The 57671-nt window shown below is 75.4% G+C and carries 46 protein-coding genes (2 of these 46 only partly in view); 25 read left to right on the top strand and 21 right to left on the bottom strand.

The features are described 5' to 3' along the window. Window positions 1-1201: the start of a LuxR family transcriptional regulator gene (locus NPS70_RS21790; protein ID WP_256526055.1), read on the bottom strand. It extends 1610 nt beyond the left edge of the window; the window shows 1201 of its 2811 coding nt (coding positions 1-1201); its start codon is at window positions 1199-1201; the stop codon falls past the left edge of the window. 191 nt (window positions 1202-1392) lie between these two features. Next, complete coding sequence (locus tag NPS70_RS21785; protein WP_256526132.1) at window positions 1393-3090, bottom strand: S8 family serine peptidase; 1698 nt, start codon at window positions 3088-3090, stop codon at window positions 1393-1395. Between the two features lie 726 nt (window positions 3091-3816). Between NPS70_RS21785 and NPS70_RS21780 the strand changes: the two genes are divergently transcribed. Next, on the top strand, window positions 3817-4524 hold the full coding sequence (locus NPS70_RS21780; RefSeq protein ID WP_256526054.1) for an alpha/beta fold hydrolase: 708 nt from the start codon (window positions 3817-3819) through the stop codon (window positions 4522-4524). A gap of 78 nt (window positions 4525-4602) precedes the next feature. On the opposite strand, the gene NPS70_RS21775 is transcribed toward NPS70_RS21780, so the two are convergent. The 4 genes from NPS70_RS21775 to NPS70_RS21760 form a co-directional block, all read right to left on the bottom strand. Then, window positions 4603-5034 (bottom strand): pyridoxamine 5'-phosphate oxidase family protein, encoded by a 432-nt coding sequence (locus NPS70_RS21775; protein WP_256526053.1) that lies wholly within the window; start codon window positions 5032-5034, stop codon window positions 4603-4605. Between the two features lie 213 nt (window positions 5035-5247). Beyond that, window positions 5248-5457 carry a hypothetical protein gene (locus NPS70_RS21770; protein ID WP_256526052.1) on the bottom strand — a complete coding sequence of 70 codons (210 nt, stop codon included), beginning with the start codon at window positions 5455-5457 and terminating at the stop codon, window positions 5248-5250. Window positions 5458-6495: 1038 nt separating this feature from the next. Then, entirely contained in the window at window positions 6496-8025 is a 1530-nt protein-coding gene (locus tag NPS70_RS21765; protein ID WP_256526051.1) for an amino acid permease, read from the bottom strand. Between the two features lie 189 nt (window positions 8026-8214). Next, entirely contained in the window at window positions 8215-9204 is a 990-nt protein-coding gene (locus NPS70_RS21760; RefSeq protein ID WP_256526050.1) for a hypothetical protein, read from the bottom strand. Between the two features lie 548 nt (window positions 9205-9752). Between NPS70_RS21760 and NPS70_RS21755 the strand changes: the two genes are divergently transcribed. The 4 genes from NPS70_RS21755 to NPS70_RS21740 all read left to right on the top strand — a co-directional run bounded on the left by NPS70_RS21755 (window position 9753) and on the right by NPS70_RS21740 (window position 14606). Further along, on the top strand, window positions 9753-11222 hold the full coding sequence (locus NPS70_RS21755; RefSeq protein WP_256526049.1) for an FGGY family carbohydrate kinase: 1470 nt from the start codon (window positions 9753-9755) through the stop codon (window positions 11220-11222). Next, complete coding sequence (locus tag NPS70_RS21750; protein ID WP_256526048.1) at window positions 11219-12658, top strand: FAD-dependent oxidoreductase; 1440 nt, start codon at window positions 11219-11221, stop codon at window positions 12656-12658. The genes NPS70_RS21755 and NPS70_RS21750 overlap by 4 nt, the downstream gene beginning before the upstream one ends. Next, window positions 12655-13905 (top strand): FAD-dependent oxidoreductase, encoded by a 1251-nt coding sequence (locus NPS70_RS21745; protein ID WP_256526047.1) that lies wholly within the window; start codon window positions 12655-12657, stop codon window positions 13903-13905. Before NPS70_RS21750 ends, NPS70_RS21745 begins: the two co-directional genes overlap by 4 nt. A 149-nt stretch (window positions 13906-14054) precedes the next feature. Next, on the top strand, window positions 14055-14606 hold the full coding sequence (locus NPS70_RS21740) for a DoxX family protein (protein WP_256526046.1): 552 nt from the start codon (window positions 14055-14057) through the stop codon (window positions 14604-14606). A 34-nt stretch (window positions 14607-14640) separates the two neighbouring features. Here the strand turns inward: NPS70_RS21740 and NPS70_RS21735 are convergent, their stop codons facing one another. The 4 genes from NPS70_RS21735 to NPS70_RS21720 form a co-directional block, all read right to left on the bottom strand. After that, on the bottom strand, window positions 14641-16428 hold the full coding sequence (locus NPS70_RS21735; protein ID WP_256526045.1) for an FAD-dependent oxidoreductase: 1788 nt from the start codon (window positions 16426-16428) through the stop codon (window positions 14641-14643). A 15-nt stretch (window positions 16429-16443) separates the two neighbouring features. Further along, complete coding sequence (locus tag NPS70_RS21730) at window positions 16444-17361, bottom strand: diiron oxygenase (protein WP_256526044.1); 918 nt, start codon at window positions 17359-17361, stop codon at window positions 16444-16446. A gap of 156 nt (window positions 17362-17517) precedes the next feature. Then, entirely contained in the window at window positions 17518-18795 is a 1278-nt protein-coding gene (locus NPS70_RS21725) for a DUF418 domain-containing protein (RefSeq protein ID WP_256526043.1), read from the bottom strand. Then, window positions 18792-19859, bottom strand: a complete 1068-nt coding sequence (locus NPS70_RS21720; protein WP_256526042.1) for a S9 family peptidase — start codon at window positions 19857-19859, stop codon at window positions 18792-18794. The genes NPS70_RS21725 and NPS70_RS21720 overlap by 4 nt, the downstream gene beginning before the upstream one ends. A gap of 127 nt (window positions 19860-19986) precedes the next feature. Between NPS70_RS21720 and NPS70_RS21715 the strand changes: the two genes are divergently transcribed. Together NPS70_RS21715 and NPS70_RS21710 are read left to right on the top strand one after the other, a co-directional pair. Beyond that, on the top strand, window positions 19987-20619 hold the full coding sequence (locus NPS70_RS21715; RefSeq protein ID WP_256526041.1) for an N-acetyltransferase: 633 nt from the start codon (window positions 19987-19989) through the stop codon (window positions 20617-20619). After that, window positions 20616-21533, top strand: coding sequence for a PaaX family transcriptional regulator C-terminal domain-containing protein (locus NPS70_RS21710; RefSeq protein WP_256526040.1), 918 nt, complete (start codon window positions 20616-20618; stop codon window positions 21531-21533). Before NPS70_RS21715 ends, NPS70_RS21710 begins: the two co-directional genes overlap by 4 nt. Before the next feature lie 135 nt (window positions 21534-21668). On the opposite strand, the gene NPS70_RS21705 is transcribed toward NPS70_RS21710, so the two are convergent. The 4 genes from NPS70_RS21705 to NPS70_RS21690 form a co-directional block, all read right to left on the bottom strand. Continuing rightward, entirely contained in the window at window positions 21669-22598 is a 930-nt protein-coding gene (locus NPS70_RS21705) for a cytochrome c biogenesis protein CcdA (RefSeq protein ID WP_256526039.1), read from the bottom strand. A 6-nt stretch (window positions 22599-22604) separates the two neighbouring features. Then, window positions 22605-23210 (bottom strand): redoxin domain-containing protein, encoded by a 606-nt coding sequence (locus NPS70_RS21700; protein WP_256526038.1) that lies wholly within the window; start codon window positions 23208-23210, stop codon window positions 22605-22607. Between the two features lie 165 nt (window positions 23211-23375). After that, window positions 23376-24638, bottom strand: a complete 1263-nt coding sequence (locus NPS70_RS21695) for a YhgE/Pip domain-containing protein (RefSeq protein WP_256526037.1) — start codon at window positions 24636-24638, stop codon at window positions 23376-23378. A 191-nt stretch (window positions 24639-24829) separates the two neighbouring features. Next, on the bottom strand, window positions 24830-25537 hold the full coding sequence (locus NPS70_RS21690; RefSeq protein WP_256526036.1) for a class I SAM-dependent methyltransferase: 708 nt from the start codon (window positions 25535-25537) through the stop codon (window positions 24830-24832). Between the two features lie 248 nt (window positions 25538-25785). On the opposite strand from NPS70_RS21690, the gene NPS70_RS21685 reads away from it, so the two are divergent. The 4 genes from NPS70_RS21685 to NPS70_RS21670 are packed head-to-tail and all read left to right on the top strand — an operon-like array spanning window position 25786 to window position 30597. Beyond that, on the top strand, window positions 25786-26946 hold the full coding sequence (locus tag NPS70_RS21685; RefSeq protein WP_256526035.1) for a polyprenyl synthetase family protein: 1161 nt from the start codon (window positions 25786-25788) through the stop codon (window positions 26944-26946). After that, complete coding sequence (gene crtI / locus NPS70_RS21680) at window positions 26943-28532, top strand: phytoene desaturase family protein (protein WP_256526034.1); 1590 nt, start codon at window positions 26943-26945, stop codon at window positions 28530-28532. The genes NPS70_RS21685 and crtI overlap by 4 nt, the downstream gene beginning before the upstream one ends. Beyond that, window positions 28529-29581 (top strand): phytoene/squalene synthase family protein, encoded by a 1053-nt coding sequence (locus NPS70_RS21675; RefSeq protein ID WP_256526033.1) that lies wholly within the window; start codon window positions 28529-28531, stop codon window positions 29579-29581. Before crtI ends, NPS70_RS21675 begins: the two co-directional genes overlap by 4 nt. Continuing rightward, window positions 29578-30597 carry a DUF5914 domain-containing protein gene (locus tag NPS70_RS21670; protein WP_256526032.1) on the top strand — a complete coding sequence of 340 codons (1020 nt, stop codon included), beginning with the start codon at window positions 29578-29580 and terminating at the stop codon, window positions 30595-30597. Before NPS70_RS21675 ends, NPS70_RS21670 begins: the two co-directional genes overlap by 4 nt. 46 nt (window positions 30598-30643) lie before the next feature. On the opposite strand, the gene NPS70_RS21665 is transcribed toward NPS70_RS21670, so the two are convergent. From NPS70_RS21665 to NPS70_RS21655, 3 genes are all read right to left on the bottom strand, one after another. After that, window positions 30644-32215 (bottom strand): FAD-dependent oxidoreductase, encoded by a 1572-nt coding sequence (locus NPS70_RS21665; RefSeq protein ID WP_256526031.1) that lies wholly within the window; start codon window positions 32213-32215, stop codon window positions 30644-30646. After that, window positions 32212-33411 carry a lycopene cyclase family protein gene (locus tag NPS70_RS21660; RefSeq protein ID WP_256526030.1) on the bottom strand — a complete coding sequence of 400 codons (1200 nt, stop codon included), beginning with the start codon at window positions 33409-33411 and terminating at the stop codon, window positions 32212-32214. The genes NPS70_RS21665 and NPS70_RS21660 overlap by 4 nt, the downstream gene beginning before the upstream one ends. Before the next feature lie 322 nt (window positions 33412-33733). Beyond that, window positions 33734-34771, bottom strand: a complete 1038-nt coding sequence (locus NPS70_RS21655) for a cation transporter (protein WP_256526029.1) — start codon at window positions 34769-34771, stop codon at window positions 33734-33736. A 345-nt stretch (window positions 34772-35116) separates the two neighbouring features. Between NPS70_RS21655 and NPS70_RS21650 the strand changes: the two genes are divergently transcribed. After that, window positions 35117-35728, top strand: coding sequence for a bifunctional 2-polyprenyl-6-hydroxyphenol methylase/3-demethylubiquinol 3-O-methyltransferase UbiG (locus NPS70_RS21650; RefSeq protein WP_256526028.1), 612 nt, complete (start codon window positions 35117-35119; stop codon window positions 35726-35728). Window positions 35729-36122: 394 nt separating this feature from the next. Here NPS70_RS21650 and rpsN read toward each other — a convergent pair whose 3' ends face one another. Next, window positions 36123-36428 carry a 30S ribosomal protein S14 gene (gene rpsN / locus NPS70_RS21645; RefSeq protein WP_256526027.1) on the bottom strand — a complete coding sequence of 102 codons (306 nt, stop codon included), beginning with the start codon at window positions 36426-36428 and terminating at the stop codon, window positions 36123-36125. Beyond that, the gene (gene rpmB / locus NPS70_RS21640; RefSeq protein ID WP_256526026.1) at window positions 36428-36664 is read right to left on the bottom strand and encodes a 50S ribosomal protein L28; all 237 of its coding nucleotides are present in this window, start codon (window positions 36662-36664) and stop codon (window positions 36428-36430) included. Before rpmB ends, rpsN begins: the two co-directional genes overlap by 1 nt. 51 nt (window positions 36665-36715) lie before the next feature. Between rpmB and rpmG the strand changes: the two genes are divergently transcribed. Genes rpmG through rpsR form a run of 4 tightly spaced genes read left to right on the top strand, consistent with a single transcriptional unit; the run spans window position 36716 to window position 38591 of the window. Continuing rightward, window positions 36716-36880: a 50S ribosomal protein L33 gene (gene rpmG / locus NPS70_RS21635; protein WP_256526025.1), complete on the top strand. Its 165-nt coding sequence runs from the start codon at window positions 36716-36718 to the stop codon at window positions 36878-36880. Window positions 36881-36927: 47 nt separating this feature from the next. Continuing rightward, entirely contained in the window at window positions 36928-37176 is a 249-nt protein-coding gene (locus tag NPS70_RS21630) for a type B 50S ribosomal protein L31 (RefSeq protein WP_256526024.1), read from the top strand. Then, window positions 37173-38324 carry a GTP-binding protein gene (locus NPS70_RS21625; RefSeq protein ID WP_256526023.1) on the top strand — a complete coding sequence of 384 codons (1152 nt, stop codon included), beginning with the start codon at window positions 37173-37175 and terminating at the stop codon, window positions 38322-38324. The genes NPS70_RS21630 and NPS70_RS21625 overlap by 4 nt, the downstream gene beginning before the upstream one ends. A gap of 30 nt (window positions 38325-38354) precedes the next feature. After that, window positions 38355-38591, top strand: a complete 237-nt coding sequence (rpsR, locus tag NPS70_RS21620) for a 30S ribosomal protein S18 (protein WP_256526022.1) — start codon at window positions 38355-38357, stop codon at window positions 38589-38591. A gap of 38 nt (window positions 38592-38629) precedes the next feature. On the opposite strand, the gene NPS70_RS21615 is transcribed toward rpsR, so the two are convergent. After that, window positions 38630-41296: an AMP-binding protein gene (locus NPS70_RS21615; protein WP_256526021.1), complete on the bottom strand. Its 2667-nt coding sequence runs from the start codon at window positions 41294-41296 to the stop codon at window positions 38630-38632. A 211-nt stretch (window positions 41297-41507) separates the two neighbouring features. Here NPS70_RS21615 and NPS70_RS21610 point away from each other — a divergent pair, with 211 nt between their 5' ends. The 3 genes from NPS70_RS21610 to NPS70_RS21600 are packed head-to-tail and all read left to right on the top strand — an operon-like array spanning window position 41508 to window position 45153. After that, the gene (locus NPS70_RS21610; RefSeq protein WP_256526020.1) at window positions 41508-42527 is read left to right on the top strand and encodes an iron ABC transporter substrate-binding protein; all 1020 of its coding nucleotides are present in this window, start codon (window positions 41508-41510) and stop codon (window positions 42525-42527) included. 5 nt (window positions 42528-42532) lie between these two features. Then, a complete protein-coding gene (locus NPS70_RS21605) occupies window positions 42533-44122 on the top strand; it encodes an iron ABC transporter permease (RefSeq protein ID WP_256526019.1) in 1590 nt (529 codons plus the stop codon). Beyond that, window positions 44119-45153 carry an ABC transporter ATP-binding protein gene (locus NPS70_RS21600; RefSeq protein ID WP_256526018.1) on the top strand — a complete coding sequence of 345 codons (1035 nt, stop codon included), beginning with the start codon at window positions 44119-44121 and terminating at the stop codon, window positions 45151-45153. Before NPS70_RS21605 ends, NPS70_RS21600 begins: the two co-directional genes overlap by 4 nt. A 39-nt stretch (window positions 45154-45192) precedes the next feature. On the opposite strand, the gene NPS70_RS21595 is transcribed toward NPS70_RS21600, so the two are convergent. Further along, window positions 45193-45510, bottom strand: a complete 318-nt coding sequence (locus tag NPS70_RS21595) for a hypothetical protein (RefSeq protein ID WP_256526017.1) — start codon at window positions 45508-45510, stop codon at window positions 45193-45195. Between the two features lie 379 nt (window positions 45511-45889). Here NPS70_RS21595 and NPS70_RS21590 point away from each other — a divergent pair, with 379 nt between their 5' ends. The 6 genes from NPS70_RS21590 to NPS70_RS21565 all read left to right on the top strand — a co-directional run. Then, window positions 45890-46261, top strand: coding sequence for a hypothetical protein (locus tag NPS70_RS21590; RefSeq protein WP_256526016.1), 372 nt, complete (start codon window positions 45890-45892; stop codon window positions 46259-46261). An 11-nt stretch (window positions 46262-46272) separates the two neighbouring features. Then, window positions 46273-47856, top strand: a complete 1584-nt coding sequence (locus tag NPS70_RS21585; RefSeq protein WP_256526015.1) for a peptidoglycan-binding protein — start codon at window positions 46273-46275, stop codon at window positions 47854-47856. Then, window positions 47828-48346: a protease inhibitor I42 family protein gene (locus NPS70_RS21580; RefSeq protein WP_256526014.1), complete on the top strand. Its 519-nt coding sequence runs from the start codon at window positions 47828-47830 to the stop codon at window positions 48344-48346. The genes NPS70_RS21585 and NPS70_RS21580 overlap by 29 nt, the downstream gene beginning before the upstream one ends. A 45-nt stretch (window positions 48347-48391) precedes the next feature. Next, window positions 48392-48802: a hypothetical protein gene (locus NPS70_RS21575; protein WP_256526013.1), complete on the top strand. Its 411-nt coding sequence runs from the start codon at window positions 48392-48394 to the stop codon at window positions 48800-48802. Window positions 48803-49227: 425 nt separating this feature from the next. After that, a complete protein-coding gene (locus NPS70_RS21570) occupies window positions 49228-53448 on the top strand; it encodes a LamG-like jellyroll fold domain-containing protein (RefSeq protein ID WP_256526131.1) in 4221 nt (1406 codons plus the stop codon). A gap of 242 nt (window positions 53449-53690) precedes the next feature. Next, window positions 53691-57671 carry the 5' portion of an RHS repeat-associated core domain-containing protein gene (locus tag NPS70_RS21565; RefSeq protein WP_374212037.1) on the top strand. It continues 2325 nt past the right edge of the window, so the window shows 3981 of its 6306 coding nt (coding positions 1-3981); the start codon lies at window positions 53691-53693; its stop codon lies beyond the right edge, outside the window.

The raw sequence follows: 57671 nt of genomic DNA, 5'->3' as shown, positions 1-57671 counted from the left end.
TGTTGCCGCGCCGCCGCGCGGTCTCCACCGCGGTCGACACCTCGGCCGCGAGCGAGGCGTCGGGGACGTCGGTGGCCAGTGCCCGGTGCCGGACGGCCTCCACGGGGTCGTCCACCACCAGGGCCAGCGCGGCGTGCCCGCTGCTGCGCTCGGTCCAGCAGGCGTCGTGGAGCAGGGTGGAGGGGATGATGCCCGCGCAGAAGGCCACCGTGCCGTCCTCGGTGAGGCGGATCAGCGAGGCGCGCTCCGCGGCGGCGAGTTCGGCCTCGGCCCGGGGCCGTCCGGCCCGCCGGATCAGCGCGGCCGACGGGCGGAGCGCGAGGGCGGCGATCAGCAGGGTGCCGCGCACCTCGGCCGGGACCGAGGCGATCAGGGACCGGGCGAGATCGCGTGCCCGGCCCGACAGGGACAGGGCCTCCGTGTGGTGGACGGGGGTGCGGGCGTCGGCCAGGGACCGGCCCACCGCGAGGGCGAGGCGCGGGTTGCCCCCGCTCGCCTTGTGGATCCGGCCCGCCATCCGGGAGGGCAGCCGGTGGTGGATCAGCAGTTCGGCGATCTCGTCGGCGTGCAGCGGTGGCACGTTGACGACCTCCGCCTCGGACGCCTCCCACAGGGACGCGGCCGTGTGGGGGGAGGGATCGCAGGGCCCGGCGGGCAGGCCGTCGTGGGCCGCGGGGGTGTGGACCGCGAGCGCCCGCAGCGCGGGCGGGGCCAGATGGAGGGCGAAGCGCAGCAGGTCCGCGCTGGTCGTGTCGATGTCCTGCGTGCCGTCGAGTACCAGCAGGGCCGGGCCCCGTGCGGTGAGGCGGCGCAGCACGTGGGCCAGGGCCAGGCGCAGCGCGACCGGGTCCCAGCCGCCCTCGGGCATGGGGGTCTCCCGGCAGAGCATGGCGACCGCCTCGCGCTGGGGCCCCGGGAGGCCGTCCAGCACGCCGTCGTCCTCGCCGGGCACGGTGGCGGAGGCGATCAGGGCCGCGGCGGCGGCACCGGGGATGTCCCGGTCGGCGGGGAGCGCGGTCAGGCACAGCACCGCCTCCCCGCGTGCTTCGGCACGCGCCGCGGCGGAGAGGGCCACGGCGGTCTTGCCGACCCCGGGCGGGCCGGTCAGCAGGGCCCGGCCCCCGCTGGCGAGTACGCGGTCAAGCCGGGCCAGCAGGTCCGTCCGCCCGACCGGCGCGGTGCGGCTCTCCGCCGGTTCCATCGGCCCACCACCACCCTCCGGCGTGCGCGGGCCCCCTGCCCGTACGGGCTGAGGATACGAACCCAGCCCCCGGCGTCCAGGGGCTTTGTCCGGCATACGGACAGGTACGGACCTGGAGACGTGCGGGCGCGCCCCCGGCCGAAGCCGTGGGGCGCGCCGCTGACCTGCGGTGTTGTCGGTCACCGGGTGGGTCAGAAGGTGAGGCTCCAGGAGTCGATGTAGCCGGTGTCACCCGATGCCACATCGCGGACCTGAAGCTTCCAGGTGCCGGCCGCGGTCTCGCCGGAGGCGTTGACCGTGTAGGTGCCGGTCACGTTGTCGGCGCTGTCCGAGCCGCTGCTGTTCTTCAGGCGGTACGTCGACCCGTCCGGCGCCACCAGGTCGATGACCAGGTCACCGCGCCAGGTGTGCTTGATGTCCACGCCGACCTTCAGGTCGGAGGGGGCGTTGCCGGAGACGCCGGTGACGGTGATCGAGGAGGCGACGGTGGTGTAGTCGTAGATCGGGACGTTCGCCGTGTTGCTGAAGACCGAGCCACCGGGGGTGGTGGTGCCGGTCACGGCCTCGACCGTCTTGGCGGCGTCGGCGATGCCGGCCCCGCAGCCGCCCGAGCAGGTGCCGGGCAGGGGGCGGGCGTTGGCCTTGATCGCGGCCTCGATCTGCGCCGGGGTGAGCGAGGACTTGGCCGACTTCAGCAGCGCGGCGAGCCCGGCGATGTGCGGGGCGGCCATCGAGGTGCCCTGGTAGGGCGCGTAGTTCTCGGAGCCCTGCACCGTGGCACCGGCGTTGAGGGTGGACCAGATGCCGTTCTGGGGCGTGGTCACCGTACCGGGCGTGTCGGTGCCGCGACGGGTCTCGCCGCCGGGCGCCGAGACGTCCACGATACTGCCGTAGTTGGAGTAGAAGGAACGATTACCCTCGCGGCTGGTGGACGCCACGTTGATGATGTTGGAGCAGTTGGCGGGCGTGAACGCGGAGGCGTTGGCGTTGCTGTTGCCGGCCGCCACCACCACCGTGCTGCCGCGCGAGACGGCGCCGTTGATGGCGTTCTGGTAGACGCTCGGGCAGCTGCTGCTGGGACCGCCCAGGCTCAGGTTGATGACCTTGGCCGGGGTCGGGTTGGACGGCACGCCCGGAACGGAGCCGCCCGAGGCCCAGGTGATGGCGTCGGCGATGTCCGACGAGGAACCGCCGCACTTGCCGAGCACGCGCACCGGCTGGATCTTCGCGCCGTGGGCGATGCCCGCGATGCCCTTGCCGTTGCCCGTGGCGGCGGCGATGGTCCCGGCCACGTGCGTGCCGTGCCAGGAGGAGTCGCCCGCCCTCGAGTTCGGGCCGCACTCGCCGTCGGTGAGGTTCCAGTCCCCCTCGTCCTTCGGGTCGCTGTCCCGGCCGCTGCCGTCGCGGGCCTCGGAGGAGCTGGAGATGAAGTCGTAGCCCGGCACCACGTTGGCGGCGAGGTCGCTGTGCGCGGCGTAGCCGGTGTCGATGACCGCGACGGTGACGCCGCTGCCGGTGGTGGTGTCCCAGGCGGCGGGCACGTTCATGCCCCCGGTGGCCTCGAACAGGTCCCACTGGCGCGGGTACTCGGTGTCGTTCGGGGTGGCGGCCATCGGGTAGGCCCGGATGTCGGGCTCCACCGAGGCGACGGACGGGTCGGCCCGGAAGGCCGCCATGACCTCGGCGACGTCCTTGGAGGACGCCTCACCGCCCAGGTCGACGAGGGCGGGGCCGCCGGCGAGCCGGCGCTCGAAGGACAGGTCCTCGCCCGTCCGTTCGGCCTTCTCCTTGGCGTCGGAGGTGGCGGCGCCGTTCGACGCGGCCTCCGCCGTACCGGACTTGTAGGTGACGATGACCTTCTCGACCGGCGCGGCCGGCGGGGCGGACATCGACTGCGAGGCCGGTGCGGGGTCGGATGCGGGAGCCATGGGCGCTGCGGCGAACGCCACGGGAGCCGTTGCGACGACGCCGGCGAGCGTTGCGCTCGCTGCCGCCACGGCTATGAGTCTCCGCCTGGAACCGTTCAAGGTGTTCCTCTCAATGACGGTTTGGTGGCGCGGGCGGGCGGCGCGGGAACCGTGGCGCAGTGTGGGGGTTGCGTATCCCACGGTTCCCCGGGCCGGGTGAGCCCTCGCGCCGCCGCTCGGCACGTCGGCCCTGGGTGGGACCGACACCCGCGAATCCCTTCATGCACCTGACAGGCCAGCCGGGTCGGGCTCGCGGGTCAGGGAGGTTCGGGATGCGCCGGTGCGCAGACATTAGGAAACGCCGAGGTGAACGCGATACGGGGAAAACCCTTGTCACCCTTTTCGGCCACGGAGGGTGGCGTGAGGGTCACGGCTCCCGGGCCGCCCGGACCGCCGCCCGCCAGCGGCGACGCGGCACGGGCACGGAGCGGTCCACCAGCGGCTTCCCGCCGTGCCGGACGCGGCGCGCCCGGCACCCCGCACCCCGCCCCGGTGTTCGCCCCCGGCACCCCGCCCGCGCTCCCGCAGCCCGCCCCGGTGTCCGGGCCCGTCGCCGCGGCCCTGTCTCCGTCGCTGCACGGCTGCCCGCACCGCGGGGCGCCTGCCGCGCCACCGGCCGCTGTCGTACCCCCCGGCTAGCGTCGGGACATGACGGAATTCGTGCTGGTACCAGGGGCATGGCTCGGCGCGTGGGCATGGGACGAGGTCGTACCCGCGCTGCGCGAGGCGGGCTGCGGGGCCCATCCGCTGACCCTCGCCGGCCTCGCGGAGCGGGCGGGGGAAGAGGTGGGGCCCGGGGCCCACGTCCAGGACGTCGTCGACGCGATCGAGCGCCGCGACCTGCGCGACGTCGTCCTCGTCGGCCACAGCTACGCGGGCATACCGGTGGGGCAGGCGGCCGGCCTGATCGGCGACCGCCTGGCCCATGTGGTCTACGTCGACGCCGTGGTGCCCGCCGAAGGCGCCTCGTTCGCCTCCGTCTGGTGGCAGGGGCGGCCCGCCTTCGAGCAGGCCCTCGCCGGAGCCGGAGGCAGGTGGATGCCCCAGGCGGCTCCCGACTACGCCGGGCAGGGTCTGACGGATGCCCAGGTCGAGCGCATCGTCGGCGGGTCGACACCCCACCCGGGGGCCTCGCTCACCGATCCCGCCGAGCTTGCGCGGCCCGTCGGGGAGCTCCCCTCCACCTACGTCGGCTGCCTCCTCGACGCCCCGGAGCCCGGCCCGGACGTCGCCGCGCTGCTGACCGGCGGCACCTGGCGCCACGTCACGATGGACACGGGCCACTGGCCGATGTTCTCGCGCCCGGCCGAGCTGGCGGCGGTGCTCCTCGACGCCGCGCACCGTCCGGGGCGCTGAGGGCACCGCACTCCCCGGCGCGCGGGGCCCGCCCCCGGGCTCCGGCGGCCCGTCCGGGGCCGGAGCCGGGGCCGCTCGTCAGAGCGTGCCGATGTCGGTGCCCAGCCACCGCTGGGGGCGCATCCGCACCACCACCTGCACGCCGTGGGTGCGCCAGGCGAAGTCCACATAGCCCGCGACCTTCTCCGCCGGGAGGTAGCGGCCGGCCAGTTCGGTCAGCTGCTCCCGGGTGGCCGGTTCGACGGCGGTCACGGGCCCTTCCACGGACACGTACCGGATGGACGGCGCCAGGCGGTCCACCATCAGCGTGAACCGCTGCGCCGCGGCGATGAGCTCCGCCTTGCGGGAGTCACGCCCCGTCAGGATCCACACCTCGCCGCCCGGTGTGTACTGGTACCAGATCGGCACGGTCAGCGGCGCGCGGTCGCCCTTGGCGCCGGCGTCGACCGACAGGGCCGCCACATGGGGCTCGGCGAGGAACTGCTCACGCTCTTCACGGCTCAGGGCCATCGGATGCTCCTTCGGGTCGAGAGGGAGTGCGGTCGAAAGGGAGTGCACACGCACAACGGACGGCGAGCGGGAACCCGTCCCCGGTCCGGAGCCGGTCCCGCTGTGCCAGCACGCAGTCTCCGCCGTGCACGGCCTCCGGGGCGGCGCCGTGCCGCGCGTGTCGCGCAACCGCCCGTAGGGGCAGTGCGGTGGCGGGCCACTCGCGCCGGGCCGTCACCGGCGGGGCGGCCGCCTTCCGGGGTCCTTGCCGAGGCCGTCGCCGATCCTGACGAGCCATACGGCGACGAGGGAACCGATGGCGGGGAGGGCCAGGTTCGCCGCGGCCCTGAGCCCGCCGTGGAGGTAGACGGCGATCCCGGCGAGGTGGATGAGGACGGCGATCGCCGAGGTGGCGATGCGGGGGAAGCGGTGCTGTCGCGGCATGGTGTGGGTGAGGGGGGCAGGAGACGGGGGAGGGGCCGGGGCCGCCGGTCGGCGGCCCCGGCGGGGCGCGGCGCGGGGGAGCGGCGCCCTGGGCCGGGCACCGGCCGCCGACGGGCTCCCGCGGGTGTGCAGGGCGCCTGACGGCGGCTCCGCGGCGCGCAGCGCGCGACGGCGGTCGCGGCGGGTGGACCGGGAGCCGCTGCGGTGCCGCGTGCGCCCGGCCGGGCGCCGGCCGGGCCGCGGAACGGGCGGGCGGCGGGCGGTCGCCGACGGCGCCGCCGGGCCCGTGCCGGGGACGCGGCGGGACGGGAGCGGGGCAGTAGCGGGAGGAGGACCCGCGTGGGCGTCAGGTCCTGCCCGGGAGGAGGACCCGCGGGGGCGTCAGGTCATGCCCGGGCGGGGCGACGAGGAGGCGCCGCCGCGCACGGTGCGGGTCGCGGCCTCCCCGCCCTGCGGGGGAAGGGGCTGCCGGGCGCAGCCGGGCCCGTGGCGTCCGCCGTGCGCGGCACGGCGGACGCCACGGCTGCACCACCCGCCGTGGCGACGGCTCGTCGGGCTCCGGCCGTGCGGAACCGGGTCCTCGGACTCATTCTTCCCCCTGGAATGCGGCGGGGCGCTGGTCGGGCGTCCCGCGTGGTGGCCCGGGGAACAGTAGTACTCACACGCGGTGTTGCGTACGCGCCCGTTCGGGATCTGAGCGAAACTTGAGCCTCGGCGCCTCGGGCCCCGTCGTCGCCCGGGTGCCCGTCCCGTGCGGCGCCCGCCGTGTCGGGCACCCGGGCGGTCTTCCGCCCCGGTGCCGCGGTCCGGGGCGGCCCGTGCACGTCCCGGCGCGGCCGGACGGCCGACCGGCGGGACCCGGGGACGGGTGCGAGGCGCGGAGCGGGTGCGTCCGGGGGAGGTGCCGCGGCCGGACGCCGGCCGGTCCGGGCCCCCGGCTCCCGGACGGCTCGGCGGACCGCCTCCTCGGGGAGCGGAGGCGGGGGCCGCCGCCCGGACACCCGGCGCGGGGGCCGGTGCGCTCGGGGCTGCGGCCCCTCAGACGATGTGCTCCTCGATCTCGGCTCCCTCCCGGGCGCTGCCGTAGGCGGACGGCGTGCTGTACGACCTGCGGGCCACGAACCACCACACGGTGGCCAGCGCCAGCACGGCCACCAGCGCGATCGAGGCGTAGTTCATCGAGTCCGCGGTCACCGGGTGCGACTGGGGCAGGCAGAACAGCACCGTCACACAGGCCACCCAGCCGACGGCGACCCAGCCCACCGGCTTGCTCCAGCGCCCCAGGTTCCACGGACCGGGCTGGAAGCGGTCGCCGGCGCGCAGGCGCAGCAGGACCGGGATCGCGTAGGCGGGGGTGATGCCGATGACGTTGATCGCGGTGACCGCCCCGTAGGCGGTGGGCGAGTACAGCGAGGGCAGGGCCAGCACGCACGCGAAGCCGACGGACAGCCACACCGCGGGCACCGGGGTCTGCGTCCGGCGGCTGACCCGCCGCCACAGGCCCGAACCGGGCAGGGCGTTGTCCCGGCTGAAGGCGAAGACCATCCGGCTCGCCGCCGCCACCTCCGCGTTGCCGCAGAACAGCTGGGCCGCGATGACGACCAGCAGCAGCGCGGAGGCCCCGTCGGTCCCGAGGGCGTCGATGAAGATCTGGGCGGGCGGCACGCCCGTCGCGCTGTTGAGGGTGGCGTCGTAGTCCTGGATCGCGAAGGTGAGCCCCGCGAGGAGCGCGAAGCCGGCGATCCAGGAGACCCAGATCGCCCGCACGATCCCCTTGGCCGCGGCCACCGAGGCGTTGGAGGTCTCCTCCGACAGATGGGCGGAGGCGTCGTACCCGGAGAAGGTGTACTGGGCGAGGAGCAGGCCGATGGCGGCCACGTACACCGGGTTGTCCCAGCCCGTGCCGTTGACGAACTCGCCGAAGACGAACTCGGGGGACTTGTGGTCGGACGGGACGACGGCCAGGATGCCGACGATCAGCGCCACACCCGCCAGGTGCCACCACACGCTGATCGAGTTGAGCACGCTCACCAGGCGCACCCCGAAGAGGTTCAGGGTGGCGTGCAGCAGCAGGATGCACACGAACACGATCATCGTGGACCCCGCGGTCGGCTCGATGCCGAACTGGAGGTTGAGGAAGGCGCCGGTGAACAGGGCGCACCCGTAGTCGATGCCCGCGATGGCGCCCAGCAGTCCCAGCAGGTTCAACCAGCCGGTGTACCAGCCCCACTTGCGCCCGCCGAGCCGGTCCGCCATGTAGTACAGCGCCCCGGACGTGGGGTAGGCGCTGGTGACCTCGGCCAGGGCCATGCCGACGAAGAGCACGAACAGCCCGACGCCGAGCCACCCCCAGAGCATCACCGAGGGGCCGCCGGCGCTCATCCCGAAGCCGTACAGGGTCATGCAGCCGGAGAGGATGGAGATCACCGAGAAGCTGATGGCGAAGTTGCCGAACCCGCCCATGCGGCGGGCCAGGACCGGCTGGTAGCCGAGTTCCCGCAGCCGCTCCTCCTCGTCCTTCGGCGGCACCGGGTCGGCGGACGACCACGTGGGCGGGGACAGGGACATCGGTCAACCTCCGGTGCGGGAAGCGGGGTGCGGGGTGCGGACGGGTGCGGGGTGCGGACGGGTGCGGGGTGCGGACGGGTACGGGGCGCCCGGGGCGCGGTGGCGGGCGTGCGCACGGCGCGGCCCGGCCTGCGGGCGCGTGGGGGCCGCGGCGGGGCGGGGGCCGGGCCGGGTTCCGGGGGGTGGCTGCTACTCCCTGCGCGCGGCCGCCAGGCAGCGGCTGCGCGCCCGCAGGAACACCTCCTCGGCCAGCTCGGTGTCCCCGGCGTCGCGGGTGCGGAAGCACCACGGCTGGGTGGTGTAGTACGGGCCCAGGGCCTCGAAGACCCGCGCAGCCTCGGTGAACAGCTGGGCCCCCCACAGCGCGTGGGCCAGGTGGCACAGGTCGGGGAGCGAGCGCGTCCGCGCCGGTGCCAGGTCGAACCAGTCGTGGAGCGCGCGCCGGGCGTCGCGTACCGCGTCCTCGGTGACCCAGTGCAGGTCCAGGGCCCGCTCCTGGCCGTTGACCCGGCGGTAGCGCTCCACCCGGACCTGCAGCGGCATGACCTTCAGCGGCGAACCCGCCGGGGCGGAGGTCGAGGCCCACTGGGAGAAGTCGACGGCCTCCGACAGCCGGGGGCTCGCCCGGCGCCCGTACGCGAACTGCAGCATCCGCTGGTACGCCTCGCGGTTGTGGGGATCGCGCCGGTCCGCCTGCGCCAGCAGCCCCCAGGGCCCGGGGAAGAGCATCGGGCCCGGCGGCGCGGCCCGGTGCTCGTCGAGCTGCTGCCGCTCGTCGAGGCGGGAGAGCGCCAGCAGGCACACCCACGGCACCGGATCGGCGGGCGCGGCCTGCGCGGCGGCCCGGCACGCCTCCCAGGCCCCGAACCACAGTTCCTGGGTGCGGTGGTGGTGTTCCCGGTGCGCCCGCAGCGCCCGCTCCACGGCCACCCGGCAGAGCATCACCGCCACCAGCGGACTTCCGGGCTCCTCCACCTGCCAGGCCCGCACGGTGTCGGAGCCCGCCGCGACGGCGGCCAGCACCTGGGTGCGCTGGGTCCACAGCGCCCAGTCGGGCGTCGCGTCCAGCAGGTCCCGCATGGCGACCCAGCGGCCCGTGCGCAGGTCCTGGAGGGCGGCGCGCAGCTCCTCGTCGTGCCCGGCGGGGTGGTACAGCGGGCGGAAGCCGTCCTGGGTCATCGGACGACCGCCCCGGGAGCCGGACGGGCGGGGGAGAAGGGGCCTAACACGTCGCCGGGGCCCCCGCTCCCGTCGGGCGGGTCCACGGGCCGGGCGGGGCGCCGGGCGGTGCGTTGCGCGTCATGGAGTCCTCGGAACGGTACGGGTCGGGCGCCCGGGACCGGCTCGGGCAGGCGGTATCGCCGCCGCTCGGGGACGTCGCGGCCGACGCCGTCCGAGGTCGGGTTCCGGGCGCTCCCGGTGGTCGGCCGGGGACCCGTCGGAGGGACATGGGATGCGGCACCGGCGGTCGGCCGCGCCGCGCCGATCCTACTCGACCGGGGCATGACGGCAAGGGCTTACCGATCACACATCCTTCACATGACGGATAATCAATTATTGTGGCCAGAAGCATTCTTGACGGTCCATCGGGGTTCGGTCAGGCTGATCCCGACGATCTTGGAGATCCGGTCCCCGCAGCGCCGTCCCGACGGCGGAACGGCCCGGCCCCGGCCCGCACGTGCCGGGGAGGCGCCGGGGGCCGCGAGGAGGACGGCGGGACGACGGCAGTGACGCAACCGGTTCTCGCCCTCGACCAGGGCACCTCGGCCACCAAGGCGCTCGTCGTCTGCCCCGAGCGTGGTGTCCTCGCCTCCGCCACCGTCCCCGTCACCCCGCGCCACGGTCCCGGAGGCCGGGTCGAGGCGGACCCGCGCGAACTCCTCGACTCGGTCGTGACGGCCGGGCGCCGGGCGCTGGCCGAGGCGGGCGAGCCCGTCGCCGCCGCCGGTCTCGCCAACCAGGGCGAGACCGTGCTGGCCTGGGACCCGGCCGGCGGCGAGCCGCTCACCGACGCCCTCGTCTGGCAGGACCGGCGTGCCGCGGGCCTGTGCGAGACGCTCGCCCCGCACGGCCCCGAGCTGCGGCAGCTCACCGGCCTGCCCCTCGACCCCTACTTCGCCGCTCCCAAGATGGCCTGGATCCGCCGCGAACTCACCCGCGACGGTGTCGTGACCACCAGCGACGCCTGGCTCGTCCACCGGCTCACCGGGGCGTTCGCCACCGACGCCGCCACCGCGGGCCGCACCCAGCTGCTCGACCTCGACCGGGTGCAGTGGTCCCCCCGTGCCCTGGAGCTGTACGGCCTGGCGGACGAACGCCTTCCCGAGGTCGTCGACTGCGCCCGCCCCGTCGGGGTCACCACGGCCTTCGGCCCCGCGATCGCGCTCACCGGCCTCGCGGTCGACCAGCAGGCCGCCCTGTTCGCCCACACCGCCGCCGGACCCGCCACCGCCAAGTGCACCTACGGCACCGGGGCGTTCCTCCTCGCCCGGACCGGCCCCCGCCCGCTGCGCACCGGCGGCGGCCTCGTCAGCTGCCCCGCCTGGCGCCTCGCCGGGGCCGCGGAGTACTGCCTCGACGGCCAGGTCTACGCCGCCGCCTCGGCCGTCCGCTGGCTCGTCGACCTCGGGGTGCTCTCCGCGCCCGCCGACCTCGACGCCGTGGGCTCGGCCGTCCCCGACTCCGCGGGGGTCCGCTTCGTCCCCGCGCTCGCGGGCCTCGCCGCCCCCTGGTGGCGGGGAGACGTGCGCGGCTCGCTCACCGGACTCGGGCTCGGCACCCGCCCCGGCCACCTGGTGCGTGCCCTGGTCGAGGGCATCGCGGCCCAGGTCGTGGAGCTCGCCGAGGCCGCCGGGCGCGACCTGGGCGCCCCCGCCGCCGCCCTGCGCGCCGACGGCGGACTGACCCGCTCCGCCCTGCTGATGCAGACCCAGGCCGACCTGCTCCAGCGGCCCGTGGAGGTCTCCGCCCTCCCCGACGCCACCGCCCTCGGCGTCGCGGCCCTCGCCCGCCTCGGCGCCGACGCCTCCCTGGACCCCGGGGAGGCCGCCCCGCCCTGGCGGCCGTCCGCCGTCTACGAGCCCCGGATCGGTCCCGACGAGGCCGCCGCCCGCCTCGGGGCCTTCCGGGAGGAGGTCGGCCTGCTGCTCGCCCGGGGGCCGGGCGCGGCGGGCCGGGCCGGGGCCGCCGGAGCATGAGCGTCACCCGCACCGGCGCCCTGCCCGGCACCCTCCACGACGTCGCCGTCGTCGGAGCCGGAGTCGTCGGCACCGCCATCGCCCGCGAACTCGCCCGGCACCGCCTGACCGTCGCGCTGCTCGACGCGGCCGACGACGTCGGCACCGGCACCTCCAAGGCCAACACGGCGATCCTGCACACCGGCTTCGACGCGACCCCGGGCACCCTGGAGGCCCGCCTGGTGCGCGAGGGGCACCGCAGGCTGTCCGCCTACGCCGCCGAGTGCGGCATCCCGCTCGAAGGCGTCGGGGCGCTGCTGGTGGCCTGGGACGAGGAGCAGCGCGCCGCCCTGCCCCGCCTCGCCGCCAAGGCCGCAGCGGGCGGCCACCGCGAACCCCGCCTGATCGGGCCGGAGGCCCTGCGCCGTGCCGAACCGCACCTCGCCCCCGGCGCGCTGGCCGCCCTGGAGGTCCCCGGCGAGTCCGTGATCTGCCCCTGGACGACCACGCTCGCCTACGCCACCCAGGCCGTGCGCGCCGGTACCGGGCTGCACCTGCGCTGCCTCGTCACCGGCGTCACCGACCGCGGTGACCACCATGAACTCGCCACCGGGAGGGGCCCCTTGCGGGCCCGGTACCTCGTCAACGCCGCCGGGCTGCACGCCGACACCCTCGACGCACTGCTCGGGCACCGCGACTTCACCGTCGCGCCCCGCCGCGGCCAGCTCCTCGTGCACGACGGGGCCGCCCGCCCGCTGGTGCGGCACATCCTGCTGCCGGTGCCCACCGCGCGCTCCAAGGGGGTGCTGATCGCCCCCACCGTCCACGGCAAGGTCCTGCTCGGGCCCACCGCCGAGGACGTGGACGACCGCAGGGCGACCGGGTCGACGGCCGAGGGGATCGAGGCGCTCCGGGCCGCCGGCCGACGCATCCTGCCCGCGCTCGGGGAGGAGGAGGTGACGGCCGTCTACGCCGGACTGCGCGCCGCCACCGAGCACCCGGACTACCGGATCCGCTGCCACCGCGACCAGCGCTACGCGGCCGTCGGCTCGATCCGCTCCACCGGCCTGAGCGCCTCCCTGGCCATCGCCGCGTACGTCGCCGAGGCCCTCGGCGACGCCGGTCTCGACCTCGGGCCCGCCCGGGACCTTCCTCCCGTGGTGATGCCCAACATCGGGGAGGCCGCCCCCCGCCCCTACCAGCGGGGCGACCTGATCGCCGCCGACCCCGCCTACGGCACCGTGCTCTGCGCCTGCGAGCGGGTCACCGAGGGCGAGATCCGCGACGCCCTGCACTCCACGGTGCCGCCCGCCACCCTTGCCGGGCTCCGCCGCCGCACCCGGGCCCGTGCCGGGCGCTGCCAGGGCTTCTCCTGCGGCCCGGCGGTCCGCGCGGCCTTCGACGCGTACCGCGGCACCCGGCCGGGACCCGGGGCCGCAGAGGCGGGGGAGCGGTGAGCCGCCGCGAGCGCGCCGTGGACGCCCTCGTCGTGGGTGCCGGGCCGGCCGGGCTCGCCGCGGCGGCCGAACTCGCCGCGGGCGGCGCCGGAGAGGTGGAGGTCCTGGACCACGCGCCCGGTCCCGGCGGGCTGCCCCTGCATCTGACCCATCGCGGGTTCGGTCCGCGCCGCAGCCCCCTCGGCGGCCCCGCGTACGTCCGCCCCCTCGTGCGCGCCGCGCTGGAGGCGGGAGCGGCCCTGCGCCCGCGGGTCCTCGCCACCGGAAGCCCCGCCCCCGGAACCGTGGACGTCACCCACCCCGGCGGCCTGGAGCGGATCACCGCGCGCGCGGTCGTCCTCGCCACGGGGGCCCGCGAACGGCCCCGCGGCGCGCGCCTGATCCCCGGAACCCGCCCCGAAGGCGTGCTGACCGCCGGCGAACTGCTCCGGAGCGTCCGCCTCCACCACCGCCCCGCGGGCCGCAGGGCGGTGGTGGCCGGCACCGGACCCGGGGCGCTCGCGGCGGTGCGGGCGCTGCGCGAGGCCGGGGCGGATGTCGTCGCGCTGGTCACCGGGCACCCCGAGGCGCCCCTCCTCCCGCCGCGGCTGCGCGTCCCCGTGCTCACCTCGGCGGCCGTGGCCGAGGTGACGGGCGCGGACGGCCTCTCCGGCGTGCTCGTCACCGGGCCCGGTGCCGCCGTGCGCCGTCTGGACTGCGACACCCTGGTCCTCACCGGCGAGGGCGTACCCGAGTGCGAGCTGGCCCGTCTCGCCGGGGCCGCGCTGGACCCGGCGACCCGCGGCCCGGCGGTGGACACCGCGCTGCGCACCTCCCTCGCGGGGGTGTTCGCGGCGGGCGACGTGCTGCGGGGCGGGGGAGACGCCCCCGGCGCGGCCGCGGAGGGGCGGCACGCAGCACGGTCCGCGCTGCGCCACCTGGCGGGCGGGGGCCGCCCCGCGGGTCTGCTGCGGCTCGACGCCGTGGCACCGCTGGAGTGGATCACCCCCGGTCTGCTGCCCGTCCCCGGTGAGCCGCCGCCCCGGGGCCGGTTCACGCTGTCGGTCTCGCGGCGCGTCGACGGGCCCGTCCTGCTGGCCGAGCAGGACGGCCGACCACTGGGGCGGTGGCCGCTGCCGCACACGGCCCTCCCCGGCCGGCCGCTGCACCTGTACGGGATGCCCTTCGCGGCTGCCGACCCCCTCGGCGGCCCGGTCCGGGTCCGGATCGGGCGGACGTCCTTCCCGGCGGGCCCGTCCCGCGGCTGACGCGCCCCGCCCCGGGAGGCCCGGCCCCGTGCGGCGCCGCCCGGCCGCGTGTCGGCTCACCCGTTCGGAGCAGCAGAGAGTCGGGCGGGCGGGCCGCACGGCCGACAGTGGTACCCATCGCCCCTCGCCACCACCGACCGGGAGCCGCCATGACCACCCTTCTGCGACGCGACGCCGGGCTGCTGGCCCTGCGGGTGGGGACGGGCGCCGTGCTCGCCGCCCACGGGACCCAGAAGCTGTTCGGCTGGTTCGGCGGCGGCGGGCTCGAAGGCACGGCGCGGGGCATGGAGGCGATGGGCTTCCACCCGCCGAAGCAGAGCGCCCTGGCCGCCGGGCTCACCGAGACCGGGTCGGGTGCCCTGCTGGCCCTCGGGCTGGCCACCCCGGCCGCGGGGGCCGCGGCGGCGGGCAGCATGGCCGGGGCCGTCTCCGTCCACGCCCCCGCGGGGTTCTTCGCACAGTCCGGAGGCTACGAGTACCCCCTCTTCCTGGGGTTCGCCGCGGGCGCGATCGGCGTCCTCGGCCCGGGCCGCTGGTCGCTGGACCACGTCACGGGTCACCGCTTCGACCGGCCCTGGACCGTCGCCGCCGCGTTCCTGGCCAGTGCGGCGGCCGCCGCGGCCGTCGTCGGCAGGCGTGCGGGGGGCCGGGCGGAGGCGGAGGTGGACGACGCGGAGGCCGGCGCCGGGGAGGGCGGGTAGCGGCCCCCGCGGCCCGGCTCCGCTCAGCCGCGGCTCACAGGCCGGGGCGCCAGGGCCCCCGCGCCGCGGCCACCAGCTCCTCCACGGTCGCCAGTCGCGACCGGGGCCGTCCGGCAGCCCGGCCCCGTGCGAGTTCGGCCCGGTCGATGAGCGTCAGGCCGCGGGCGTCCACCACGCGCCCCACGCGGCGGCGGACCAGGCGGTGGAAGGCCCTGACCGTGCCGCGGGGCGACGGCAGCATCCCGCCGACCGCGTCCGTCAGCAGCGTCCCCACCGTCTCCGCCGCACAGGTGCGGTTCGCACCGATGCCGCCGGACGGGCCGCGCTTGATCCAGCCGACCACGTAGGTACCGGGCATCCCGGCCACCCGGCCGCCCTCGTGCGGCACCGTGCCGCGCTCCGTGTCGAACGGCAGCCCCTCCACCGGCTCGCCGCGGTAGCCGGCGGCGCGCACCACCAGATCGGCCGGGAGGGCGTACGGGCCCCGGTCGCCCGCGCCCCCGGGCCCGCCGGTGACGAGGATGCCGCCCCGCGCTCCCGCCGGGCTCAGGTCGGTGGGGGCACAGTGGAAGCGCAGCACGATCCGGCGCCGGCCGGACGGCGGCGCGCCCGGGCCGACGGTCCCCCGGGGCAGTCCCCGGAGCACCGCGGCCTTGCCGCCGGGGCGCGCTGCGGCGATCGCCGCGCCGATCCGGGGGTCGTGGTCGTCCACGACGAGGTCCACGCCGGGCAGGTGGGCGAGCGCCAGCAGCTCGCCGCGGGTGCAGGCGGCGTCTTCCGGGCCGCGGCGCCCGAGCACCACCACCTCCCGCACGTCCGCGTCCCGCAGGGCCGCGAGCGCGTGGTCCGCGATGTCGGTGGCGGCCAGCGACGCGGGGTCGGAGACCAGGATGCGGGCGGCGTCCAGGGCGACGTTGCCGCTGCCGACCACCGCCACCCGCCGCACCCCGGACAGGTCGACGGCGTCCGCCGCCACGTCGGGGTGGGCGTTGTACCAGGCAACGAGCCGTGCTGCGGGGAGCACTCGCGGCGACTCCTCGCCGGGCAGTCCGAGCGGCCGGTCGGAGGAGGCACCGACCGCGTACACCACGGCGTCGTGGTGGGCCGCGAGTTCCTGTGCCGAGAGGTCGCGCCCGACCCGGACGCCGAGGTACATCCGCACCCGCGGATGGGAGTGGAAGCGGGCGAGGGCCTCGCCCGCGCGCCGGGTCGCGGGATGGTCCGGTGCGACCCCGTGCCTGAGCAGGCCGCCGGCCACCGGCAGCCGGTCGATCAGGGTGATCTCGGCGTTGGTGTGCAGCAGCAGGTCCTGTGCGGCGTACATGCCCGCGGGCCCGGTGCCCACCACGGCGATGCGCAGCGGTGCGAAGTCCGCGGGCAGGACCCGGGTGAACTCCGGCCGCCCCCAGACGTGGAAGTTCGGCCCGGGGTCCGCCGCCGGTGCGGCGGGCGGAGCGCCGCCCTCCTCGCGCGGCGCGGCACCGGGGCCCCGGCCGCCGCCGTCCCGCGTCCCGGGTTCCGGCGCCTCCCGCTCCGGCGTCCTCGGTTCCGGTGCCCCCTGCTCCGGAGTCCCCTCGAACCAGGCCGCGTTCGCCTCCGCGTACGGCCGCAGCCCGGGCCGCAGCGAGTCCACGGGGAAGATCGCGTCGACCGGGCAGGCGTCCGCGCAGGCACCGCAGTCGATGCACGCCCGGGGGTCGATGTGCAGCATCTCCGTGCTGCCGAAGGCCCGCTCCTGCGGTGTGGGGTGGATGCAGTTGACCGGGCACACGGCCACGCAGGCGGCGTCGGTGCAGCAGGTCTGGGTGATGGCGTACGTCATGGTGGGCGGCCCGGTTCAGATCAGGTGGGCGCGCTGGTAGAACGCCAGCGCGGGGCGGGTGAGCAGACCGGCGGAGGCGAGGAAGTCCATCAGTCCGGAGCAGCTGGAGCGCAGCATGGCCTTGTGGTGCTCGTTGGCCCGCGCCTCGGCCAGCGCCCGCCCGCCGTCGAGCCCCGCCTGGGCGTAGACGGCCCTGTTCACCATGCTGGTGACGATGAAGTAGGAGGCGGCCGCGACCACCAGGGCGTTGACCTGCCGCCGCACCCGGCCCGCGCCGCGCAGCCGCTTGCGCGTCTCGTCGCGGGCGAACTTCATGTGCCGGGACTCCTCGACGACATGGATGTTGTTGATGGTGCGCACGAAGGGCACCACGCGCTCGTCGCGCATCCAGTCGCGCTGCATCACGTCGAGGACCTCCTCGGCGACGAGGATGGCCGCGTAGGCCGCCTCGCCGAACGCCAGGGTCTTGAAGACGCGCCCGAGTTCCAGGACCGCACGGCGCGGCCGGTACGCCGGGGCGCCCAGCTTCTGCGCCCCGCGGGCGAACATGATGGAGTGCCTGCACTCCTCGGCGATCTCGGTGAGGGCCCACTGGAACTCGGCCCCCGTGGGGTCCTTCGCGTAGATGTCGCGCAGCACCATCTGCTGGAGGATCATCTCGAACCAGATGCCCGTGCTCGCCACGGAGGCCGCCTCCTGGCGGGTCAGCTCCTTGCGCTGCCCCTCCGTCAGCTCCTCCCAGTAGGCGGTGCCGTACAGGGTGCTCCACTCGGGGCTGGCCCCGTGGAAGTCCTTGTCGAGGGGGGTGTCCCAGTCGACCTCGACCGCGGGGTCGTAGGACAGCACCGCGGCGGAGTGGAGGAGTCGGCGGGCGACGGGCTCGTCCTCGGGTCCGTCGCCGTGGATCGTCGGCCGGGCCGTGCTGCTGGCCATGGGGAGCTCCTTCCGTGGCGGGTGGGTGCTCGTGCGGGCCGGGCCGGTCCGGTGTGCGCCTCCGCCCGCGCCCCCGGCCGGGGGCGCGGGCGGGCGACCGCCGGGAGCGGACGGCCCCTTGTTAGACGGACCGTATAGTAAGAGCCCCGCCGGGGCCTACCCCGCGGTAGAAATTTTGTCAGCAGCGCTCCGCGGTGCCCCCTTCCCGCCGCTCTCGGGGGGTACCCGCCACGGCGGGCGGCCGAGGACGGTCCACGCGCGCAGGGCCCATTCCACGGGGCCGTAGCGGTGGTGCCGCAGCCACCAGCGGCAGGCGAGGGCCTGCGCGGCGAACAGCGCCACGGCGAGGGCGGCCAGCCCCGCCGGGGAGACCCGGTTGACCAGGCCGGCCCCGTAGCCCGTGAAGAGCAGTGCCCCGACGAGCGACTGGGCGAGGTAGTTGGTCAGGGCCGTGCGCCCCGGCGGTGCGAGGGCGCCGGTCAGGCGCCCCAGTCGCCGGCTGCGCAGGGCGAGCAGCACGGCCGCCCCCCAGGCGCCGGCCAGCAGAGGCGCCGTCAGCACGTCGACGCCCAGGGCCAGCACGTGGTACGCCGAGCCGGGCCGCGTCGCGCCGGCGTGCGCGTACACGAGGCCGCCGGCCACCCCGAGGGCGCCGCCGGCCAGCAGGAGCCGGCGCAGGGCCCGCTCGTGGCGCCCGGGATCGTCCAGTAGCCGCAGCCGCCCCGCGGCCAGCCCCAGCAGGAACATCGCCAGGGCCGCCGGGGCCTGGAAGAAGACCAGCAGGAAGGCCACGTCGGGCAGCTGCTCCAGATGGGCCCCGACCACGGACGCCGCATCCCCCCGCAGGGCCTCGGCCGCCCGTGCCGCCCCGGCCTCGGCCGCCGCCGTGTCCGCACCGCCGCCCCCCGCCCGCCACAGTGCGGCCGCGAGCAGCGCGTAGGCGGCGGCGGTGGCGGCGAGCAGGGCCGCGGCGACCCGGAGCGCGGTGCGCAGCCGCATGCGGTGGACGGCCAGCAGCACCAGCCCGAGCACCGCGTAGGTGGTGAGGATGTCGCCCGGGAACAGCAGTACCGCGTGCAGCGCCCCCAGGGCGAACAGCCCCGCCAGCCGACGCAGGAACCGCGGCCGGAACCGGGTCCCGGCGCGGCGTGCCGAGCCGAGCTGCAGGGTGAAGCTGTAGCCGAACAGGAAGCTGAACAGCAGGAAGAACTTGGCCTCGAAGAGCGCCGCCACCACCGCCCGCACGGCGTGGTCGACCGGCCGGCCGAAGCCCGGGTCCGCCGCCCCGGCCCCCTGGTGGGTGGAGGCCATGTAGGTGATGTTGACGACCAGGATGCCCAGGAGCGCGAACCCGCGCAGGGCGTCGACGGCGGCCACGCGCCCGGCCGCCTCGGGGTGCGCCGGTTCGGCCGCCCGGGACGCCGTGTGCCTCACGCCGCACGCTCCCCGGGGAGCTGTTCCACGAAGCGGGCCTGGTCGGCGAGGAAGCCCGGGGCGAAGATGCGGCGCGGCGCGAGGAGCGCCGTCGCCGTCAGCCGCGGCTCCCAGGAGGCGACGGCCTCGTCCAGCAGGGCGTGCGTGGCCCCCGGGTAGTGCACCACCCGCAGCAGGGACGGATCGAGCAGCGAGCGGTAGGCCTCCTCCGTCTCGGCCACGTCCACGTGGACGTCGTGTCCGGCGAGCACCAGCAGGACGGGCACCCCGTGCACGGCCCGCAGGTCGTCCGTGGCGTCGGCCGTGAGGTTGCGGGCGGCGAACCCCCAGCGCGCGGGCGTCATGTCCGCGGCGTCACCCAGCTCGGCCCGGTACTCCTCGTAAGACGCCCCGCGCCGCAGCAGCTCCAGCGTGGTCTCGCGGCGGAGCAGCGCGGCCGAGACCTCCTTCCCGGGCGCCTGCCGCTCCCGGAGCTCGGCCAGCAGGTTGTAGCGGCCCTGGCGCTGCCAGTTGACGGCCGGGGAGACCGCGATGGCGAACCGCAGCGAGGGGTCCTCCGCGGCGACCTTCGGCAGTACCCAGCCCGCCTGGCTGGCCCCCCACAGGCCGATGCGCTTGCGGTCGATCTCCGGTCGCCTGCGCGCCCAGGCCACGGCGGCCAGGGTCTCCTCCGCCCGGTCCGCCATGCTCTGCTTCAGCCAGTCGCCCCCCGAGCCGCCGACGCCCGGCTTGCTGAACGAGAGCGAGGCGTAGCCGGCCCGCGCGAAGGACTCCCATATCGGCCGGTAGAAGGTCTCGTGCGTCGCGTCGACGGGGCCGTCCCCGTGCACGAACACCACCAGCCCGAAGGGGCCGTCGCCCTCCTCGGGCAGGGCGAGCACCCCGTCGAGCGTGTGGCCCGCGTGCTGCAGGGAGACCTTCTCCTCGCGCAGCGCGTAGCTGTTCTGCCACACCGCCACCCCGCCCAGTACGGCCGCTGCCGCCAGCAGTCCGGCCAGCGCGCGCAGCAGCACGCGGCCCCGCCGTCGGCGCACCCGGGGTCCGACGCCGTGTCGGTCCGCCATGACTCCACCTCCAGAAACTATCGAACTCAAAACGTTCGTGCTTAGAATGAACGTTGTAGACTCGATCGTGCAAGTGGGTTCGAGTGCGGATGCGACGACCGGGAGGGCGGACATGGACGCGGTGCCGATGCGAGGAGACGGAAGGGGCGGCCTCGCGCCCGTGGTGCACAGGGGCGTGCCCGAGGGCCACGAGCGGCAGGTCGCCGCCCTGTACTGGGAGGCGTTCGGCCGCAAGCTCGGCCCCGCCCTCGACCCCCCGGAGGTCGGCCGCGCGTTCCTCGCCTCCCACCTCCACCGCGACCGCGGTGTCACCGCCCTGTCCGGCGGCCGGACCGTCGGAGTCGCCGGCTACCAGCTCGGCGGCCGCGGACTGACCGGCGGGGACGTCGGGGACGTCCTCTCCGCCTACGGCCTGTTCCGCGGTCTGCCCCGGCTGGCCGTCCTCGCCCTCTTCGAACGCACCCCGGACGCCGGCGAACTCGTGATGGACGGCATCGCCGTCGACCCGGCGCACCGCGGCACGGGCATCGGGGGCAAGCTGCTGCGCGAGATCGCCCGGGTGGCCGAGGAGTCCGGCTGCCGGCGCATCCGGCTGGACGTCATCGACACCAACCCCCGGGCCCGCGCCCTGTACGAGCGGCACGGCTTCACCGCCGTGCACACCGAGAAGACCCCGTACCTGCGCCGCCTCATGGGCTTCGGCGCCGTCACGACCATGCACCGCCCGGTCGGCACGGCGGCGGGCGGGGGGTCGCGATGACCGCCGCACGCCCCGCCCCCGACGCGCCCGGGCCCGCTCCGGAGGTCCCCACCCGGCTCCTGGTCCATGCGCTCGTCCGGCAGGACGGCACGGTCGACGCGGGAGAGCTGTACGCCGTCGCGGGCGTCCTCGGGATGACGGACCAGCAGGTCCGCCTGTGCGTCAAACGGCTCGTCGCCGAGGGCCGCTTCACCCAGGAGGGCCGCGGGCGCAAGGCGGTGCTGCACGCGGTGGCCGACGCCACCGGATCGGTGGCGCCGGACGCCGCCTATGTGCGCCACGCCTACCGCCAGGACCGCGGACTCGCCCCCTGGGACGGCCGCTGGCACCTGTTCGGGTTCGCGGTCCCCGAGTCGCAGCGGACCGCCCGCGACACCCTGCGCGACGCCCTGCTCCACCTCGGTGCCGCGCCCGTCCAGGGCGGGCTGTACGTGACCGCCAACGACGTCGGGGCGATCGTCGGGGCCCACGCGCGCGCACTCGGCGTCCTCGACGGGCTCACCCGCCTCACCTCCACGGACCTGAGTGTCGGCGGGCAGTCCGAGCCCCGGGCCCTCGCCGCGGCCCTGTGGCCCCTCGGGCCGATCGCCGCGCGCTACGAGGAACTGGAGGCGTTCGCCGCGTCCTGCCTGGAACGGCTCCCGCAGGGGCGCAGCCTCCCCGGACCGGAGCGGCTGACCATGGCGGTGCGCCTCGCCGCCGTGTTCAGCCGGGCCATGGAACCCGACCCCCTGCTGCCCCCCGAGCTGCTGCCCCGGCCCTGGCCGGGGGCCCGCGCCCGCGGCCTGGCCGCGGAGTGCTGGAGCCGCCTCGCCGCCATGGAGCCGGCAGGGGGAGCCTCCGCACCACGGCTCTTCGCGCTCTACGCGGACACCGCCGCTGCCCCGCACGGCGGTGCGGGCGGCGGGGGGTGAGGCAGGCCGGGCGGGCCCCGCCTCCCGGGGGCGAGCCGGGCCCCGCGCCCCCGGGAGGCGGAGGCGCGGAGCACATCACCCGGGCGCGGGCCGTGCGCCCCGCCCGCTCCGGTACGGTCGCGCGGCCCCGGGCGCTCAGCCCGGTCCGTCGGCCCCGGCCCGCCCCCCGCCGTCCGGCCGCCGCGCGGTCCCGCCGTCCGCGGTCTTCGTGCCGCTCCGCGCCGCCGCGCGGCGCCGCCGCGCGCGCAGCAGGAGCGCCGCGGCCAGCAGCACCCCGAAGGCGGCCGCGGCCGAGGCGGGTCCCGCCGCGTCCACCGCGTCGGCGAGGAACCGCTGCACGGTCCCCGCCGCGTCGATGACCGGGTCGGTGGTGGCCGCGTCGCGCTGGAGGCGGAGCTCGTACCAGCCGTAGTACGCGACGTACGCCCCGGCCAGGAGCAGCAGGGCACCGCCGAGCCGAGGGGCGAGGGCACCGGCGCGCCGCAGCCGCGGGACCGCGGCGGTGCGGGTGAGCGCCACGGCCAGCGAGGCCGCCCCGACGACCAGGCCCATGCCGGCCGCGTACGCGGCGAACAGGGCGACCCCCTCGCCGGGGGACCCCGCGCGGAAGGACGAGACCACGATCGCCAGGAACGGCGCGATGGTGCACCCGAGCGAGGCCGTCGCGTACGCCGTCCCGAACAGTGCCATCGAGGGCAGCGAGCGGGTGACCTGCGGGGCCCGGCGCAGCCGGGGAGCGGGGGAGGGCAGCGAGCGTCCGGCGAGCAGCCACGCCCCGGCGGCGGCCAGCAGCAGGCCGAAGACGACGGTGAACCAGGGCAGATGCCGCTGCACCTGCCCGGCGACCGGCTGGACGGCCAGGCCGAAGACACCGAAGACCGCGGTGAACCCCACCGTGATCCCGGCCGTGGCGGCGAGGGCCCTGCCGACCGCGACCCGGCGGCTCGGCGTGTCGTCGCCGAGCACGAGCAGGGACAGGTAGGCCGGGAGGAGCGCGAAGCCGCAGGGGTTCACCGCGGCCAGCATCCCGGCGCCCACGGCGAGGGCCAGGGGGAGATCGGACACCGCGGGTCAGCCGGCGAGCCCGGCGACCTTCTCGGCCAGTCCGTCCCCACCGGGCAGGACACCGTCGTAGACCGTCTCGCCGGAGGCGTCGAGGATGACGTAGCGGCTCTGCTCGGTGACCTCGAACCGCTTCCAGACCTCGCCGTTCTCGTCGGAGAGGTGGGTGAACTCCCCCGTGCCGGTCTCGGCGACGAAGCGCTTCATCGCCTCGGTGCCGTCCAGCCCGGCGACGCCGACGACACCGACCTCGCCCCGGTGGGCCTCGGCGACCCTCGCCGTCTCCTCGGCCTGGGCCTTGCACTTGGGGCACCACGGGGCCCAGAACCACAGCACGACCGGCTTGCCGGCCAGGGTCCTCGCGTCGAAGGACCCGCCGTCCACGGTGGTGGCGCTGAACTCCAGCGCCTCGGGCACCTCGGCCGTCCCGCCGCCGGTCTCCCCGGCCTGCGGGGCGGGAGCCGAAGGGGAGGACGCCTGCTGCTCCGGCCCCGCGGAGGCCCCGGCGGCGGAGCCGCCGTCCGAGCCGCACCCGGCCAGAGCGAGCACGAGGGCGGTCACGGCTGCGGGGATCAGGGTGCGGGCGCGCATGGTGTTCTCCTGTGTCGTCGGCACGCCCCCGAGCCTAGTCGCGGGTGGCGGGCCGGAGTCCTTACGGTTCGGTGACGTCCCTCCTCGGCGCTCCGGGCCGGCCGGCGCGCACGGCCCGGCGCCCCGTGCCCGCGCTCCCGCCCGCGGCCCGGGGAAGCACCGGACCCCCGGGACCCGTCGGGTGCCGTGTCACTTCGGGGCGGGCTGCGGTGTGAGCCGGGCCAGGCCCCGGCGGTCGTAGTAGCGCGTCATGCCGAAGCCGAAGACCAGGGCGAGGCCCAGCCCCAGGGCGACCATCGCCCAGGCGCGGTGCAGCCCCGCGTCCCCGCGTGCGTCGAAGTAGAGGATCGCGCGCACCCCGTCGCTCAGCTGGCGCATCGGCTCGAAGACCCCGAGGAAGCGGAAGAACCCCGGAGTGGCCTCCAGCGGGACGGTCGCACCGGACGACGGAAGGGCCAGCGCGATGAAGACGAACATGGAGACCAGCTGGCCGATCCCGCCGAACGCCGCGTTGATCGCCTGCACGCCCAGCCCCACGGCGACCACGGCGCAGTAGGAGAACAGCCACAGCAGCGGCAGATGGGAGGCGTCCATGCCCAGGATGCCGATGGTCGCCGCCATCACCAGCGTGGTGGTGAGCAGGGAGACGCCCGCCGTCATCACCATCTTCAGCAGCAGGGTCGCGGTCCGGGTGATCGGCACGGTGGGGTGCCGGGTGTGCCAGGGCCCGACCTCGCTGTCCGCGTACCCCAGGGCGGTGTCCACGCCGCTGTTGACGAGGTTCCCGCCGAGGAACCCGGACAGCACCAGCAGCAGGGTGAAGTAGAACGCCGTCAGCCCCAGGCCGCTGCGCTCGCCGAGGGGGTGCCCGGGGCGCGTGGTGACGCTCACCGGGTCCGCCAGCAGCACCCGGGCCGTGGGGTCGGCGCCGGTCGAGGAGACCAGCCGTTCGCCGATCGAGAGGGAGGCCCGGTGGGCCGCCTCCTGGTTGATCCGGACGGCCAGCGAGGAGCCCAGGCTCCCGACCCCGGGATTGCTGAGCACCGTCAGCGTCGGACGCTCCCTGGCCTGGCGCGTCGTCAGCGCGGCCACGGACGCGGTGAAGCCGCGCGGGACGACCAGGGCGCCGAAGACCTTGCCGGAGGCCAGCTGGTCCTCCGCCTCGGCCCGGTCCAGCTCCCGCCAGTCCACGTCGCCGCCCGGACGCGAGGAGACGACGGCGGACGTGATCTGCTCGCCCAGCGTCTCGTCCTGCCCGGGCAGGGGCTCGCCCCGGTCCTCGTCGACGAGCGCGATCGGCAGCCGGTCGAGGTTGTCGGTCGGGGACAGGATGCCGCCCATGTACAGCAGGGACAGCACCAGGACGACCAGGGCGCTCAGGACGGTCGGGACGAGCCAGAGCCGGGGCTGCCGCAGCAGGGCGCCCGGACGGCTGGGGGGTGCGGAGGTCATGGTTCTCCGGGGAGGTGGCGGGCGGATCGGCCGGCGGCCGCCCGCGGTACCCGGCCGGTGCCGCGGGCGGTGCCCCGGCCATCGTCGGCGCACGACGGGCCGAAACCCGGCACCGACATCACCGGCGTCCCGCGGGGGGCGGCGCCCTGCCCGGCCCGCGGCAGCGCCGGCTCCCGCCCCGCGGGGCGACGTCAGGGCCTGGTCGCCAGGAAGGTGTGGGTGATGCCCCGCTGCCAGCCCGGCTGGGGCCGGGTGCGCACCCCGTCGAACCCGGCCCGGCGCAGGCGCCCGGCGAAGGCGGCCGCCGTGTCGAAGTCGACGACGCTGCGCCACAGATGCCGGTACAGCCGCCCGTCGCCGTGCAGCCGCCCCCAGGGCAGGACGATCCCCGCCATCACCGCCGACCACGTCGCGCGGTGGACCCGCCGGCCGCTGAGCGCGTACTCGTGCACCACGAGGCGCCCACCCGGGCGGAGCAGGCCCCGGACCTGCGCCAGCACCGCATCGGGATCGGCGACGTTGCGGAAGAGGTACGCGGCGAACACGGCGTCGTAGGGCCCTGTCACACCGGCGGACTCCGCGGCCTCGACCGAGGTGTGCACGAAGCACACGTTCGCGGGCCACACCTTGCGCCGGGCCCGCTCCAGCATCCCCGCCGAGGCGTCGATCCCCGTGATCGAGGCCAGCGGGGCGGCCCGCAGCAGCGCCTCGGTCGACGCGCCGGTACCGCAGCCGAGATCGAGCACGCACCGGCCCGCGCCGCCGCCCGGCAGCCCCAGCCGGGCGGCCGAGCGGCGCAGGTCGCGGTGGTAGCCCGGGCTGCTGGACGTCATCCGGTCGTAGGTGCGCGAGGCGTGGTCGAAGGCCTCGGCGAGGTCGGCGTCCCGCAACAGGGCCATGGGCCCTCCCTCCGCGTCCCACCCGTCGGCGTGCCCGGGCGGCCCGCCCGGCGCACCGCATTCTCGCCGCCGCGGGACGCGCGCCGCCGGTCGACGCGCCGGGCCGCCCGCCGCGGCGACCGCCGGGGAACGCTTCGGGGGCGGCTGTTGCTCTGGACGGCCCAAGGCGCGGTGCATCCGCCGTCCCCGGCGGTACGGAACAAGGTCGTGGAGCCAAGAGCAGTCACCGCGTCGGCAAGGGGCCCTCGATGCACGAACTCGATCCGCTGGACGTCGACCGGGACGTACCCGGGGCGGTGGCGGCACGCCTGAGGAGCCTCCTCGGCCCGCGCCGGGAGCAGGCGGCGGCCGCCGACCCCGTCTTCGCCGCCGATCTCGCCGGCCGCGTGGCGGACTTCGCCCTCGGCGGTGGCCGCCTCATGCGCCCGCAGCTGCTGTGGTGGGGGTTCCGCGGCGCGGACGGCGGGCCCGCCGGGGCCCCGGCCGCCCTCGGCGCCGCCGCCGCCCTCGAACTGATCCAGACCTGCGCGCTCATCCACGACGACGTGATGGACGGCGCGCCCCTGCGCAGGGGCCGCCCGGCCGTGCACGCCGCGCTCGACGGGCAGTACGGCGGGCCCCGGCGCCTGGCCTGCGGAGGCTTCGGCAGCGCGGCCGCCGTCCTCGCCGGCGACCTGGCCCTGGTGTGGGCGGACGACGTGTTCGGCGAGTCCGTGCTCGGGCTCCCGGCGGCGCCCCGCGCGTCCGCGGAGTGGCGCACGATGCGCACGGAGATGGTCGCCGGCCAGTACCTCGACCTGCTGGGGCAGGTCACCGGCGTCCGGTCCCCCGACCGCGCGCAGCGCACCGCGGTGCTGAAGACGGCGCTGTACTCGGTGGGCCGCCCCCTGGCCCTGGGCGCCACCCTGGCGGACGCCCCCGAAGCGCTGGTCCGCGCCCTGCACGAGGCGGGCCGGTCCGCGGGACTCGCCTTCCAGCTGCACGACGACCTGCAGGGCGCCTTCGGCGACCCCGGTGCCCTCGGCAAGCCGGTCGGCGGCGATCTGCGGGACGGCAAGCCGACCTATCTGCTCGCCGTGGCCAGGCAGCGGTGCGAACGGAGCGGCGACCGGGCCGGGCTGCGCCTCCTCGACGAGGTCGCCGGCTCACCGGACGCCGCCCCGCAGGAGCTGGCGCGGCTGCTCGACCTGCTGGTCGACTGCGGCGCCCGCGAGCTGGTGGCCCGGCGCGTGGGCGAGCTGTGCGAGCAGGGCGTGGCCGCACTCGCGCAGGCCGGGCTGCCACCGCAGGCCGAGGCCCGCATCACGCTGCTGTTCCGGAGCGCGTGCGCCCCGGCGCCTCCCCCCGCCCCGCCGCCCCCCGGCGGGGCCGTCCGGCCCGGCCCCGTACTGACCGGGGAGGCCCGGTGAAGACCGTTGCGGGACCGACGGACCACGTCGTCGTCGTGGGCGCGGGGCTCTCCGGGCTGGCCGCTGCCCTCCACCTGCTGGGCTCCGGTCGCCGTGTCACGGTGGTCGAGCGGGACCCGGGACCGGGCGGCCGGGCCGGCCGCCTGGCGCTCGGCGGCTACCGGGTGGACACCGGGCCGACGGTGCTCACCATGCCGGACATCCTCGACGAGGCGTTCCGGGCCGTGGGCGACTCACTGCACGCGCACCTCGACCTCGTCCCCCTGCACCCCGCCTACCGGGCGCTCTTCGCCGACGGCAGCCGCCTCGACGTCCACACCGACGGCGAGGCGATGGAAGCGGAGGTCGCCGCGTTCGCCGGCCCCCGGGAGGCGGCCGGCTACCGGCGGCTGCGCCACTGGCTGGAGGAGCTGTACGCGGTGCAGATCCGGCGCTTCGTGGACGCCAACTTCGACTCCCCGGCCGGTCTGCTCCATCCCGACCTCGTCCGGCTGGCCGCGCTCGGGGGCTTCGGCCGCCTGGACGGCGCCGTGGGCCGGTTCCTCTCCGACGAGCGGCTGCGGCGCGTCTTCTCCTTCCAGGCGCTCTACGCCGGAGTGGCACCCTCCAGGGCCCTGGCCGCCTACGCGGTGATCGCCTACATGGACACCGTCGCCGGGGTGTACTTCCCGCGTGGCGGCATGCACGCCGTGCCCACCGCCATGGCGGACGCGGCCGCGGGGGCCGGCGCGGCACTCCGGTACGGAGAGCGGGTGCTGCGCCTGGAACGCGCGGGCGGACGCGTCACGGCCGTCGTCACCGAGCACGAGCGGATCGCCTGCGACGCCGTCGTCCTCACCCCCGACCTCCCCGTCGCCTACGGGCTGCTGGGACGCACGCCCCGCCGGCTCCTGCCGCTGCGGCACTCCCCGAGCGCGGTCGTCCTGCACGTGGGAACCGACCGCACCTGGGAGATGCTGGCGCACCACACGCTGTCGTTCGGCGGCGCGTGGGAGGGCACCTTCCGCGAACTGGTCGAGGAAGGGCGCCTGATGAGCGACCCCTCGCTGCTCGTCACACGGCCCACCTCCACCGATCCCGCACTGGCTCCCGTCGGACGGCACCTCCACTACATCCTGGCCCCGTGCCCGAACACGGACACCGGCCCCTCCGCCGCGCACTGGGGCGAACTCGGCCCCCGCTACCGCGACCGCCTGGTGCGGGAACTCGAACGCCGCGGGCTGGCGGGGCTCGGCGGGGCGATTGAGGAGGAGGCCCTGGTGACCCCGGCCCACTGGACGGCCCTCGGGCACGCGGCGGGCACGCCCTTCTCCGCCTCCCACGGCCTCGCCCAGACCGGGCCCTTCCGGCCCCGCAACCTCGTCCGCGGCGTCGAGAACGCGGTACTGGCCGGCTGCGGCACCACCCCCGGGGTCGGCGTCCCCACCGTGCTGCTCTCGGGCAAGCTCGCCGCGGCGCGCATCACCGGCGGCGGGGCACCGCGCCGCTCGGACCCCCGGGCCCGGCGCGCCGCCGAGCCCGGCCGGCCCCGGCGGAGCGCCCGGCCGGCCCCCGAGGGCACCCGGGCGAAGGGAACACCGGCATGACGGCGCGAGAACTCGACGCGGCGGGCGTCACCGACCCCTCCCTGCGCGCGGCCTACACCGCCTGCCGCCGCCTCAACGCCCGCCACGGCAAGACCTACTTCCTGGCCACCCGGCTGCTCCCCGTCGACCGGCGCCCCGCGGTGCACGCCCTGTACGGCTTCGCCCGGCACGCCGACGACATCGTCGACGACCTGGGCACCCAGGCGACGACGGAGGAGCGCCGCACCGCACTGGACCGGCTCGAGGCGCAGTGGCTGCGGGCGGTCCGCGGTGGTGCCGCGGGCGAGCCCGTGGTGCGGGCGGCCGCCGACACCCGGGCCCGCTACGGGATCGACCCGCGCCACTTCGCCGACTTCCTCGCCTCCATGCGCGAGGACCTGACGGTCGGCCGGTACCCCACCTACGCGGACCTGCGCGCCTACATGCACGGCTCCGCGGCCGTCATCGGGCTCCAGATGGTGCCCGTGCTGGGCACCGCCGTCCCCCGGGCGGAGGCGGAGCCGTACGCCGCGGACCTCGGGGTGGCCTTCCAGCTCACCAACTTCCTCAGGGACGTCGGCGAGGACCTCGACCGGGGCCGCGTCTACCTGCCCGCCGACCTCCTCGCCGCGCACGGCGTGGACCGGGACCTGCTCGCCTGGAGCAGGGCGAGCGGCGGCCGCGACGCCCGGATCACCGCGGCGCTGCGCGCGGCCGCGGCCCTGACCCGGGGCGTCTACCGGGAGGCGGAGCCGGGCATCGGCATGCTGGACCCCGTCTCGGCGCCCTGCGTGCGCACCGCCTTCGTGCTCTACCGCGACATCCTCGGCGCCATCGAGCAGGACGGATACGCCTGCGTGCACCGCAGGGCGGTCGTCGGCGGGCGGCGCAGGGCCGCCGTGGCCCTGGGGGGACTGGCGCGGGCACTGGCGGCCCGCACCCTGCCGCGCGCCCCCGCCCCGGGGCCCGGGGCCACCGGCCACCGGGCCGCAACCGCCCCGCTCGCCGACGGCACCGGCGCGGCGGGCGACCTCGGGGCCGGCGACGGAACCGCGGGGGGCCGCTCATGAGCCCCGGCCGCCCGCCGCGGCGCGGGCCCGCCCTCCCGCTCCGGCTGCGCCGGAACGCGGTCGCCTGGGAGCGGCAGCGCCCCACCTGGCGCGAGGCCAGGCCGGCGCTGATCGCCGAGGCCCTGCAACGGGCCCTGGCCCGCCCCTCGGGCAACTGGTTCGTCGTGGGCGCCGCCCGCGACCTCGGCACCGGCCGGCCGCTCGGGCGGACGGTCGCGGGGACGGAGATCGTGCTGTGGCGCGACGCCGACGGAGTGCCCCACGCGGGTCCCGGGGCATGCCCCCACCTGGGGGCGCCCCTGAAGGACGCGGCCGTCCGGTGCGGGACGCTCGTCTGCCACTGGCACGGACTGGCCCTGGACGGCGGCCCCACCGCCGGATGGTCCCCCTGGAGCGTCCACGACGACGGCGTGCTGCTGTGGGTGCGGCTGGACCGTGCCGGGGGAGAGCAGCCGACGGACCTGCCCGTCGTCCCCCCGCGCCCCGGACCGGGTTCCGCGGTCGACGCCGTCTACACCGGGGCGGGCAGCTGCGAGCCGCAGGACGTGGTCGCCAACCGCCTCGACCCCTGGCACGGCGCATGGCTGCACCCCTACTCCTTCGTCGACCTCCGGGTGCTCGGCACGCCGGACCGCGGCCCGGCGCAGCACGAGGACGTCCTGGCGGTGGAGGTGTCCTTCAAGGTCTCGGGCCGTCTGGTCGTCCCCGTGCGGGCCGAGTTCAGCGCTCCGGAACCGCGGACGGTCGTCATGCGGATCACCGACGGCGAGGGAGCGGGGTCGGTCGTCGAGACCCATGCCACGCCTCTGACGGCCGCGGGCGCCCCCCGGCCGCGCACCGCGGTCGTGGAGGCCGTGCTCGCCGTCTCCGACCGCCGCGGGTTCGCCGTGGCGCGGGCGCTGGCCCCTCTGCTGCGCCCCGCGATGCGCGCCACCGCCGCCCGGCTGTGGCGCGACGACCTCCGCTACGCCGAGCGGCGCCGGGAGCTGCGGGCCTCGGGCCGCTTCCCGGGCTGAGGGCCCCGGCCACCCGGCCCCCCGCCCGGCGCTCCGGGCCCGTGCGTCAGCAGGTGCCGAAGCGCCGCGCCAGCAGCCGCAGCACCGCGGAGCGGCCGTGCGGGGGGACGGTCCACAGGGTCTGGCCGCGCAGCCCCCAGCGCCGCAGGTGCGCGTTGGCCGCCAGGAAGCCCGTCGTGGCGGCCCGCTCCATCAGCGCCACGGGCAGGTCCGTGCGCACGAGGTCGCCCGCCACGGTCACCCGCGGGTCCGGCGTCGACACGGTCGGCCGGTCGCGGTGGCCGTCGGCCGTGAACAGAGGGCAGTCCTGCCGCCATTCGTCGCGCCGGTCGACGACGCGCGCCCGGGAGGTCTCCGGGTAGACGCGGTGCAGCTGCTCGACGAGGGAGCGGGCCAGCCGGTCCGGTGCGGCGGACGGGTCGGCCGCGTAGGCGTGCAGCTCCACCACCGCACCGTTGGTCTTCGCGGCCCAGCGGGCCGCTTCGCCCTCCCACCGGTCCAGGACGCTGATGTTGTCGAGGCCCCCGAAGCCGCTGGTGCCGAGGAACCCGGGGCGGGCCGCGTCGACCGGCCGGTCCAGCCACAGCCGGGTGACCAGGAACGGCGGGGCGGTCCGGAGCCGGGAGACCCGCGCACGCCACTCCTCGTCGCCCAGCGAGGGGGAGGCCGCCGCCAGGCTCCTCAGACCCGCGGTGTCGACGGCGAGGACGACCGCGTCGGCGGCCTCGTCCCCCGAGTCGGTGCGCACCACCCGGGCGCCGCCGGGGGCGGAGGCGATCCCGAGCACCCGCGCGCCGGTGCGGATCTCCGCACCGTGGCCGCGCAGATAGCGCGCGAGCGGATCCCACAGGGCCTGCGGGAACGGCTCGTCCGGCACGTCGAACAGCAGCCCCTCGGAGGAGCCCAGGAAGTAGATGTGGAACATCAGCGCCAGTTCGGCCGCGGCGAGGTCCCCCGGGTCGGCGAAGAAGCTGCGGGAGAAGACCTCGAAGGCGAGGTGGCGGGCCGCCTCGGGGAAGCGGATGCGGTCGAGCAGCTCCCGGGCGCTGACGCCCTCGTACCGCCCGGGGACCTCCGCCGCGCGCACGTCGAGCAGGGGCAGCGCCGCGCGCGGGTTCATCGAGGCGAGGTCCCGCAGACCGAAGCTGGGGCTGAGCGCGGCGAAGCCCACGGCGCTGAGCGGGGGCGTCCGGGGCACCCGGGCGAAGCTGTCGTACATCCCCGAGGCGTGCCGCAGCGGGTAGTCGGGGAGCGGGCGGAGCCGGTCGAGGCCCGGGTCGATCCTCCGCAGCAGGCCCCTGAGGTTGTAGTACTGGCGGAAGAAGGCGTGGAAGCCCCGGCTCATGGTGGCCGCCGAGCCGTCCGCCAGCTCGACGGGCCACCCGGCCAGCCGGCCCCCCAGCGACGGCCCCTGCTCGTAGAGGGTGACGCGCACCCCCCGTTCGGCGAGGGCGGTGGCGGCCGCGATGCCCGCGATCCCTCCGCCGACGACGGCGCACCGGGGAGGCCGCCCGGTCGGGCGGGGCAGCCCCGGGTGCGCCGGCAGGACGGCCCCCTTGCGGTCGCGCCCGCGGCGTGCGGCGGGCGGGGCGGTGCGTGCGGCGGCGCGGCGGCTCATGGAGCGGTCTCCCTCGGTGGGGTGCGGCGGCTGAGGCGGGGCAGCCCGGCGGCGGTGCGGAGCATGGCGCGGACGGGCGTCCGGAGCCCGACGGCGATCTCCTCGGCCCAGCCCGCCTGCCCGTCGAGGAACCGGAGCAGGCGGTCGGCGGGGACCGTGTCGAAGAGGCGGGTGAAGAACTCCGGTCCGGCGATGCGCCCGCTGTCCAGGCCGTGCAGGAGCAGGGCGTCCATGGCCAGTGACCGGGCCGGGTACGCGGGCGGGGGCTCGGGGCGGCCGCCCCGGTGCAGGGCGCGGGCCACGGCCCGCGTCTGGCGCTGGATCGCGGCGAAGGCGTAACCGGAGGAGGGCCGCACCGCGCCCCCGGCGGCGCCGATCGGGAAGACGTGCCGGCCGTGCCGGCGCGGATGGCGCCCGTCGGTCATCGGGATGGCCCCCTGCTCGGTGGCGGTGACCCGGAAGGCGCCGAGGCGCAGCACGCGCTCGGTGTAGTGCCGAAGGGCCCGGTCGTAGCCCGGGCCGCTCAGCGGCGCACGGCCGAACTCGGTGTACTCCACGAGCGCTTCGCGGCGGCCGGTGGGCAGCACGTAGCCGAAGGAGAGCCCGTGGCCGGGCTGCGGTGTGCGGAAGTCCATCAGCTCCACCGTCCCGGTGTCGAAGACCGGGCGCTCCGTGCGGACGAACCAGCCCCGGAAGTGCTGCAGCAGCGAGACCCGGGCGGCGGGGGCCACGGCCGGCGGGCGGGAGTCGTAGACCCAGCGGGCGCGGAGCGTGAGCGTCGAGCCGTCCGCGGTGCGGCAGAGCACCTCGGCACCGTCCGGGCGGTCCCGGACCCCCTCCACGACGGCCTCGATCCTGGCCAGACCGGCCAGGCGCGGGCGCAGGCCGTCGGCGAAGTCCCCCGAGCGCAGCATCTTGTAGCGCAGGGACCCCAGGTCGTGGGCCGCTCCGCCCCCCTCGCCGTCGCGGACCCGCAGCCGGCGCCAGCCGGCGGTGAGGAGCCGGTCGTACTCCCCGTGCTCGGGCTCCCAGAAGCACCACGTCCGCTCGGGGGGCCGCAGCGGGCCGGGCGGGGCGTCCACCAGGACCACGTCCGGCGCGCGGACGCCCGGCGGCGGGTCCAGCAGCCGCCAGGCCAGCGAGAGACCGGCGGCGCCCGCGCCGACGACCGCGATGTCCGTGCTCCGTGTGGCCATGCCCGCCTTCCGCGTTCCGCCCGTGCGACCGCGAGGGATTCCGCTGCGACGGGTCCGTCGGATGCGGTGGTGCGCCGCCGTCCGCCGGCGCGCACCGCCGCCGGGGCGGCCGCGCCCCTGCGGCACCGGGGCCGCGTCCCGGTCGCGCGCGGCCCGCGCCCGGCACGGGCCCCGGTGGCGGGGGCGCGTGCCGGGGCCCAGCCAAGCAGCCGCGGCGCCGTCCCGGCCGCTCGGCGCGCACGTGGCCGCCCCTCTCACCGGGGTGGCCCACAGCGGGCCGCGACGTCCGGGGCGTGCGGGTGCCGTCGCGGGGCGGCGTGCCTCATACGGCCAGGGCCGCCACCGTGGCCGCGTACACACCGATCAGCAGGACGCCCTCGAAGCCCAGCCGCCCCCAGCCGCGCCGCTGGCGGACCAGCAGGCCCGCGAGGAGCACGGTGGACATCACCAGGGCGCCGCTGGTCAGGAACAACTCCTCGGGCTCGACGGCGTGGTAGAGGGAGCCGCCCCGGTAGACGACGTCCCCGACCACCAGGTTCAGCACGTCCAGGCAGTTGCCGCCCAGGACCGCCGCGACGGCCAGCGTCACGGCGCCGCGCCGGACGGCGGACACCGCGGTGACGGTCTCCGGCAGGGCGTTGACGATCCCCATGAACACGCCTCCGACCAGCCCCGCGCGCAGGCCCGTCGCGGAGACCAGGCCCTCCGCGGCCTGCGTCACCGCCCATCCGCCCACCACCACGACGAGCGCGACGGCGACGAACTCCGTCCACAGGCCCCGGGTGCGCCTGCCGGAGAAGCGGGCAGGGCCGCCGGGGGCCTCGGTGACGGTGTCCTCGGTGGTCACGGCCCGCCACAGCGGCCGGTGGGTTCCGCGGATCAGGGCGAGTCCCCCCGCGTAGCAGGCGACGAGGACCGCGGAGACGGGATGGATGCCCAGCAGGGTCACCCGGGGGCCCAGGGAGCCCATCAGCGTGAGGCCCAGCAGGGTGAGGAGCAGGCAGCCGAAGAGCAGGTTGCGCGACGAGGCCGCCGCGTGCTCCAGGTTGACGCTCCGGTAGGCGGCGTCGGCCACCGAGACGGCGAGCGTCTGCGCCGCGATGCCGCCGACCGCGTTGCCGTAGGCCAGCTGCGGTTGCCCTTCCGCCGCGCTGACGGCGGTCATCACGATCCCGGACAGCGAGGTGGCCAGCCCGAAGAAGACCGCCCCGAACAGCGCCTCGCCCCAGCCGGTCCGTTCGGCGAGCGTCTCGCCGAGGCCGGTGAGGCGGACAGCGCACAGCACGGTCGCCACCCCCGCGAGGACGAAGACCGCGGCGCTCCAGCCCACCGGCCACGCCCCGCCCACCTGATCGGGCACCGTGCTTCTCTCCCTGCCTCGTGACCGGTTGCGGCCTCCGGCGGAGCGGTGCCGCACCCTCGGCGGCGGCCGGACGCCGCCCGGCGCGGTGCGGCAGGCTCCCTGCCGCCCGCGGCGGTGCGGCCGGGTCGAGGACGATCATCGTCCGCCGCGGCCGGGGCGGGCGGGACGGCGGCGCGCAGGGTCCTCCGTCCGGCCGAAGCCCGGTACCCGGACCGCGGCGCGGGCGAAGCGGCGGCCCGCCGGGAGCGGCCGCCGCGACCGGCGTAGCGTGGCGGCGTGGGGGCGGCCACCGCCCTCGGTGCGGACCGGTGCTCCGGGTGGCGGGGCCGGGGAGGAGCGAGGATGGACGCCGAAGCCTGGGACGAGCGGTACGGGACCGCGGAGCGCGTGTGGTCGGCGGAGCCCAACCGGTGGGTCGTCCGGGAGACTGCCGGGCTGGCCCCGGGCCGGGCCCTGGACCTCGCGGCGGGGGAGGGGCGCAACGCCCTGTGGCTGGCCCGCCGGGGCTGGCGCGTGGACGCGGTCGACTTCTCGCCCGTCGCCGTCCGCCGCATCGCCGACGCCGCGGCCCGCCCTGCGCAGCACGTCGGGGCCGGGGGGCGGGGCAGCGTGCGTGCCGAGGTGGCCGACGTCACCCGGTACCCGGCCGAGGAGGCCGCGTACGACCTGGTGCTGCTGTCCTATCTGCACCTGCCCGCGCGCGAGATGGCAGGCGTGCTCGGGACCGCGTGCCGGGCCGCCCGGCAGGGCGGCACCCTGCTGCTGGTCGGCCACGACGCCGCCAACCTCGCACACGGCACGGGCGGGCCGCAGGACCCCGGGGTGCTCACGGACGTCGGGCAGGTGCGGGCGGCGTGGGAGCCCTGCGCGGTCCTGCTCGTGGCCGAGGTCGCGAGGCGCCCCGTCGGGGACGCGGTGGCCTTGGACACGGTGGTGCGCGCCGTCCGCCGCTGACGGCGCCGGACGCCCCCCGGGAGGCGCGCCCGGCGCGCGGTGGGCCGCCGCCGGGCGGCGGCCTCTCCGGTAACGGGGGCTCAGCCCTCCGGGCGCAACCGCGCCCGTCCGTCGCCGAGGGCGCTGCGGCACCCGGTGGACGACGCCGCCGGCGGCGGCCGGCGGAGCCCGCCGGGGCCGCGACCGGGCGCAGGACCTCCCCGCGGCACCGCCCGCCGCCACAGGGCCCGGTGGCGGCGGCCCTCTCGGCGGCCCGCGGCCGCACCGCGACCGGGGGTGCCGACGCACGGGCGGGTGCGGGCGCACGGGCGGGTGCGGGCGCACGGGCGGGTGCGGGAGGCGCCGCGCCGGCCCCCGCACCCGCCCGCCGCGGGCCGTTCGGCCGGGGCCGCGCCTACCAGGAGGACTTGGTCACCCCGGGCAGGAAACCGGCATGGGCCTGGCTGCGGGTGCGCACCCGGGACAGCCCGAACGTGCGCAGGTAGCCGCGCGGGCGGCCGTCCACGCTGTCGCGGTTGCGGACCCGGGTGGCGCTGGCGTCGCGCGGTTGCCGGCGCAACTCCGCATAGGCGGCCTCCCGTTCGGCCGCGGTGGAGGACGGCCGCCGGATGACCGCCTTGAGTTCGGCGCGCCGGGCGGCGTAGCGGGCGACGGTCGCCCTCCGCTGCTCGTTCTTCGCGATCTTGCTCCGCTTGGCCATCAGACCTTCCCTCCCCGGGCGCGGATCCGCGCCACGGCTGCCTCGATGCCGATCGCGTCGACGGTCCTCACCGCCCTGGCGCTCAGGGTGAGGCGGACGTGGCGGCCCTCGCCGGGCAGCCAGTACCGCTTGCGCTGGATGTTCGGGTCGAAGCGGCGGGAGGTGCGCCGGTGGGAGTGGGAGACGCGGTTGCCGAATCCCGGCTGCGCGCCGGTCAGCTGGCAGTGGGCGGACATGGGTGCCTTCCTCGTTGTCGAAAATGAAAACCGTTGCCATATAGTAGCCCCATGGCACGCAACGAGATCCGCCCGGTCGTCAGGCTCCGCTCCACCGCGGGCACCGGGTTCACCTACGTCACCCGCAAGAACCGCCGCAACGACCCCGACCGCCTGGTCCTGCGCAAGTACGACCCCCTGGCACGCCGCCACGTGGACTTCCGGGAGGAGCGCTGACGCGCACCGGCCCACCGCCCGCCACCGACACGACAAGGAACCCCGCAGTGAAGCCCGGAATCCACCCCGCCTACGGCCCCGTCGTCTTCCGCGACACCGCCTCCGGCACCGCCTTCCTCACCCGCTCCACCATGACCAGCGACCGGACCGTCGTCTGGGAGGACGGCAACACCTACCCGCTGGTCGACGTCGAGACCTCCTCCGCGAGCCACCCCTTCTACACGGGAACCGCCCGGGTCCTCGACACCGCCGGGCGCGTCGAGCGCTTCGAACGCCGCTACGGAGGCCGCCGGTGAACCGCGGTCCCGCACTCGCCGTCGCGATCGTCGCCGGGCTCCACTCCGACGCCCGGCGCGAGGTGGTCGACCGCCTCCTGCGCACCGTGCCGCGCAGCCTCGCACTGCACCACGACCTGAGCGGCGCCCCCGAGGGCACCGTGCGGCGCAGCCTCCGCGACGCCTCCGGCACCCTCTCCCGGGCGGAGGCGCCCCTCGTCGACGACTGCGCCTGCTGCGCCCTGCGCGAGGACCTCGTCCCGGAACTCGTACGCCTGGCGGAGGACGGCACGACCGCGCTCGCCGTCGTCGAGCTGTGGGACTCCGTCGAGCCGAAGGCCATGGCCGAGGTCGTCGCCGCCCACGGAGCCGGCCGCCTGGAGGTGACGGGCGTGATCACCGCGGTGGACCCCGCGCTCGTCCTGCCCTACCTCGGCAACGGCGACGACCTGGCCGAGGTGGGTCTGGCCGCCGCCCCCACCGACCAGCGGACGGTCGGCGACACCTGGGCCCGGCAGCTGGAGTACGCGCCCGTGCTCGCCGTCGTCGACAGCGCGGAGGCCGACGAGGAGGACGGCGCCCTGCTCGCCCAACTCCACCCCACCGCACGGCGCGTGCGGGCCGACTCGGTCGAACTCGCCCGGGCCGCCTTCGCGGGGTTCGACGTCGAGGCCGCCGCGGCGGCCCAGCACCCCGCCTGCGCGCTGCTGCCCCAGGAGGCCGACGAGGCCGGGGTCTCGACACTGGTCTGGCGCCGCCGCAGGCCCTTCCACCCCGAGCGCCTCCACCGCGCGCTGGAGGACCTGTGCTGCGCGGCCGCGCGCAGCCGGGGAAGGTTCTGGCTGGCCGAGCGGCCCGACACGCTGCTCGCCTGGGAGGCGGCCGGCGGGGCCCTGTGCGTGGAGAGCGCCGGCCCCTGGCTCGCCTCCCTGCCCGACGCCGCCTGGGAACTGGTCCCGCCCGTGCGCCGCGCCGCGGCCGCGCTCGACTGGCACCCCGACCACGGGGACCGCTGCCAGCACCTCGTCTTCACCTCGCCGGGCCTCGACCGGGACGGGCTGGAGCGGCTCCTCGACTCCTGCCTCCTCACCGACACCGAGTACGCCGCGGGGCCCGAGAGCTGGAGCCGGCTGCCCGCGGCCTTCGGCACCCTGCTCGACGTCGCCTGACCCCCCACCACCACCCGGAAGGAACCCGCCATGGCCCGACGCCACGACCCCCGCAAGCCCCTCAAGGCCCGCCCCAATCCGCTCGACGCGGCCGGGGTGGTCCTCGTCGACTACAAGGACACCGATCTGCTGCGGCGCTTCCTCTCCGACCGCGGCAAGATCCGCAGCCGCCGCGTCACCCGGGTGACGGCCCGGCAGCAGCGCGAACTCGCCGCCGCGATCAAGAACGCCCGGGAGATGGCACTGCTGCCCTACGCCTCCCGCTGAGCGCGGCGCCGCCCGTGCGGCGGCGGCCGGCGCTGCCGTCAGCCGCGCCTGCGGCTCGGGGCGGGGCCGCTCGGTGCGAAAGCGCGGCGGCACCACTCCACCGCGGTCGCCGTGACCCGCGGACGCGCCGCCCGGGCGGCGCGTCCGCGGAGCGGACCCGACGGCAGCAGCGGGGGCAGCGCCTTCATCAGCCGGGTCGCGGCCGTGCCGTAGGCGACGCCGAAGACCAGCGAGGCGAGGAAGGCCAGGTGCCGGGAGAATCCGTCGATCAGCGGGAAGATCTGCCAGTGGGTCAGGTAGATGTACAGCGAGTTGCCCGCCAGGAGGCCGGCGACCTGGTTGAGCCGCTCACGTCCCGGCAGGGTCGGCACCCACACGAGCAGCGTGAACGTGACCATGATGATCGCCTCCCGCCCCGGATCGCCGGGGAAGAAACCGGGCACCGTGACCAGGGCGGCGGCCGTGACCACGAGCCGCTGCGCCGCGGTGCCGGCCTTCGCGGCCGCCCAGCCCAGCGCGAACAGCCAGAAGACGGTGACCGCGTCGGGCATCAGGGCGCGGTCCGGGAGCCCCAGCAGGTCGTAGCGGGTGAGCAGGCCCAGAGCCGCCAGCGCCAGCGGCAGGCCGTACGGGAAGCGCCGCTCCGCCCGGTCCGCGAGGGGCAGCGCGAGGAGGGCCACGACGGCGACCAGGATGTAGACCAGCGCCTCGATGAACCAGAAGTGCATGCCCGTACTGCTGTCCTCGGGCCCCAGGACGCTGTCGAGCAGGGCGAGGTTGGCCAGTGTGTAGTCGTCGTTGACGAGGAGGACGAGACCGATCCAGGCCATGGTCGGCAGGGCGATCCGCGCCACGCTCAGGCAGGCGCGCCGCACGCGCTCGCCACGCGCGGCGCCGGTGAGGTGGAAGCGGGCGAAGTTGAAGCCCGCGAGGGCGAGGAGCAGGTGCGCTCCGCCCTTGATGCCGAAGACGTGGATGTGCGATCCGACGATGCAGAAGATCGCCATGGCGCGCAGGGCGACGCCGGTCTCCAGCGCCCGTGCGCGAGCAGGGCGCGCTCCTTCCTGCGGCCTGAGGTCCCGGATCGGCGTGGTGTGCCAGCCGGTGGGCAGATGGCCGAGCCGCTCCTCCAGCTGGAGCGACATCTCGACGTAGGAGAGGGAGTCGCCGCCCAGGCCGACGAAGGTGCTGTCCGGCGTCACGCCGGTCCGGTCGAGGATGCGCGCGTACAGGCGGCACAGGTCCTCGGGCCCGCTGCCCGGCCCCTGCCCGGGGGAGGGGACGTCCTCCGGCACCGCGCCGGACCGGCGGCCCAACTCGCGTACGGCCTGGTAGTCGGGCTTGCCCGTCGGCAGCCGGGGAAGGTCCGCCAGGACGTGGACCCGGACGGCCCGGGCGGGAAGGCCGCACTCGTCCCGCACCAGGGTGCGTATCCGCCGCGCCTCGCCCTCGGCGGCGACGGCGGCCACGGTCAGGGCCGCGTCGTCGCCGGTGCACAGGGCGGTGACCCCGTGCCGTGCCAGCATGGCCTCGACGCGCGCGGGGTCGATGCGCAGGCCGAGGATCTTGGCGAACCGGCTGCGCCGGCCGACGATCTCGTACAGGCCCTCGGGGGTGCGCCGTGCGATGTCGCCCGTGGACAGCTCCTCCACCGTCCGGCCCAGGGCCAGGTCCTCGGGGGTGCGTGCGTAGCCGAGCATGACGTTGGGCCCCGTGTAGACGAGTTCCCCGGTGTCCTCCCCGGGCCAGTCGGGCAGCGGCCGGAGCCGGAAGGCGCCACCGGGGATCGCCACCCCGACGGCCCCGGGGTGGGACTCCGCGAGGTCGGGCGGAAGGTAGGCCATGCGGGCCGTCGCCTCGGTCTGGCCGTACATCGCGAACAGCTTCCAGCCGGCGGCGCGGCCGAGGGCCGCGTAGTGGCGGACCCGGTCGGGCGCGAGCCGCCCGCCCGCCTGGGTGACGTAGCGCAGGTGGGGCAGGTCCATCGCGGCGAAGCCGACGCGGTCGAGCAGGTCGAAGGTGTAGGGCACGGCGGCGAAGGTCGTTCCGCGCGCGCCGCGGAAGAGATCCCAGAAGCAGCTGTCGGCGACGGAGAGACCGGTGAGGATCACCGCCGCGCCGCGCAGCAGGTGGCTGTGGACGACGGAGAGGCCGTAGCAGTAGTGCAGGGGGAGGGTGGTGGCGGCACGGTCGGTGTCGCGGATTCCCAGGTACCCGGCAATGGATTCGGCGTTGGCCTGGAGATTCCCGTGCGACAGCCGCACCAGTTTCGGCGATCCCGTCGAGCCGGAGGTGCTCAGCAGCAGGGCGAGGTCGGGGTGCAGCTCGTGCGCGGAGACGGGGCGGCGTTCCTCCAGCACCCACTGCCCGTCACCGCCGGGGCCCGCCACGACGTCCGGGTCGTACGCCTCGACGAGCGCGCGCACGGCCTCCGGGTGGTCGCCCGGCACGAGCAGGACCGGGTGGCCCGCCGAGAGCGCCGCGAGATGCGAGACGAGGGCGTCGAGGGTGTTGGCACCGGCCACCAGGACCAGGCGGCGCGACGGCCCCAGACGCTGTGCCGCCGCCTCCACCCGCGCGGCGAGTTCGCGGTAGGTCACGCTGCCGTCGGCGGTGATGACCGCGGTGCGGTCGCCGTGGCGCGCGAGATCGCCGGCGAAGGGAACGTTCCGGGAATCGGGGAGCAGGGTGGAAGGGGCTGTCACGAGCGCATCTTAGGAAAGGCTTGCCTCAGGGGACAGTCACGGAAGCGTCACGGCCCGGGCGGTGAAGATCGCCAAGGATTCTCCGTGTAGGGTCGGCTCCGCCGAATTTCCCGCGGAGGCGGGAAGTTGCGTACATCACCTTGACCTTTAGGTTAGCTTTACCTTACTTATAGGGCGTTCACTTCTCTCTGCACGTGCAGGAAGGCCTTCCATGCGACGCCCCTTGGTCCGACGTCTGACCGCGCTCCTCGCGGCAGCGCTCCTGCTCCCCGCCGTCGCCGGCTGCGGCGTCGACGAGGACGACGCCGGGCTCGTGATCTACTCCGGCCGCAACGAGAAGCTGGTGGACCCGCTCCTCGACGAACTTGAGAAGGCCGTCGGCACCACCATCGCCGTCCGCTACGGCGAGAGCGCCGAACTCGCCGCCCAGATCCAGGAGGAGGGCGACCGGACCAAGGCCGGGCTGTTCTTCTCCCAGGACGCCGGTGCCCTCGGTGCGCTCTCCACCCGGGGCCTGCTCCAGAAGCTGCCCCAGACCTCGCTCGACAAGGTCGACCCGGCCTTCCGCGGCAGCGCGGGCGACTGGGTCGGCACCTCCGGCCGTGTGCGGGTCCTCGCCTACGACCCCGGCCAGGTCACCCGGGTGCCCGACAGCGTGCACGACCTGGTCAAGCCCGAGTGGAAGGGCAGGATCGGCTACGCCCCGACCAACGCCTCCTTCCAGGCCTTCGTCACCGGCCTGCGGGTCATGGAGGGCGACGACGCCGCCCGCGCCTGGCTGAAGGGGATCAAGGCCAACGAGCCGAAGGCCTACGACAACAACCTCAAGGCCATGGACGGCGTGGACAAGGGCGAGGTCTCGATCGCCCTGGTCAACCACTACTACTGGTACGAGCGGGTCGCCGAGAAGGGCGAGGACGAGGTCGCGTCCCGGATCCACTTCCTGCCGGGAGGCGACCCGGGCGCCCTCGTCAACGTGGCCGGGGTCGGCACCCTCAAGGGCAGCGACCAGCTGCCGGTGGCGCGGAAGGCGGTCGACTTCCTGCTCTCGGAGAAGGCCCAGAAGTACTTCGCCGAGGAGACCAAGGAGTACCCCCTGGCCGCCGGAGTGACCAGCACCGTCGAGGGCCTGCCGCCGCTGGCCTCGCTCGACTCCCCCGAGATCGACCTGGGCGAGCTGGAGTCCCTCCAGGAGACCCTGAAGATGCTCCAGGAAGCCGGGATGGTCTGACGCCCATGACTGCCACGGATCCCGTCGCGCCGGCGGATCCGGCAGCCGGCCCGGCAGGCGCCGCCGCGCCCGCCGGGCGGCGCCGCGCCGGGCGCCGGCCACCCGCCGCCCTGCTCGTCCCCGCGGGCCTCGCCGCGCTGTTCGCCCTGCTGCCGCTCGGCTACCTCGCCGTCCGCTCCCTGGAGCGCGGGCCCTCGTTCGCCTGGCAGGTGGTCGCCGACGGGCGCACCGTCGAACTGCTCGGCCGCAGCGTGGGGCTGGCCGCGACCGTGGTGGCGGCCTCCCTGGTGCTCGGTGTGTCCCTGGCCTGGCTCACCGTGCGCTCCCGACTGCCCGGCGCACGGGTCTGGTCGGTCCTGATGACCCTGCCGCTGGCCGTGCCCAGCTACGTCGCCGCCTTCACCTGGCTGTCCGCGTTCCCCGCCCTCGCGGGCTTCGCCGGCGCCGCCGTCGCGCTGACGCTGGTGAGCTTCCCCTACGTCTACCTGCCCGTCACCGCCGCCCTGCGCGGGGCCGACCCCGCGCAGGAGGAGGTGTCCCGCTCGCTCGGCCACGGACCGCTGCGCACCTTCCTGGCGGTCACGCTGCCGCAGGTGCGCCCCGCCGCGGCAGGCGGAGCGGTGCTGGTCGCGCTGTACGTGTTCTCCGACTTCGGAGCCGTCTCCCTGATGCGGTACGACACCTTCACCCGCGGCATCTACACCTCCTACCGGGCCAGCTTCGACCGCACCCCCGCCGCGGCCCTCAGCGTCGTCCTCGTGGCGGTGACGGTCCTGCTGGTGGCCGCCGAGGCCCGGACCCGCGGCCGCGCGGGCCACGCCAGGACCGGGACCGGGACGGCCCGCCCCGCCGTCCCCGCGCCGCTCGGCCGGTGGCGCCTGCCGGCCCTGACCTGGTGCACGCTGGTCGCGGCGGCCGCCGTCGTCATGCCGCTGGCCACCCTCGGGTACTGGCTCGCCGTCGGGAACTCCGCGACCTGGGACCCCGCCACCCTCGCGGACACCGCCGGCACGACGCTCGGCGCCGCCGCCGCGGGTGCCGCACTCACCACCCTCCTCGCGCTGCCCGTCGGGGTGATCGCGGCCCGCCACCGCGGCCGGACGGCACACCTGCTGGAGCAGTCCGCCTATGCCGGGCACGCCCTCCCGGGCATCACCGTCGCCCTGTCGCTGGTCTTCTTCGCGGTCCGCTACGCCGAGCCGGTCTACCAGGAGCTCCCGCTGCTGATCTGCGCGTACGCCGTGCTCTTCCTGCCCGTCGCCGTGGCCGCCACCCGCGCCGCGGTGCTCCAGTCGCCGCCGGTGCTGGAGGACGTCGCCCGCTCGCTCGGCCGGTCCCCGCTGGGGGTGCTGCGCGAGGTGACGCTGCCGCTCGCCGCGCCCGGCGTCGCCGCCGGAGCCGCCCTGACCTTCGTCCTGTGCATGAAGGAACTGCCCGCGACCCTCCTGCTGCGTCCCACCGGAATGGACACCCTGGCCAGCCGGCTCTGGACGGAGACCGGCACCGGATCCTTCGCCGCCGCCGCGCCCTACGCCGCGGCACTCATCCTGCTGGCGGCCATCCCCTCCTACCTCCTCGGGCGGCACCGCACATGACCGACGTACAGATCGCCGGAGTATCGAAGTCCTACGGCCCGGACGCCCCCGTCCTGCGCGGACTCGACCTCTCCGTCCCGGCGGGCACCCTGGCCGCCCTCCTCGGCCCCTCCGGCTGCGGCAAGACCACCCTGCTCCGCATCGTCGCCGGATTCCTGCACGCCGACGCGGGCACCGTCACCGTCGGCGGGCGCACCCTCTGCGGGCCCGGCGTCCACGTTCCCCCCGAAGCCCGCCGGATCGGCATCGTCCCCCAGGAGGGCGCCCTCTTCCCGCACCTGAGCGTCGCCCGCAACGTGGCGTTCGGGCTGAGCGGCCGCGACCGTGCCGCCCGCCGGGCCCGGACGGAGGAGATGCTCGAACTCGTCGGCCTCGGCGGCTACGGCGACCGGATGCCGCACGAACTCTCCGGCGGCCAGCAGCAGCGCATCGCACTCGCCCGGGCACTGGCGCCGCAACCCGAACTGGTGCTGCTCGACGAACCGTTCAACGCCCTGGACAGCGGGCTGCGGACAGGCGTCCGTTCGGACGTGAGGGCCGCCCTGCGCGCCACGGGGGCCACCGCACTGCTGGTCACCCACGACCAGCAGGAAGCCCTCTCCACGGCCGACCTCGTCGCCGTCGTACGGGACGGTCGGGTGGCCCAGTGCGGCACCCCCCAGGAGGTCTACGGACGGCCCGTCGACCCCTGGACCGCCCGCTTCGTGGGCGACGCCGTGCTGGTCCCCGGCACCGCCGACGGCGGCACCGCGACCACCCCGCTCGGCCGCCTCCCGCTCGCGGCGGCACCCGCGGGCCGGACGGAGGGCGCCGTCCTGCTGCGTCCCGAGCAGCTCCGGCTCGCCGACACCGCCGCCGGCCCCCAGGGCACCGTGACGGACGTGGCCTTCTACGGCCACGACGCCATGGTCACCGTCACCGTCGACGGGCTGGAGGAGCCCGTCGGCATCCGGGTCGCCGGACCGGTCTCCGTGCGCCCGGGGCAGCGCACCGGCATCCTCGTGGAGGGCGAGGCGACCCTGCACCCGTGAACCCGGCCGCGGCCCCGGCCGCCTCGGCCCGGGGCCGCGTCAGCAGCCGTCCCGCACGGCCTCCACGGACGGCGTGATCTCGCGGGCGGGTGCGGGGGAGTCGAAGGACGGCTCGGGCCGCGGAGGCGACACGGCAAGGCAGGGGACCGTGCCGGTGTCCGGGGCGGAGACCACGAACCGGTCCGGTCCCGCGCCGCCCCCGGTGCCCTCCCCGCCGGCCGCCCCGACGGCCGCGCCGGACTCCAGGCCCTCGCCGGTGGCGTGGAGGGCGTACCGGATCAGGCCCTCGCAGCCGCGGTGGCCGGGGGAGCGCTCGCTCCGCGCCGACGCCTCCGGGTCCCCGGCCGCCGCGTGCACCGCTCCCGGAACTCCCCCTCGCTCCCGTGGGTGCCGTCGTACCGGTCGTGAAGGAGCCGCTCGGCGAGCGGCGGGGACGCCGCCACGAGCACCCGGCCGACCGGGTTCCGCCGGTTGTCGTGGTACCGGCCACGGGCGCGGGTGACGACGGGCCCGTCGTGCGGCTCTGCGATCACAGCGGTGAGGCCACGGCCTGCCCCCGCCCTCCCCGCCGGGCGCGACGGCAGCCCGCCGTCGGGCCGCCCGGCTCCGTACCGGGCCCTGCTCCCGGTGGGCGCGCGCGGAGGAGGCGACCGCGTGAAGGGCGTGGGAACACCAGTACGTGCAGGGCGTGTTAGCCTGCCCGGGGTCATGATCGCAGGCACATGGGGGATTCGCGGTGGGCTCGGACGGATACCAGGTCACGGCGGGAATGACCGGCCCGGCCCGGCAACTCGACAACGCGGGCAGGGACATGGACGACGTCAGCTCGGCGGTCCGGTTCCGCACCACGTACTCCTACGGCGATGCCGGCGGCCATGACGCCGCGTCGGCGCTGAACGACTTCGTCAAGGCGTGGGAGGCCGAGGCCAAGACGCTGGCGTCGGCCCTGCACGAGCTCGGCAGCAAGGTGCAGCTGGCCAAGAACACCTACGGGGGCACCGACGGCCTGGTGGGGACGTACGCGGACGGCGTCCCCGGCGGCGCCCCGAGCACTCCCGCCGAGGCGCCCCCGCGGGGCGGGCGCACCTCGATCCTGTCGAGCTACTGAGGAACGGACCCGTGTCGATCTTCTCCTCCCCTCTCGACTCCCCTTCCTTCCGCCTCGCGTGGCTCGCCGGCCTGTCCCAGAAGCTGCTCGGCGCCGGGAGCAAGAACGAAGTCCTCGACCTGATCGACAACGCCCTCTCGGTGCCCCCACCGGGCGGCGACCCGGGCGCACTGGAGGGTCTGGCCAGGCTCTACCACGGCCAACTCGGCCCGGTCGGGGGCGTCTTCGAGCAGGTCGACCAGGTGGGCCGCAAGGGCCTTCCCGAGGTGTGGGTCGGTGACACCAGCGTGCTCGCCTCCGAGGTGGTCAACGCCGCCGGGCGGTCGGTGGACCAGATGAGCGAGGCCTTCCGCGAAGGCGCGACGGTGCTGCTGAAGCTGGCCGACGCCATCGGTGCCGCACAGCGCAAGGACGAGCAGGGCCGTGGGCAGTTGCTGGAACAGAGGAAGCTGCTCGGCTCCCGGGACGGCTTCTTCGACGACCTCCACGAGAACGACGGGGAGGAGTGGGACCGCAAGAACGCCGCCCACTTCGGCTCCTACGCGGTCGACCTGATGCACGATGCCGTCTCCGAGGCGCAGGAGGCCACCCGCGTCGCCGCCCGGGAGCTGAACACGTGGGCCGCCGAGGCGCGGGCGGGGAAGATGGAGACCAGCGAACTCACCGCCGTGGACAAGCTGATGCTCGCCGACACCGGCGTCGCGGGCGCGGACGCCGAGTTGAACGAGATCCTCACGCCCGGCGACCTGGAGCGTGCGTCCGCGCGGATGGACCTGCTGAACCTCGACGACGAGACGGCCATGGAGCGGATGCTGGCGAGGGCGGAGACGCCGCAGGAGCGGGCCTACCTGATGAAGGCCCTGGCCGCCGGCCACGGCGTGGCCGAGATCGGCCGCTTCCAGGACAAGATCCACGGCAAGGACCCCGACTGGCTGCGCCGGCACCTCACCCCGGTGGTCACCGCCCCGGACAGCATGGACGACGAGGGAGTGGCGCCGAACGGCTCCAACAACAACACGGACGTCGTCGAGTTCCAGGGCCAGCGGTGGGTCCAGGGCGGCGACGGATCCGAGGGCACGTGCGTGGCCTCGTCCACCGTCACCTCCCGCGCCATGGTGGACCCCGTCTACGCCCTCGAACTCACCGGTGGCCCCGACGGGCAGCAGGACGATCCCGATGCCTTCCGGCAGCGCCTGGTCGACGAGCAGCACCGGCTGCACACCGAGGGCGAGGGCGGCGAGAACTGGAGCGGCATGGGCGCGGAGGGGCAGGAGCGGATCAACGACAGCACCGTCGGCCGCGCCACCGGCACCGACTACGACCGCCGGGACCTGGACAGCGCCGACGACCGCCGCGCGGTCCTCACCGAGGTCCAGAGATCGGTGGCGCAGGGGCGGCCGGTCCCCGTCGACGTCCGCGGCGAGAGCGGTGCCCATGCGATGACCATCATCGGCCAGGAGGGTGACATGCTCCAGGTGTACAACCCCTGGGGCTCGACCACCTGGGTCAGCGAGGACGACTTCATCAACGGCCGGATGGGCAAGGCTTCCAACAATGATCTTCCCGATGCGTACAGCGTCTTCATCCCGCGGTAGCAGGGGCGGCGCCGCGCTCGCGGCGGCCGCGCTCCTCGCCCTCGCCACCGGCTGCGCCCCCGGCCCCGGCGAACCTGCCGGGGGCGCCCCGGACACCACGAGCCGCTCGGTGGAGGACACCAGCATCACCGCCGAACCGGGCGAGCGCTTCACGCTCACCGTCCGGCAGAACGCCTCCACCCGCGAGTACTGGTACCTGGCCGACCCCCGGCCCGACCGCGCGGTGCTCGTCAGCCGGGGCACGGAGCTTGCGCCGGAGACCGGGGAGCCGTCGGCCGGCGGCGGGGTCCCGCTGACCTTCACCTTCGAGGCCACGGGCAGGGGGACCACCCGGTTCACGCTGCTGCACTGCACCTCCACCACCTGCGAGGGCAACAACTCCACACTGCCCCCCGACGAGACCCGGCCCTCCGCCGCACCGGCCGAGGGGGAGGCGTCCCCCTCCCCCCAGGCCCCCGAGCGCATCACCTACACCGTCACCGTCGGCTGATCCACCCGGACCAGCGAGACGAGACGAGACACCCGAGGTCCCACCATGAACGACGCACCGCACCCGCCGGACCGCACCGACGACGAGCTGGCCCTGCTCGACATCACCCTCCTGCTGCGCTACGGCCTCGCCGCCGAGCCCGGTGGTCTGCGCACCGCCCTGTTCGGGGACGGCGCCGCGGCCGCGGCCGTCCTCCTCGACCGCCTCGGCACCGAGCCGCGCTCGGTCGCCTTCCTCGCCGACACCGTCCGCGCGGGGGGGCTCGCCCGCGCCGCCGACCTGCCCGAGCCGCTGCCCCGCCGGGAGGCGGCCGTCCTCGTGCGGGACTGGCTGCGGACCGGGGCGGAACTCGCGGCCGGCCCCGCCGTCGACGACTCCGCGGCCGCCTGGCTGCGCGCCGTCGCCACCATCATCGAACTGAAGCAGCTGGCACGGGCCCGGGGCCGGAGCAGCTGACGACAGGCGGGAGCCGCCGCCCTGCCGGCTCGCCCGCCACCCGAGCGCGCACGGCCCGGTGCCGCGGCCACGTCCCGGCCCTCGGCGGGCAGCGGCGAGCGACCACCGGCATGTCCGACCACCACATGCTCCGCGGCGCCGCCGCCTGGGAGCACTGACGCACGCGGGGCGGGCAAGCGTCACGCGGCCCGGGGCTGCTGGGCGACGGTCACTCCCTTCGGGGCTGCGGTGATTCTTGTCACTGGCCGGGCCGCGACTTATTCCTGGTTTGCCCTCTTCGCGGTCTGGACCAGCTTGTGAAGATGATCTAGGTTCTGACCTCGTCATTTTCATATGATCTTCATAAAGCGGTGGGGAGTGCGAAGATGAGGACGCGTGCGCGTATGCGTGGCGTCGGGGGAACCTTCGTCGTCGTCTTGGGTTCCATGCTTGCGGCCGGGTTGCCGCCGGGGGCCGCGGCGACTGCCGAGGCGCTGGCGAACCCGGCCACAGCGCAGACGAGTTCCGACGAAGCTGCTCTCTCGGAGGAAGCGGCGCGGGCCCAGGCCGAGCGGACCGGCAGAAGCGTGGAGATCGCTTCGCTGCGCGGCGAGAGCCGTGAGGTGTTCGCGACCCCGGACGGGGAACTGGAGGCGCGGGAGTACCTGCGCCCGATCCGGGCCCGGGTCAATGGCGAGTGGAAGCCGGTCGACACCGCGCTGACCATGACCGGCGAGGGCGCGATCGCCCCGAAGGTCACCACGGTCGGGCTGGAGTTCTCGGGCGGGGGGGATACTCCGCTGGTCCGGATGAACAAGGCGGGACGCGAGTTGGCGCTGTCCTGGCCCGGCGAGCTGCCGGCGCCGGAACTCGACGGCGACACGGCCACGTACCGGAACGTGCTGCCCGACATCGACCTGCGGATGGGCGCGCAGGAGGACGGCTTCACACAGCTGCTCGTCGTCAATACGGCCGAGGCGGCGAAGAGCGAGGAACTGGCGGAGCTGCGCCTGAAGCTGGCCGCGGACGGAATGCGGGTCAGGGAGACCGCGAACGGTGGCCTGGAGGCGGTCGACGACGGTGCCGGGAGTGCCGTGTTCGAGGCACCGAAGCCCTTGATGTGGGACTCCAGCACCGGCGGGGGCTCGGGCAAGGCCACGGGCGGGACCGCGGTACACGCCCGCGCCGCGGCCCCTTCCGGCGTCGAGAGCGGCGGCGACAGGGCCGGCGCCGACGGCGAGCCGGGCCCGGGCGAGTCCGGCAAGGTGGCCCCGGTCGAGGTCGATCTGCCGGCGGGCGGCCGCGAGCTGGTCCTGAGGCCCGACCCGGAGGTGCTGAAGGGCAAGGACACCGCGTACCCGGTCTTCATCGACCCGCAGTGGTACTCGCCGCGCGCGTCCGCCTGGACGATGGCGTCGAAGTACTGGGCGTCGTCGCCGCAGTGGAAGTTCAACGGCAAGTCGGACGCCGGCATGGGCTACTGCGGATGGGCCTACTGCGCGCCCCAGGACACCAAGCGGCTGTTCTACCGCATCCCGACGTCCACGTTCTCGGGCAAGACGATCCTGTCCGCCGAGTTCGTCGTGCGGAACGTGCACTCCGCGTCCTGCTCGGCACGCGAGGTGCAGCTGTGGCGCACGAAGGACATCTCCTCGTCGACGACGTGGAACTCCCAGAACGCGTCCGGGTACTGGATCAAGAAGCTCGCGACCAGGTCGTTCGCGTACGGCTACTCGGGCTGCTCGGCGAAGGACGCCGAGTTCGACGTGAAGTCGGCGGTGCAGGAGGCCGCGAACGGCAAGTGGCCGACGATGACCTTCGGCCTGAGGGCCACCAGCGAAACCGACAAGTACGGATGGAAGCGCTTCTCGGACAAGGCGTTCCTCCGGGTCAAGTACAACCGCCCGCCGCCGCAGCTGAAGATGACGCAGCTGGCGATGGAGTACGGCGGGACGTGCAAGCGCCCCGGGGAGGCAGCCAGGGTGCGCACCCTGGGCAAGGTCTACGCGAACAACGTCACCGACCCGGACGGCGACAGCATCGCGGTGGAGTTCCAGGCGAAGTGGGACGCCGGTGACGGCAAGGGACTGATCGTCAGATGGAACCCGGCCCGGACGTCGTACAAGAGCTCCGGGTCGAGCTTTTCCGTCGGCCTTCCGGCCTCGATCACGCCGGACAAGGAGGTGCACTGGTACGTGCGCTCCTATGACGGCGCGCAGTACTCGCCGTGGTCGTACGCGGGGGACCCGACGGCCTGCTACTTCGTCTACGACAAGAGCGTGCCCACGGCACCCGTGATCTCCTCCGGCCAGTACCCGGCCTCGGATCCCGAGAACCCCGACGACCCCTGGTACGACGGGGTGGGCCAGTACGGCACGTTCTCCTTCGACTCGGCCTCGACGGACGTGGTCCGCTATCGCTTCGGCTTCAACAGCGACCCCTCCTCGGCTCACGAGATCACCACCAGCGGTGGCGCCGCCAGGTCCACGAGGCTGCTCCCCGCGAAGCCGGGGCTGAACTTCGTCACCGTGCAGGCCTTCGACCAGGCGGGCAACGGGTCGGAGATCCGGACCCACCAGTTCCGGGTGAAGGCGGGGCAGCCGGAGCGGGCGGCCTGGCAGCTGGACGAGGCCGCCGGAGCCACGCAGGCGGCCAGCACCGCCACGTCGCGGACCGCCCGCCTGCACGGAGGCGCGGCTCTCGGCGCCGCGGGCGCGAAGGGAACCGGCCTGCACCTGGACGGAACGTCCGGGTACGCCGCGTCCGATCTCACCGTGGTGGACACCTCGGACGGCTTCTCCGTGGCGGCCTGGGCACGACTGGACCGGATGCCCTCCAGCGCGGCGATCATCGCCGCGCAGCCGGGCAACCACTCGCCCGGCTTCGAGCTCTACTACTCCAAGTACTACGACCGCTGGGTGTTCAACCAGTACACCTCCGACACCGCCGGAGCCCCCATCGCCCGGGCCATGGCCACCGCGCCCGGGAACGCGAGTGCGGGCGAGTGGACCCATCTCACCGGCGTGTACGACGGCAAGGCCCGCCAGCTGCGCCTGTACGTGAACGGCACGCTGTCCGGCTCCACCTCGTACACCACCGCCTGGGAGGCCCGCCGCGGACTCCGGCTCGGTGCCGGCGTCTACAGCGGAAAGCACGCCTCCTTCTTCCCCGGCACCATCGACGACGTGCAGATCTTCGACCGGGCCGTGACCGCGACCGAGGCCGCGCAGCTGCACCAGGGCCAGGCCCCTGCCAGTGGGCGCCCGGCCCGAGCGGTCTTCCCGCTCGACGAGGAGGCAGCGGCCGGGGAGGTCACCGGCAGGGCGGCCGAGCAGCCGCTGACGCTGCACGGCGACACGACCGCCGGGGCGGACGGCATCGCCGGCAAGGCCCTGCGGTTCGACGGGTCCAGCGGCTACGCCGCGACCAGCCGGCCGGTCCTCAACACGGCCCGTTCGTACACCGTCTCAGCCTGGGCGAAGCTGCCCCAGCAAGGCGCCAGCGGCAACCGCACGGTCGTCAGCCAGAGCGGGACCTACTACAGCCCGTTCTACCTCTCCTACGAGGCAGGGCCCGACACCTGGAGCCTGCGCACCTCGCTGGAGGACGTGGAGGCCGGGAACATCCGCGAGCAGGTGGTCAGGGGCACCCAGCCGGCCCGGCCGGGCGAGTGGACCCATCTCGTGGCCGTCCACGACGCCACCGCCCGCCAGATCCGCCTGTACGTCGACGGGCGGCTGCAGGGCACGGACGACGCGCCGAAGACCTGGGAGGCGAACGGACCCGTTCAGGTCGGCCGGACCATCTGGACGGGCAGGTACGTCGACTACTTCCCCGGCAGCATCGACGACGTGCGCCTCTTCGACCGCCCGGTCGCCGACGACGAGGTGCGCCAGATGTTCCAGCAGCGGCCCCTGGTCAAGAGCCGCTGGACGTTCGAGGAGACCGCAGGGACCGCCCCGGTCACCACACCGGACTCGGCGCCTGGAGGCAGCGCACTCACCCTGAACGGAGGGGCGGCGAAGTCGGACTCAGGTTTCATCGACTTCGGCAGTCTGGAACTGGACGGCGTCGACGGCCATGCGTCCACGGCCACCGTTCCGGTGGACACCAGCGCCAGCTACACCGTCACCGCATGGGCGCAGGCGGCGGCTCTCCCGGAAGGCGGGGTGTCGCTCGTGAGCGCGGAGGGAGCCACCCAGAGCGCCTTCAGCATCCGCTTCGTGCCGGACGCGAACGACCCGGACGGCCTCGGCCACTGGGAACTCGCCCTGCCGGACAGGGACGCCGCCGACACCTCCGTCGTGCGCGTCGCCAACAGCGAGTTCTACGACGCGCGGGACTGGAACCACCTGGCGGTCGTCTACGACGGCTTCGCCAAGCAGGCCCGCCTCTACGTCAACGGAATCCTCCAGCAGGCGGCCTGCGGTGACGGCACGGCCGAGGCAGAGTGCCGGAACCGGGCCTCCTGGTCGGAGAACACGCTGACGTTCAAGGCCGCCAGATCCCTCCAGATCGGCCGCGCCAAGGTGAACGGGGCCTGGGGAGAGCACTTCCCCGGCCTGGTCGACGACGTCTGGACCTTCCAGGGAGCGCTGACCGACTCCCAGGTTGAGGAGCTGGCGGGATCCTGGTTCGACATCCCGACCCAGGTTCCCCAGGGCTGACCTTCCCCCCCGGTGTGCCCGGCCTTCCGGGCACACCGGGGCCCCCGATCCCTGCCCGGGATCACACACCCTTCCCGTGCCGGCACCGCGCACCCGCGACACCGGCACCGCGCGTGAGGAATCCGAACTCCACGATGAACCGCACAGTGAAACCACCCTTCTGGGACGGCCCACCCGGCCCGGCCCGGCCCCGTCGCCGCGCCGCGGCGGTGCGGCGTGCTGTCGCGCTGACCGTGTCGACCGTGCTCGCGGGCACTCTGCTGCAAGGGGCCGCCGCGTCGGCGTCCGCGCAGGTTCCCGAACGCACGGCCCCTGCCTCGAAGGAGAGGCCGGTCAAGGGCAGCGACGGCGGCATCACCACCGATCCGCGCACACTGCAGAAGGGCCCCAGGACCCCGAAGGATCCGCCGAGGGCGAGCTGGCCGCAGGCGGGTGCCGCGGTCGTCACCTTCCCCGCGACGTCCCCCGGGGTGTCCGGTGGTGCCGTGAAGGCCAGGGGACTGCCCCTGGCGACGACCGAGGCCGGGAAGGGCAGAGCGCCGAAGTCCACCGCGCCGGGCGAGGTGCGGGCACGGATCGCCGACCGGAAGGCAGCCCGACGTGCGGGTGTCGACGGCGTCCTGATGAGCCTGGAGGCCGACGGCGGGACGCCCGGCAAGGTCGGCGTGCGCCTCGACTACGCCTCCTTCGCCGAGGCCTACGGCGGCGGCTACGCCTCCCGGCTCACCCTGGTCGAACTTCCCGCCTGCGCGCTGACGACACCGGAGAAGGCGGTGTGCCGTACCGGTGAGCCGGTCGTAACCGTCAACGACACGGAGAAGCAGACCCTCACCGCGCACGCCGTGTCGCTCAGCTCCGCCGGACCGACCCTGCTGGCTGCCGTGGCGGAAGAGGAGGGCGAGAACAGCGACTACAAGGCGACTCCGCTGACCCCGTCCGCAGCGTGGCAGACCAACCTCAACACGGGCGACTTCACCTGGTCCTACGACATCGCCGTGCCGGACGTCCCGGGCGGCTTGAAGCCGACGGTGGGCCTGTCCTACGCGTCGGGCGCCATCGACGGCCGGACGGGTGCGACCAACAACCAGTCCTCCTGGGTCGGGGACGGCTTCGACCTGTGGCCGGGCTTCATCGAGCGCAGCTACAAGCCCTGTGCCCAGGACGGCGTCAAGAAGGCCGACGGAAGCAAGCCCGGCGACCTGTGCTGGGCGTACGACAACGCCTTCATCACCTTCAACGGCAAGGGAGGAGAACTCGTCCCCGCCGGTGACGACGAGTTCAGGTTCAAGAGCGACGACGGCAGCCGCATCAAGCGCCTGCGCTCCACCGGGCGGGGCAACGGCGACGACGACGGCGAGTACTGGCGCCTGACCGACCCCGAGGGCGTCCGCTACTACTTCGGCTACAACCGCCTTCCGGGATGGGTGCAGGGCAAGGAGACGACCGACTCCACCTGGACGGTTCCGGTCTTCGGCAACGGCTCGGGCGAGCCCTGCCACAAGGCGGCCTTCGCCGACTCCTGGTGCCAGCAGGCATGGCGGTGGAACCTCGACTACGTGGTCGACCCGCACGGCAACGCGGTCGCCTACTACTACGGGAAGGAGACCAACTCCTACGGCCGCAACCTGACCGCCAAGGCCAACACCCCGTATGTGCGGGGCGGTTACCTGGAGCGCGCCGAGTACGGGCTGCGGTCCTCCTCCGTGTACGGCACCAAGGCCCTGGCCAAGGTCGACTTCACCAGTGCCGAGCGGTGCCTGCCGAACGCCCAGACCGACTGCTCGTCCATCGAGAAGGACGCCTTCTACTGGTACGACACGCCGTGGGACCTGAACTGCAAGGCCGCGGAGGAGTGCGACCGGGGCCGCATGTCGCCGGTCTTCTTCACCCGCAAGAGACTGGCGGACGTCACCACCCGGGTGCTCGTCGGTGACACCTATGCCACGGTCGACTCCTACAAGCTGGGCCACCGCTGGGGACAGGGCGACACGGACTACCAGCTGCTGCTCGACTCCGTCCAGCGCACCGGTCACACGGCGACCAGCCCGGTGACGCTGCCGAAGACCACGTTCGCCTACACCCAGATGGCCAACCGCCTCGACAGGACGGGCGACGGCTACGCCCCGTTCATCAAGGCCCGGCTGTCCACGGTGGCCGACGAGTCCGGTGGCCAGATCGACATCGGCTACTCGGCCCCGACCTGTGCCTGGGACGCGCTTCCCACTCCCGAGACCAACACCACGCGCTGCTTCCCGCAGTACATCGGGGGATCCGACACCGCCGACCCCGAGCGCCAGTGGTTCAACAAGTACGTCGTCACCTCCACGACCCAGACCGACCGTACCGGCGGTGCGCCGGACCAGGTCACCCTCTACGAGTACAAGGGCGGGGCGGCCTGGCACTACGACGATGACGACGGCCTGACCAAGGAGAAGTTCAAGACCTGGTCGCAGTGGCGCGGATACGGCCATGTCAGCGTCAAGTCCGGTGGCCAGGGCGGTCCCTCCGCACTGCGCTCGCAGAGCGACTCCTACTTCCTGCGCGGCATGCACGGCGACCGGAAGACCCCCTCGGGTGGCACCAAGGAGGTGACCGTGGCCCTCGCGGAGGGCGAGGGCGGACCGATCACCGACCACGAGGCATCGACCGGATTCCTCTACAGGACCGTCACCTTCGACGAGGTCGACGGGAAGGTGCTCGCCAAGACCGTCAACCGCCCCTGGCACCACGAGACGGCGAAGAAGGTACGCAGCTGGGGCACCGTCACCGCCGGTTTCACCGGGACCTCGCTCTCCACGGCGTGGACCTCGCTCGACAACGGTGCGGGCAGCAGGTGGCGGACCACGTCCAAGGCGACCACCCATGACACCGTCGCGGGCCGGGTCGTCCGGACCGACGACCACGGTGACACGGCCACGGCCTCGGACGACCGGTGCACGCGGACGACGTACGCCACCAACACCGACAAGAACATCCTGCTGCTGCCCTCGCGGGTGGAGACCGTGGCGGCGGCGTGCTCCGGTACGCCCGACCGGGCCAAGGACGTCGTCTCCGACGTCCTGACCGCCTACGACGGCGGCGCCTACGGCGACGCGCCGGTCAAGGGTGACGAGACGGCCGTCGCGACGCTCAAGAAGCATGACGGCACGACGGCCGACTACCTGGAATCGGGGACCGCCTTCGACGTCTACGGGCGCCCCCTGGAGGTCGTCGACCTGACGGCGGACGTGAGGGTCAGCGGGACCGGTGCCCCGGTGCGCACGGCACGTGCGGACGGCCTGAAGTCGACGACCTCGTACAGCCCGGCCACCGGCGTCCCCGCCAGGATCAGTGAGACCACGCCGCCGGCGAAGGCGGGGAACACCGCCACCGCGCAGACCACGGTCACCGAACTGGAGCCGCTGCGGGGCCAGCCGTCCGCACTGGTCGACCCCAACGGCAAGCGCACGGAGCTCAGCTACGACGCGCTGGGGCGCTCGCACAAGGTCTGGCTCGCCGACCGGAGGACCGAGCAGACCCCGAGCTACGAGTTCACCTACTTCGTGGAGGAGGGCAAGCCGGTAGCCGTCCGCTCCCGGACGCTCGACAACAAGGGTGGTCAGATCGCTGCGTACACCCTGTACGACGGGTTTCTGCGCGAGCGCCAGACCCAGGCCCCGGGGCCCGACGGGGGGCGCATCCTCACCGACGTCTTCTACGACGAGCGCGGCCTGACGACCAAGACCTTCGACCCGTACTACACCGAGGGCGCTCCCGACCGGACGCTGTTCGCGCCGGAGAACGCACTGAGCGTCCAGTCGCAGACGCGCCACACCTACGACGGACTCGGCCGGGAGACGGAGAGCCGTCAGATCGCCGGGAACGGCGACGGCGGCACCGTGCTCGGCGTCACCACCACCCTCCACGGCGGAGACCGGACCACCGTCGTGCCGCCCCGCGGCGGCACGGCCACCACCACGGTGAAGGACGCCCGCGGCCAGACCACCGAACTGCGCCAGCACCACAGCCGGAGCGCGACCGCCGCCTACGACGCCACCACCTACGGCTACACCGTGCGCGGCGAGCTGGCCCGGGTCGCCGACCCGGTGGGGAACACCTGGACGTACCGCTACGACCAGCAGGGCCGCCAGATCGCGGCGAGCGACCCGGACAAGGGGACCACGACCGGGACGTACGACGACCGCGGCCGGCGGGTCACCACCACCGATGCCCGAGGCGTCACC

The sequence above is a fragment of the Streptomyces sp. C10-9-1 genome (assembly GCF_024497955.1).
In the GTDB taxonomy this organism is placed as follows: domain Bacteria; phylum Actinomycetota; class Actinomycetes; order Streptomycetales; family Streptomycetaceae; genus Streptomyces; species Streptomyces sanyensis.
This window is presented reverse-complemented; position numbering and strand designations above follow the sequence as displayed.

What these genes read in the sequence shown, in the direction of transcription:
- NPS70_RS21785 (WP_256526132.1), bottom strand. Translation starts at nt 3,090, where the DNA reads ATGTCCGCCCCGCCGGCCGCGCCGGTCGAGAAGGTCATCGTCACCTAC.
- NPS70_RS21780 (WP_256526054.1), top strand. Translation starts at nt 3,817, where the DNA reads ATGACGGAATTCGTGCTGGTACCAGGGGCATGGCTCGGCGCGTGGGCA.
- NPS70_RS21775 (WP_256526053.1), bottom strand. Translation starts at nt 5,034, where the DNA reads ATGGCCCTGAGCCGTGAAGAGCGTGAGCAGTTCCTCGCCGAGCCCCAT.
- NPS70_RS21770 (WP_256526052.1), bottom strand. Translation starts at nt 5,457, where the DNA reads ATGCCGCGACAGCACCGCTTCCCCCGCATCGCCACCTCGGCGATCGCC.
- NPS70_RS21765 (WP_256526051.1), bottom strand. Translation starts at nt 8,025, where the DNA reads ATGTCCCTGTCCCCGCCCACGTGGTCGTCCGCCGACCCGGTGCCGCCG.
- NPS70_RS21760 (WP_256526050.1), bottom strand. Translation starts at nt 9,204, where the DNA reads ATGACCCAGGACGGCTTCCGCCCGCTGTACCACCCCGCCGGGCACGAC.
- NPS70_RS21750 (WP_256526048.1), top strand. Translation starts at nt 11,219, where the DNA reads ATGAGCGTCACCCGCACCGGCGCCCTGCCCGGCACCCTCCACGACGTC.
- NPS70_RS21740 (WP_256526046.1), top strand. Translation starts at nt 14,055, where the DNA reads ATGACCACCCTTCTGCGACGCGACGCCGGGCTGCTGGCCCTGCGGGTG.
- NPS70_RS21735 (WP_256526045.1), bottom strand. Translation starts at nt 16,428, where the DNA reads ATGACGTACGCCATCACCCAGACCTGCTGCACCGACGCCGCCTGCGTG.
- NPS70_RS21730 (WP_256526044.1), bottom strand. Translation starts at nt 17,361, where the DNA reads ATGGCCAGCAGCACGGCCCGGCCGACGATCCACGGCGACGGACCCGAG.
- NPS70_RS21720 (WP_256526042.1), bottom strand. Translation starts at nt 19,859, where the DNA reads ATGGCGGACCGACACGGCGTCGGACCCCGGGTGCGCCGACGGCGGGGC.
- NPS70_RS21715 (WP_256526041.1), top strand. Translation starts at nt 19,987, where the DNA reads ATGCGAGGAGACGGAAGGGGCGGCCTCGCGCCCGTGGTGCACAGGGGC.
- NPS70_RS21710 (WP_256526040.1), top strand. Translation starts at nt 20,616, where the DNA reads ATGACCGCCGCACGCCCCGCCCCCGACGCGCCCGGGCCCGCTCCGGAG.
- NPS70_RS21695 (WP_256526037.1), bottom strand. Translation starts at nt 24,638, where the DNA reads ATGACCTCCGCACCCCCCAGCCGTCCGGGCGCCCTGCTGCGGCAGCCC.
- NPS70_RS21690 (WP_256526036.1), bottom strand. Translation starts at nt 25,537, where the DNA reads ATGGCCCTGTTGCGGGACGCCGACCTCGCCGAGGCCTTCGACCACGCC.
- NPS70_RS21685 (WP_256526035.1), top strand. Translation starts at nt 25,786, where the DNA reads ATGCACGAACTCGATCCGCTGGACGTCGACCGGGACGTACCCGGGGCG.
- NPS70_RS21675 (WP_256526033.1), top strand. Translation starts at nt 28,529, where the DNA reads ATGACGGCGCGAGAACTCGACGCGGCGGGCGTCACCGACCCCTCCCTG.
- NPS70_RS21670 (WP_256526032.1), top strand. Translation starts at nt 29,578, where the DNA reads ATGAGCCCCGGCCGCCCGCCGCGGCGCGGGCCCGCCCTCCCGCTCCGG.
- NPS70_RS21665 (WP_256526031.1), bottom strand. Translation starts at nt 32,215, where the DNA reads ATGAGCCGCCGCGCCGCCGCACGCACCGCCCCGCCCGCCGCACGCCGC.
- NPS70_RS21660 (WP_256526030.1), bottom strand. Translation starts at nt 33,411, where the DNA reads ATGGCCACACGGAGCACGGACATCGCGGTCGTCGGCGCGGGCGCCGCC.
- NPS70_RS21650 (WP_256526028.1), top strand. Translation starts at nt 35,117, where the DNA reads ATGGACGCCGAAGCCTGGGACGAGCGGTACGGGACCGCGGAGCGCGTG.
- rpsN (WP_256526027.1), bottom strand. Translation starts at nt 36,428, where the DNA reads ATGGCCAAGCGGAGCAAGATCGCGAAGAACGAGCAGCGGAGGGCGACC.
- rpmB (WP_256526026.1), bottom strand. Translation starts at nt 36,664, where the DNA reads ATGTCCGCCCACTGCCAGCTGACCGGCGCGCAGCCGGGATTCGGCAAC.
- rpmG (WP_256526025.1), top strand. Translation starts at nt 36,716, where the DNA reads ATGGCACGCAACGAGATCCGCCCGGTCGTCAGGCTCCGCTCCACCGCG.
- rpsR (WP_256526022.1), top strand. Translation starts at nt 38,355, where the DNA reads ATGGCCCGACGCCACGACCCCCGCAAGCCCCTCAAGGCCCGCCCCAAT.
- NPS70_RS21610 (WP_256526020.1), top strand. Translation starts at nt 41,508, where the DNA reads ATGCGACGCCCCTTGGTCCGACGTCTGACCGCGCTCCTCGCGGCAGCG.
- NPS70_RS21605 (WP_256526019.1), top strand. Translation starts at nt 42,533, where the DNA reads ATGACTGCCACGGATCCCGTCGCGCCGGCGGATCCGGCAGCCGGCCCG.
- NPS70_RS21600 (WP_256526018.1), top strand. Translation starts at nt 44,119, where the DNA reads ATGACCGACGTACAGATCGCCGGAGTATCGAAGTCCTACGGCCCGGAC.
- NPS70_RS21580 (WP_256526014.1), top strand. Translation starts at nt 47,828, where the DNA reads ATGCGTACAGCGTCTTCATCCCGCGGTAGCAGGGGCGGCGCCGCGCTC.
- NPS70_RS21575 (WP_256526013.1), top strand. Translation starts at nt 48,392, where the DNA reads ATGAACGACGCACCGCACCCGCCGGACCGCACCGACGACGAGCTGGCC.
- NPS70_RS21570 (WP_256526131.1), top strand. Translation starts at nt 49,228, where the DNA reads ATGCTTGCGGCCGGGTTGCCGCCGGGGGCCGCGGCGACTGCCGAGGCG.